Source organism: Acinetobacter sp. AM, from assembly GCF_003105055.1.
GTDB lineage: Bacteria > Pseudomonadota > Gammaproteobacteria > Pseudomonadales > Moraxellaceae > Acinetobacter > Acinetobacter tibetensis.
The window spans coordinates 57,672-115,342 of the sequence record NZ_QETG01000004.1 but is presented as its reverse complement, the minus strand read 5'-3'; the positions used below and the strand labels follow the sequence as shown (position 1 = coordinate 115,342).

At 41.0% G+C, this 57,671-nt stretch carries 57 protein-coding genes (1 of these 57 only partly in view); 15 read left to right on the top strand and 42 right to left on the bottom strand.

Translation table 11 applies throughout. The features are described from left to right. The 20 genes from dusB to DCO44_RS03620 all read right to left on the bottom strand — a co-directional run. Positions 1-679, bottom strand: the 5' portion of a protein-coding gene (gene dusB / locus DCO44_RS03715; RefSeq protein WP_265735812.1) for a tRNA dihydrouridine synthase DusB. 338 nt of this gene lie to the left of the window's left edge; only the first 679 of its 1,017 coding nucleotides appear in the window; it begins with the start codon at positions 677-679; its stop codon lies off the left edge, out of view. Positions 680-1,578: 899 nt separating this feature from the next. Further along, entirely contained in the window at positions 1,579-2,013 is a 435-nt protein-coding gene (locus DCO44_RS03710; RefSeq protein WP_116759261.1) for an excinuclease, read from the bottom strand. Between the two features lie 18 nt (positions 2,014-2,031). Next, the gene (locus tag DCO44_RS03705) at positions 2,032-3,252 is read right to left on the bottom strand and encodes a beta-ketoacyl-ACP synthase (RefSeq protein WP_116759260.1); all 1,221 of its coding nucleotides are present in this window, start codon (positions 3,250-3,252) and stop codon (positions 2,032-2,034) included. Next, on the bottom strand, positions 3,252-3,977 hold the full coding sequence (locus tag DCO44_RS03700; RefSeq protein ID WP_116759259.1) for a 3-ketoacyl-ACP reductase FabG2: 726 nt from the start codon (positions 3,975-3,977) through the stop codon (positions 3,252-3,254). The genes DCO44_RS03705 and DCO44_RS03700 overlap by 1 nt, the downstream gene beginning before the upstream one ends. After that, entirely contained in the window at positions 3,974-4,411 is a 438-nt protein-coding gene (locus DCO44_RS03695; protein ID WP_116759258.1) for a 3-hydroxylacyl-ACP dehydratase, read from the bottom strand. Before DCO44_RS03695 ends, DCO44_RS03700 begins: the two co-directional genes overlap by 4 nt. Next, a complete protein-coding gene (locus tag DCO44_RS03690; protein ID WP_116759257.1) occupies positions 4,408-5,604 on the bottom strand; it encodes a beta-ketoacyl-[acyl-carrier-protein] synthase family protein in 1,197 nt (398 codons plus the stop codon). Before DCO44_RS03690 ends, DCO44_RS03695 begins: the two co-directional genes overlap by 4 nt. Continuing rightward, entirely contained in the window at positions 5,597-6,154 is a 558-nt protein-coding gene (locus DCO44_RS03685; RefSeq protein ID WP_116759256.1) for a DUF3261 domain-containing protein, read from the bottom strand. Before DCO44_RS03685 ends, DCO44_RS03690 begins: the two co-directional genes overlap by 8 nt. Next, on the bottom strand, positions 6,144-7,445 hold the full coding sequence (locus DCO44_RS03680; RefSeq protein WP_116759255.1) for an NAD(P)/FAD-dependent oxidoreductase: 1,302 nt from the start codon (positions 7,443-7,445) through the stop codon (positions 6,144-6,146). Before DCO44_RS03680 ends, DCO44_RS03685 begins: the two co-directional genes overlap by 11 nt. A gap of 18 nt (positions 7,446-7,463) precedes the next feature. After that, positions 7,464-9,788, bottom strand: coding sequence for an MMPL family transporter (locus DCO44_RS03675; protein ID WP_116759254.1), 2,325 nt, complete (start codon positions 9,786-9,788; stop codon positions 7,464-7,466). Beyond that, positions 9,763-10,404 carry a LolA family protein gene (locus DCO44_RS03670; RefSeq protein WP_116759253.1) on the bottom strand — a complete coding sequence of 214 codons (642 nt, stop codon included), beginning with the start codon at positions 10,402-10,404 and terminating at the stop codon, positions 9,763-9,765. The genes DCO44_RS03675 and DCO44_RS03670 overlap by 26 nt, the downstream gene beginning before the upstream one ends. 7 nt (positions 10,405-10,411) lie before the next feature. After that, positions 10,412-10,831 carry an acyl-CoA thioesterase gene (locus DCO44_RS03665; protein WP_116759252.1) on the bottom strand — a complete coding sequence of 140 codons (420 nt, stop codon included), beginning with the start codon at positions 10,829-10,831 and terminating at the stop codon, positions 10,412-10,414. Positions 10,832-10,840: 9 nt separating this feature from the next. Further along, on the bottom strand, positions 10,841-12,373 hold the full coding sequence (locus DCO44_RS03660; RefSeq protein ID WP_116759251.1) for an HAL/PAL/TAL family ammonia-lyase: 1,533 nt from the start codon (positions 12,371-12,373) through the stop codon (positions 10,841-10,843). A 5-nt stretch (positions 12,374-12,378) separates the two neighbouring features. Beyond that, entirely contained in the window at positions 12,379-13,293 is a 915-nt protein-coding gene (locus tag DCO44_RS03655) for an acyltransferase (RefSeq protein WP_116759250.1), read from the bottom strand. A 17-nt stretch (positions 13,294-13,310) separates the two neighbouring features. Then, the gene (locus DCO44_RS03650) at positions 13,311-14,045 is read right to left on the bottom strand and encodes a glycosyltransferase family 2 protein (RefSeq protein WP_116759288.1); all 735 of its coding nucleotides are present in this window, start codon (positions 14,043-14,045) and stop codon (positions 13,311-13,313) included. A 13-nt stretch (positions 14,046-14,058) separates the two neighbouring features. Beyond that, a complete protein-coding gene (locus DCO44_RS03645; protein WP_116759249.1) occupies positions 14,059-15,720 on the bottom strand; it encodes an AMP-binding protein in 1,662 nt (553 codons plus the stop codon). A 78-nt stretch (positions 15,721-15,798) separates the two neighbouring features. Beyond that, on the bottom strand, positions 15,799-16,353 hold the full coding sequence (locus DCO44_RS03640; protein WP_116759248.1) for a septation protein IspZ: 555 nt from the start codon (positions 16,351-16,353) through the stop codon (positions 15,799-15,801). After that, positions 16,350-16,598: an acyl carrier protein gene (locus DCO44_RS03635; RefSeq protein WP_116759247.1), complete on the bottom strand. Its 249-nt coding sequence runs from the start codon at positions 16,596-16,598 to the stop codon at positions 16,350-16,352. Before DCO44_RS03635 ends, DCO44_RS03640 begins: the two co-directional genes overlap by 4 nt. 9 nt (positions 16,599-16,607) lie before the next feature. Beyond that, positions 16,608-16,868 (bottom strand): phosphopantetheine-binding protein, encoded by a 261-nt coding sequence (locus tag DCO44_RS03630; RefSeq protein WP_004684308.1) that lies wholly within the window; start codon positions 16,866-16,868, stop codon positions 16,608-16,610. Next, on the bottom strand, positions 16,852-17,664 hold the full coding sequence (locus DCO44_RS03625; protein ID WP_116759246.1) for a lysophospholipid acyltransferase family protein: 813 nt from the start codon (positions 17,662-17,664) through the stop codon (positions 16,852-16,854). Before DCO44_RS03625 ends, DCO44_RS03630 begins: the two co-directional genes overlap by 17 nt. Then, a complete protein-coding gene (locus DCO44_RS03620) occupies positions 17,658-18,278 on the bottom strand; it encodes a beta-ketoacyl synthase chain length factor (protein ID WP_116759245.1) in 621 nt (206 codons plus the stop codon). Before DCO44_RS03620 ends, DCO44_RS03625 begins: the two co-directional genes overlap by 7 nt. A gap of 767 nt (positions 18,279-19,045) precedes the next feature. Between DCO44_RS03620 and DCO44_RS03615 the strand changes: the two genes are divergently transcribed. Together DCO44_RS03615 and DCO44_RS03610 are read left to right on the top strand one after the other, a co-directional pair. Continuing rightward, on the top strand, positions 19,046-20,260 hold the full coding sequence (locus DCO44_RS03615; RefSeq protein WP_116759244.1) for a DUF1615 family protein: 1,215 nt from the start codon (positions 19,046-19,048) through the stop codon (positions 20,258-20,260). Beyond that, complete coding sequence (locus DCO44_RS03610) at positions 20,227-20,874, top strand: HAD family hydrolase (RefSeq protein WP_116759243.1); 648 nt, start codon at positions 20,227-20,229, stop codon at positions 20,872-20,874. The genes DCO44_RS03615 and DCO44_RS03610 overlap by 34 nt, the downstream gene beginning before the upstream one ends. A gap of 75 nt (positions 20,875-20,949) precedes the next feature. Here the strand turns inward: DCO44_RS03610 and grxD are convergent, their stop codons facing one another. Next, positions 20,950-21,291: a Grx4 family monothiol glutaredoxin gene (gene grxD / locus DCO44_RS03605; RefSeq protein ID WP_016166729.1), complete on the bottom strand. Its 342-nt coding sequence runs from the start codon at positions 21,289-21,291 to the stop codon at positions 20,950-20,952. Positions 21,292-21,529: 238 nt separating this feature from the next. Here grxD and DCO44_RS03600 point away from each other — a divergent pair, with 238 nt between their 5' ends. Further along, a complete protein-coding gene (locus tag DCO44_RS03600) occupies positions 21,530-22,741 on the top strand; it encodes an aspartate aminotransferase family protein (protein ID WP_116759242.1) in 1,212 nt (403 codons plus the stop codon). Between the two features lie 75 nt (positions 22,742-22,816). Here the strand turns inward: DCO44_RS03600 and DCO44_RS03595 are convergent, their stop codons facing one another. From DCO44_RS03595 to surE, 3 genes are all read right to left on the bottom strand, one after another. Next, the gene (locus DCO44_RS03595; protein ID WP_116759241.1) at positions 22,817-23,746 is read right to left on the bottom strand and encodes a LysR family transcriptional regulator; all 930 of its coding nucleotides are present in this window, start codon (positions 23,744-23,746) and stop codon (positions 22,817-22,819) included. Between the two features lie 95 nt (positions 23,747-23,841). Further along, complete coding sequence (locus DCO44_RS03590) at positions 23,842-24,654, bottom strand: peptidoglycan DD-metalloendopeptidase family protein (protein ID WP_116759240.1); 813 nt, start codon at positions 24,652-24,654, stop codon at positions 23,842-23,844. A gap of 124 nt (positions 24,655-24,778) precedes the next feature. Further along, positions 24,779-25,546: a 5'/3'-nucleotidase SurE gene (surE, locus tag DCO44_RS03585; RefSeq protein ID WP_116759239.1), complete on the bottom strand. Its 768-nt coding sequence runs from the start codon at positions 25,544-25,546 to the stop codon at positions 24,779-24,781. 104 nt (positions 25,547-25,650) lie between these two features. Between surE and DCO44_RS03580 the strand changes: the two genes are divergently transcribed. From DCO44_RS03580 to DCO44_RS03565, 4 genes are all read left to right on the top strand, one after another. Continuing rightward, positions 25,651-26,022 (top strand): MCR_0457 family protein, encoded by a 372-nt coding sequence (locus DCO44_RS03580; protein ID WP_116759238.1) that lies wholly within the window; start codon positions 25,651-25,653, stop codon positions 26,020-26,022. A 179-nt stretch (positions 26,023-26,201) separates the two neighbouring features. After that, on the top strand, positions 26,202-26,585 hold the full coding sequence (locus tag DCO44_RS03575; RefSeq protein ID WP_116759237.1) for an MCR_0457 family protein: 384 nt from the start codon (positions 26,202-26,204) through the stop codon (positions 26,583-26,585). A gap of 118 nt (positions 26,586-26,703) precedes the next feature. Beyond that, positions 26,704-27,852 (top strand): D-alanyl-D-alanine carboxypeptidase PBP5/6, encoded by a 1,149-nt coding sequence (gene dacC, locus DCO44_RS03570; RefSeq protein ID WP_116759236.1) that lies wholly within the window; start codon positions 26,704-26,706, stop codon positions 27,850-27,852. Positions 27,853-27,952: 100 nt separating this feature from the next. Beyond that, the gene (locus tag DCO44_RS03565; RefSeq protein WP_116759287.1) at positions 27,953-28,492 is read left to right on the top strand and encodes a gamma carbonic anhydrase family protein; all 540 of its coding nucleotides are present in this window, start codon (positions 27,953-27,955) and stop codon (positions 28,490-28,492) included. A gap of 115 nt (positions 28,493-28,607) precedes the next feature. Here DCO44_RS03565 and DCO44_RS03560 read toward each other — a convergent pair whose 3' ends face one another. Next, positions 28,608-29,144 carry a cysteine hydrolase family protein gene (locus DCO44_RS03560; protein WP_116759235.1) on the bottom strand — a complete coding sequence of 179 codons (537 nt, stop codon included), beginning with the start codon at positions 29,142-29,144 and terminating at the stop codon, positions 28,608-28,610. Between the two features lie 455 nt (positions 29,145-29,599). On the opposite strand from DCO44_RS03560, the gene DCO44_RS03555 reads away from it, so the two are divergent. The 5 genes from DCO44_RS03555 to DCO44_RS03535 all read left to right on the top strand — a co-directional run bounded on the left by DCO44_RS03555 (position 29,600) and on the right by DCO44_RS03535 (position 34,126). Beyond that, positions 29,600-30,085, top strand: coding sequence for an NUDIX hydrolase (locus DCO44_RS03555; protein WP_116759234.1), 486 nt, complete (start codon positions 29,600-29,602; stop codon positions 30,083-30,085). Positions 30,086-30,089: 4 nt separating this feature from the next. Then, a complete protein-coding gene (gene mnmA, locus DCO44_RS03550; protein ID WP_116759286.1) occupies positions 30,090-31,226 on the top strand; it encodes a tRNA 2-thiouridine(34) synthase MnmA in 1,137 nt (378 codons plus the stop codon). 14 nt (positions 31,227-31,240) lie between these two features. Further along, on the top strand, positions 31,241-31,972 hold the full coding sequence (hflD, locus tag DCO44_RS03545; protein ID WP_116759233.1) for a high frequency lysogenization protein HflD: 732 nt from the start codon (positions 31,241-31,243) through the stop codon (positions 31,970-31,972). A 57-nt stretch (positions 31,973-32,029) separates the two neighbouring features. After that, entirely contained in the window at positions 32,030-33,418 is a 1,389-nt protein-coding gene (purB, locus tag DCO44_RS03540) for an adenylosuccinate lyase (protein WP_116759232.1), read from the top strand. A 72-nt stretch (positions 33,419-33,490) separates the two neighbouring features. Then, on the top strand, positions 33,491-34,126 hold the full coding sequence (locus tag DCO44_RS03535) for a DUF2238 domain-containing protein (RefSeq protein ID WP_116759231.1): 636 nt from the start codon (positions 33,491-33,493) through the stop codon (positions 34,124-34,126). A gap of 62 nt (positions 34,127-34,188) precedes the next feature. Here DCO44_RS03535 and DCO44_RS03530 read toward each other — a convergent pair whose 3' ends face one another. The 8 genes from DCO44_RS03530 to DCO44_RS03495 all read right to left on the bottom strand — a co-directional run bounded on the left by DCO44_RS03530 (position 34,189) and on the right by DCO44_RS03495 (position 44,398). Further along, positions 34,189-34,536, bottom strand: a complete 348-nt coding sequence (locus tag DCO44_RS03530) for a hypothetical protein (protein WP_228157499.1) — start codon at positions 34,534-34,536, stop codon at positions 34,189-34,191. Positions 34,537-34,713: 177 nt separating this feature from the next. Continuing rightward, entirely contained in the window at positions 34,714-35,676 is a 963-nt protein-coding gene (gene sohB / locus DCO44_RS03525) for a protease SohB (protein ID WP_116759229.1), read from the bottom strand. A gap of 198 nt (positions 35,677-35,874) precedes the next feature. Next, complete coding sequence (gene pstB, locus DCO44_RS03520; RefSeq protein WP_116759228.1) at positions 35,875-36,786, bottom strand: phosphate ABC transporter ATP-binding protein PstB; 912 nt, start codon at positions 36,784-36,786, stop codon at positions 35,875-35,877. 13 nt (positions 36,787-36,799) lie between these two features. Continuing rightward, complete coding sequence (gene pstA, locus DCO44_RS03515; protein WP_116759227.1) at positions 36,800-38,191, bottom strand: phosphate ABC transporter permease PstA; 1,392 nt, start codon at positions 38,189-38,191, stop codon at positions 36,800-36,802. Continuing rightward, complete coding sequence (gene pstC, locus DCO44_RS03510) at positions 38,188-39,567, bottom strand: phosphate ABC transporter permease subunit PstC (RefSeq protein WP_116759226.1); 1,380 nt, start codon at positions 39,565-39,567, stop codon at positions 38,188-38,190. Before pstC ends, pstA begins: the two co-directional genes overlap by 4 nt. Positions 39,568-39,666: 99 nt before the next feature. Next, a complete protein-coding gene (locus DCO44_RS03505; RefSeq protein WP_116759225.1) occupies positions 39,667-40,692 on the bottom strand; it encodes a substrate-binding domain-containing protein in 1,026 nt (341 codons plus the stop codon). Between the two features lie 465 nt (positions 40,693-41,157). After that, on the bottom strand, positions 41,158-42,540 hold the full coding sequence (locus DCO44_RS03500; protein WP_116759224.1) for an amino acid permease: 1,383 nt from the start codon (positions 42,538-42,540) through the stop codon (positions 41,158-41,160). A gap of 133 nt (positions 42,541-42,673) precedes the next feature. Next, on the bottom strand, positions 42,674-44,398 hold the full coding sequence (locus DCO44_RS03495) for an alpha-keto acid decarboxylase family protein (RefSeq protein ID WP_116759223.1): 1,725 nt from the start codon (positions 44,396-44,398) through the stop codon (positions 42,674-42,676). 134 nt (positions 44,399-44,532) lie between these two features. Here DCO44_RS03495 and DCO44_RS03490 point away from each other — a divergent pair, with 134 nt between their 5' ends. Next, a complete protein-coding gene (locus DCO44_RS03490) occupies positions 44,533-45,024 on the top strand; it encodes an Lrp/AsnC family transcriptional regulator (protein WP_116759222.1) in 492 nt (163 codons plus the stop codon). A 75-nt stretch (positions 45,025-45,099) separates the two neighbouring features. On the opposite strand, the gene DCO44_RS03485 is transcribed toward DCO44_RS03490, so the two are convergent. Further along, positions 45,100-46,632, bottom strand: a complete 1,533-nt coding sequence (locus DCO44_RS03485) for a pyridoxal phosphate-dependent decarboxylase family protein (RefSeq protein WP_116759221.1) — start codon at positions 46,630-46,632, stop codon at positions 45,100-45,102. Then, positions 46,632-48,008, bottom strand: a complete 1,377-nt coding sequence (locus DCO44_RS03480) for a diaminobutyrate--2-oxoglutarate transaminase (RefSeq protein ID WP_104441753.1) — start codon at positions 48,006-48,008, stop codon at positions 46,632-46,634. The genes DCO44_RS03485 and DCO44_RS03480 overlap by 1 nt, the downstream gene beginning before the upstream one ends. Positions 48,009-48,478: 470 nt before the next feature. Here DCO44_RS03480 and DCO44_RS03475 point away from each other — a divergent pair, with 470 nt between their 5' ends. Then, entirely contained in the window at positions 48,479-49,183 is a 705-nt protein-coding gene (locus DCO44_RS03475) for an SIMPL domain-containing protein (RefSeq protein ID WP_116759220.1), read from the top strand. Positions 49,184-49,434: 251 nt separating this feature from the next. Then, entirely contained in the window at positions 49,435-50,031 is a 597-nt protein-coding gene (locus tag DCO44_RS03470; protein WP_116759219.1) for a phosphatase PAP2 family protein, read from the top strand. A gap of 51 nt (positions 50,032-50,082) precedes the next feature. Here DCO44_RS03470 and proB read toward each other — a convergent pair whose 3' ends face one another. From proB to rarD, 7 genes are all read right to left on the bottom strand, one after another. Next, a complete protein-coding gene (gene proB, locus DCO44_RS03465; RefSeq protein WP_044740247.1) occupies positions 50,083-51,216 on the bottom strand; it encodes a glutamate 5-kinase in 1,134 nt (377 codons plus the stop codon). A 24-nt stretch (positions 51,217-51,240) separates the two neighbouring features. Next, on the bottom strand, positions 51,241-52,461 hold the full coding sequence (gene cgtA / locus DCO44_RS03460) for an Obg family GTPase CgtA (RefSeq protein ID WP_116759218.1): 1,221 nt from the start codon (positions 52,459-52,461) through the stop codon (positions 51,241-51,243). A 263-nt stretch (positions 52,462-52,724) separates the two neighbouring features. After that, positions 52,725-53,099: a winged helix-turn-helix transcriptional regulator gene (locus tag DCO44_RS03455; protein WP_116759217.1), complete on the bottom strand. Its 375-nt coding sequence runs from the start codon at positions 53,097-53,099 to the stop codon at positions 52,725-52,727. Positions 53,100-53,266: 167 nt separating this feature from the next. After that, positions 53,267-53,941, bottom strand: coding sequence for a hypothetical protein (locus DCO44_RS03450; RefSeq protein WP_116759216.1), 675 nt, complete (start codon positions 53,939-53,941; stop codon positions 53,267-53,269). Positions 53,942-53,951: 10 nt separating this feature from the next. Continuing rightward, a complete protein-coding gene (locus tag DCO44_RS03445) occupies positions 53,952-54,671 on the bottom strand; it encodes an MFS transporter (RefSeq protein ID WP_116759215.1) in 720 nt (239 codons plus the stop codon). Positions 54,672-54,970: 299 nt separating this feature from the next. Beyond that, positions 54,971-56,428 carry a glyceraldehyde-3-phosphate dehydrogenase gene (locus DCO44_RS03440; RefSeq protein ID WP_116759214.1) on the bottom strand — a complete coding sequence of 486 codons (1,458 nt, stop codon included), beginning with the start codon at positions 56,426-56,428 and terminating at the stop codon, positions 54,971-54,973. Positions 56,429-56,711: 283 nt separating this feature from the next. After that, complete coding sequence (rarD, locus tag DCO44_RS03435) at positions 56,712-57,647, bottom strand: EamA family transporter RarD (RefSeq protein ID WP_116759213.1); 936 nt, start codon at positions 57,645-57,647, stop codon at positions 56,712-56,714. Positions 57,648-57,671 lie beyond the last annotated feature (24 nt).

The window sequence follows — 57,671 nt, the reverse complement described above, 5'->3', positions numbered from 1 at the left end:
CCTGTGCAGCACGCCCAATCATAATCGCGTCTGCCCCAGTATAATCCAATACGTATTTGGCTTTTTCAGGGCTATCAATGTCACCATTGGCAATCACGGGAATACTCAGCAATTGTTTAACTTCTTTAATTAAGTCATAACGTGCCGTATTTAAATACATATCTTCACGAGTACGCCCATGTAATGCCAAAGCAGCAATACCTGCTTGCTCGGCTCTTTGTGCTACACGCAAAATATTTTCATGGCCATTTAAAAAGCCCAAACGTGTTTTGAGCGTGACGGGTACATCTACCGCAGCAACAACTTCATCTAAAATTCGCGCAACCAAATCTTCATCTTGTAATAAAGCTGAACCAGCCAACTTATTACAGACTTTTTTGGCAGGACACCCCATATTAATATCGACGATTTGTGCCCCATTTGCGACTTGGTAACGTGCAGCCTCTGCCAAATCTTTAGGGTCGGAACCTGCAATTTGTGCTGAAATTGGTGCCAATTCCCCATCAAAGTTGGCACGATACAAACTTTTCTTACTCATACGTAAGGTTTTGTCCGCTGTCATCATTTCACTGACCGCATGACCAGCACCAAAGTATTTACAAAGCGTACGAAACGGACGGTCTGTCACACCCGCCATAGGAGCGATCCAAAGTTTCTTATCTATTGATCTATCAAACAATTCTTTAATAGTGTTGTTTTGACTCAATTTCTTAAACCTCGTTTAACTTCGTTTAGTCGCTTCTAGTTGAGTTTTAATGATTTTTTGCTACACCCTATTTACACCTTATAAAAATTATGGTGTAAATTGCATGGGAATAATCACTAAATGCCAACTCGCAAACGTTACAATACACGATAAAGCTCAAGTCTGAGTTCAGTATGAAAACTACCCACCATTGAAGGCTTCAAAGAGTTTCAGTAAGAAATCACGTGCAGATACGTGAATAAAACGAACTGAAACAGAAATTGAATTAAATCCAGCAAGAATACTTCACTCAACGACTGAGCTTAAGCACAAAACATTGACTGGATTTATTGGTCAATACTAAGAAGGGTCACTAGAACAAAAACAGGCGCTTTAAAATTGATGGCTAGTGTAGAGATTTCGGAGAAAAATATCTATTCATTAACATGACAAGATTTTTCAGACTTTACAATTGTGCATGATACAAGTGATCAAATCACTGGTCGTAATGGGATTTCCTAAAAGCTGTACGGGTTCACACTGAATATATTTGACGTACACCCTCTACATGTTATTGCAGCCTTTGAAAAGGTGATGATTGGTTTTAACCAATTACCAGACCTCTATCCATTAAAGATGGATTTCAAATAGGTTTATCTAGATCGTTGATGTTATGTTTTTATTTTCGTGAATAACATCTAAATTTGGATAAAATTAATTCTATTTTGTTTAAAACAATCAGCAATGCCAGACCACAATCGAATAGATTTCACCGCAGAACATTGACTTTAGATGAGCTATACGAAAATCGAATACGATTCATTACTGCTCAAGAAAATTTCTAAATTATTGCTTAAAACAGTGAGGGATTTTCTCCCCCACGTCTCATTGATCTAAAATTTTACCAAATCCCCTTTCAATGCCACGCCTGCTAGTGCCGTACCTTTCGCGCATTGATAGGTGGTGGTGCTACGTGTTTCATTCGACTTATAGAAACTCACCAGATTAGTCACAGCATTTGCACCATTGGCTTTCGCGGTATTTTGGAATTGAATCAATGCTGAACGGAGGACATGATCACATGAAGTTTCCGCAGACTTGGCAAAACCATTGGTCTTTTTATTGGTCACTAAGCCCTTTTCAATCACTTTGCCACCCGACTTGGTTCCTGCCAAATAAAATTTTACCGAGCCATCCAGCACGCCATCTGCAACAGCACGGTTTACAGCTTCTTGAAACTTAAAATCATACATTTTATCGGCAGCCTGAGCTGATGCAATCGCACCTAAAGACAACACAGCGACTGCACAGATTTTTTTGAATAACATTGTTCTACCCTTATCTTATTAGACACGTTTAAAAATCAAGGAGGTATTAATCCCCCCAAAAGCAAAATTGTTGCTCATCATAATTTGCGTTTCTGCTGAACGCATATCTGAAACGATATAATCCAGATCACCACAAGCACTATCAATCTGATCTAAATTCAGTGTAGGCACCAACTGATTGCGTCGCATCATTTCAATACTCAGCCACGCCTCAATTGCGCCACACGCGCCGAGCGTATGCCCAAAATAACTTTTTAATGAGCTGATCGGTTTTTTACCCAAAATACGCGCAGTCGCTTGTGATTCAGCAATATCCCCCTGATCGGTCGAGGTCCCATGCGCATTGACATAATCAATATCCATGGCGGTAAGCTGTGCATCTTTCAGCGCCAACTGCATACAACGGCCCATCATTTCAGAATCAGGTCGAGTCACATGCTGACCATCGGTATTGCTGCCATAACCGACAATCTCGGCATAAATGGTGGCACCGCGCGCTTGGGCATGTTCATATTCTTCTAGAATCAAACAGCCTGCTCCTTCACCGACCACCAAACCATCGCGGTCTGCATCAAACGGACGTGGCGTTTTCTCTGAACGGTCATTTTTCATACTGGTTGCTAACAACACATCAAACACCGCTGAACCTGCGGCACTGAGTTCTTCTGCCCCACCTGCAATCATCACGGTTTGTTTGCCATATTTAATCGCTTCATAAGCTTGACCAATGGCCATAGAACCTGAAGTACAGGCACTTGAGGTCGGCAGCGTTAAACCTTTTAGGCCAAAATACACGGTCATATTGACTGCACTGGTATGCGACATCATACGAATGTAGGTCGTGGCATTCATTTGACTCATATTGTGCTCAATCAACATCGAGCCAAACTCACGTACAGCATCCACACTGCCCGCAGAAGAACCAAAGGCCACGCCTGCATCGCCACTTTTTAAGATATCCGCATGCAGTAATCCTGCATCTTCCAATGCTTTTTCAGCACATACGGCAGACATTAAGGCAACACGTCCCATGCCACGGGTCACTTTACGGTTAAAATGCTTGGGTACGGTAAAAGACTCAACGGGGCCGGCCAATTTACTGCGTAAATCGGAATAAATTTCCCAGTCAGGCATATAGCGAATGCCACTTTTGCCTAGTGCAAATTGCTCAAAAATTTGTTCTGCGGTTTCGCCTAAAGATGTAATTCCAGACATGCCTGTCACGACAACACGTTTCATTAGATTAGGCCTCCATTGACTGAAATCACTTGGCGAGTGATATAACTGGCATCATCACTACATAAAAACTTCACCGCTTTTGCGACTTCTTCTACCTGCCCCATGCGTTGCAGTGGAATCATTTTCAAGGCATGTTCTTTAACTTCTTCGCTCACCATTTCGGTTTCAATCAAACCCGGAGCCACACAGTTCACCGTGATTTTACGTTTTGCCAACTCTAGTGCCAATGCTTTGGTCGCACCAATCAAACCCGCTTTGGCAGCACTATAGTTCACCTGTCCACGGTTCCCCATGATTCCTGACACTGAAGACATGGTCACAATACGTCCGCCTTTTTTCAAGCGGATCATTGGCATCATTACTGGTTTTAGCACGTTATAAAAACCATTTAATGAAGTTGAAACCACATCATCCCAATCATCATCGGTCAATGCAGGAAAAGCGCCGTCTCGGGTCAGTCCTGCATTCAGCACAACCCCATAAAAAGCACCATGCTGTGCAATATCTTGCTCTAAAATCGTTGCAATTTTTTCACGGTCATTCACATCAAACATCAACACATGGCTGTCTTGACCTAAGGCTTGAATCTCCTGTGCCACTGCTTCTGCTTCTGATTGTCTTGAACGTGCATGTACCGTGACATCAAAGCCTGCCTTTGCTAACTCTAAAGCGATCGCTTTACCTATTCCACGACTCGAACCCGTAACTAAAATTCTTCTGTTCACACTAATTTTCCAATGATTTCATTCATATTTTCAGGCTCAAATACGCTCAACATGGCACTGAATTTGTGTTCTTGATATTCAATTTCACAATGAAACTGCCCTAAACCTTCATGCAGATAACTTTGTTCTACCCGAATCCGCACAGTTGTGCCCAAACTAAAATAGGCACAAGGCAACTGCATTTTACGCGTTCCCAATAAAAAACCAATTTTCGGTGGCAAACCCTGAGTTTGTCCTTTATAGCCTGCATAGACACTGATGGTCTGTGCCATCAGCTCAATACTGCTCCATGTCGGCAAACCTTCTGACTCACAAAACATCAAATCCGGCGTGATGTGAAGTTCTGCAATAGCAAATTCATCATTGGCTTCAATCAGATGACTGACAAAAACCATCGGTTTTTCATGCGGAATAAACTGTACTGCATCCATCATGGCAAAGCCGTCCCAAAAATTAAACTGATATTGCTGCCACCAAAAGCAAAAGAATTACTCATCGCATAGCGAATGGGTATAGTCAAATGCGGAGTAAGCACATAATTTTGTCCAGTCAAAGCATCATCCAATTCACCTGCATGATGCAGCGGCAACCAAGATTGATCCAATAAAACCTGCTGGCAAATAAAGGCTTCGATTGCACCTGCCGCCCCTAAACAATGTCCTGTTTTATGTTTAGTGCTGCTCAATGCCACAGTCTCATCTGAAAAAATGGTCTGTACCGCCTTAATCTCCATCGCATCATTTTGCGGTGTAGAAGTACCATGCAAGTTTAAATAACCAATATCACCTGCTTCAAGCTGTGCAACAGCTAATGCTTTTTGCATCGCCTCCGCAGCCCCTCGCCCTTCTGGATGTGGCGCTGAAATATGCCATGCATCCATTGACTCACCACTCGACAACAGCATCACAGGTGCAGGCGCTTTGGACAGTAAAAATAGTCCTGCGGCTTCACCAATATTGATGCCATCACGATTAGCACCACAAGGCTGACAAATACTGCTCGATAAACTTTCCAAACTGTCAAAACCATTTAAGGTCAGCTTGCATAGAGTGTCGACTCCACCCACTAAGACAGCATCAGCCAAATCGGCATTCAGCAAACGTTGTCCCGCTGCCATGGTTTTGGCCGCTGAGGAACAGGCGGTAGAAATGGTATAGGCAGGTCCTTCCCAGCCCAAATACTGTTGTAAGGCTTTTGCTAAACTGCCCATTTCTTGTTTTTGATGCTGTACAGACTGTGGCACTGGCTGTTGAAACTGGACTTTCAATACAGGCTCATTATCTGCGATGCCTGAGGTTGAAGTGCCGATAATCACCGCAAGACGTTGTTTTGGAAACTGTGCGGTATAAGTACGAATTTCGGTTTCAATTTGTGCCAAAGCCGTCAAGGCAAAGCGTAAATTCCGTGAGTCCGCACCACTCAAGTTTTCAAGGACTGCTTGAATCAAGGCTTGATCAGATGCACCTACCCATACCGTACGCCCCGCAATCAGATCCTCTCGTTGCGACAAGGTATTTTCTGTGCTTGTTAAGGCACGTTGAAGCTCAGCGGCATTTTGTCCCAAAGCCGATAGCGCCGCACTGAACTGAATACCGACGGCTGAAACATGTTGTAGATTTTTAGTCATGATGGTCGCCTTGATCATCTTCTAAAGTATTACTCACTGCGCTAATCACCATCTGATAAGGCACTTGCAGATTATCTAGCTCAATTGCCCCCTCAGTTTGCTGAATTTTCAACACAGGCTGCTGCTGAATATAAATGGTATCGTCTTTTTGTATGACCGTATTTTGAGCAGCGTGTAATGCAGCAAACTTTGGATAAGTTGCATATAGAATATCGCGCACCACATAATCAAATGGTAACAACTTCATCGGCTCAATCCGCTGTTCGACTTTAACCTTTTGACCATCAAAACTGAGCTTAAACAACTGCTGCCCTGTAAGGCTGAGTGCCAGCATGTCAAGCGACTGTCCCTGTTGCTGCTGATAGAGTAAAAAACTGAAACTCTGCGTTTTCCACTGCACTTCAATTTGGTCTTGGCGCTGGTAATTTTGTGCTACCCACTGCGGAGTCGCCAATCCTTGTGCTTTAGGGATCCAACTTTGACAGGCGCTACAGAGCAAAGAACTGGCTAAAACCCAACTGATGGTTTTCAAACACAGCTTAAGTTTCATCAGTCAGCAACTCTTTCTGTTGTTGTGCTTCTCGGCAATATTCTGCCAAGGTGCTCAAACGTTGCTTGGCATTACGATGAATCGGGTTAGTCGTATCCCATGCATAACCTGCCAGTAAAGATGCAATCATACGGCGGATTTTTTCATCCTGCTGAGTCGAAAACACGACATCCTGAAACTCACCTGAATACCATGACTCGACATAGGCACGGAACACTTGAATGCCTTTACGCAGTGGCTTTTCGTATTGCTCCATCCAATCTACCGCCTGACCTTGCAGTACTTGCTCGACCAAAGGCACCGCTAAGCTGGAAGATTTCAATGCAATCGTTACACCCGAGGAAAAGACAGGATCTAGGAACTCACCTGCATTGCCGAGTAGTGCATAGTTTTCAGATGCCAAGTGTTTTACATCAGCAGAGTAGCCTACTAAAGTCCGCACAGGAGTATCATGTTTGGCGTGACGCAGCACATGTGACAAACTGACATCATCCGCTAAAATACGTTTCTGCAAGGCTTCTAAGTCATAGTCCGCACTGCCGTCATAACCATATTTTTCAAAAAAATCTTGCTCCGCCACAATACCAAATGAAGAACGTCCATCGGCAAAGGGAATCAACCAATACCATGCACGATGATCTTTTTCATGCACAGTAATTAAAATTTTCTCACGGTCAAACTCAGGATCATCCAACAAACCATCTTCAATATGGGTAAAGACCGCACGGCGCACTGGAAAGTCCGATGGACTTTCTAAATCGAGAAACTTTGGCAAAATGCGACCAAAACCACTGGCATCTAAGAGGAATTTACCCTGAATTTGATAGTTGTTGCCTTGCTCATCTTTGACCGTCAAAATCGGCTGTGTAGATGCCACATCGACTGCCAAAACTTCATGACCAAAACGGATATCTGCGCCCATTTTTTCGGCTTGCTGCGCCAAAAGCTGGTCAAAATTGGCACGTCTTACCTGCCATGTGGTGCCTGGGCCTTCACTAAATTTTTGGGTAAAGTCATAAAAACTGCGCTGCGTGCCTCTTAAAAAGGCTGCACCATTTTTATACTGAAAGGCATATTCGTCGGCATGTGCACGAACCGTATCCAATAAACCCGCTTCTTCTAAAAACACCATACACTGCGGTAATAAAGACTCACCAATGGAGAAGCGTGGAAAATATTGCTTTTCGATAACTGTGACTTGATGGCCTTTTTGGCGTAGCAAAGCTGCTGCCGAACTGCCTGATGGTCCCGCCCCAATAATTAAAACATCTGTCTGTTGCATGGTGCTCATTGCACTGTACCCTTTAACTCAGCTCTTTGGCTGATATTGTTGAACCACAACATGTTTTGCATCGGAAGATGTAAAAAGTGTGGCATAAAGAAATGAGAAAATAACGCCCAATAAAACTGTTAAGCCAAAACTGTGAATGGCATAAGTATGGCTGAAAGACAACAAACCAAAACTAAAGAAAGTCGACATCATACATAGGAATAAAGCCATGCCCACCACCTGCGGGTGATCATGTCCGTGGCGGTAGAAAATCGCATAATCAACCCCAATTCCAATGATCAAAAAAGTGCCCATAATACTGAATAAATTAATCTCGACACCCAGCCATGCTTGAATCGCAAAAGTGGTCATTAGAGCCATACTGACGGGCAGCACCAAAGGCAGAATGGATTTTTTGCCATACAGTGCCCCTAAGCCAATGGCTAAAATCACCAAAGCACTAAGCAATAGCCACTGCGCCTGTTCACGATGTTGTTTGAATAACTCAGACAGTTGATGAACAGGACGTAACAGTTGCACATCAGCATTTTCAAGCTGCTGCACAGCGTGTACATCATGCACATTTTGTAGCATCACTAAACGTTGCGTCTGGCTCATGTGCAGAAAATGCAATGGATGATCTTTAAAGACTGCTTCGGTCAATAACGGTTGGTCTTTTAAACGGGCTTGCCAGTTTAAAACATCGGCAGTATTGAGCTGCAACGCTTGCGCATATTCCACCAAAGCGGGCTGAGGAATCGCCTGTAACATTGCGATATTGTGTTTTTGCTGCTCAAGCGATGGAATCCACTGCCCTAAAGCTTGCACAGCATCCAATTTGCCAGCCTGCTGTAAGGGAGCAAGTTTTGCCAGCAATTGCTGTTCATGTTGCTCTAATTCTGCGGGTGTTCTGCCCTGTACCACAAAATATTCGCTGCTTTGCTGTTGCATAAAACGCGAACGGATGTATTGATCTTCCTGCTTTAAAGTGGCATCCATACTTTGTAAATTACGGATGTCATCATTACTTTTCAGAAAGGCGAGGCTGCTGCCTGTTACCAGTACAATCAGTGAAATCATGCCGTAGCGCAGCGTGTTGTGGCTTTGCACATAATTACGTGCTTGACCAATAAAACTTAGTATACGTATCGCAGGTTCCGCATTCAGCGCAGGCAGACGCGGCAGCAGTAAAATACTGGTCACCCATGCGGCACTCAATCCAACCATGGAAAAGACTGCAATTTGTTTAAAACCTGGAAATGGGGTAAAACTCAGCACCACATAGGCCAATAGCGTGGTCATCAGCCCCACAAATAGACTCGGCAGCAACGGTTTTAAAACAGTAAATCCATCGATCTGTCGGTGCTGAGACTGCATGGCCATGAAGTAAAATGAAAAATCGACACAGACCCCAATCAAACTGGCACCAAAGACCAGTGTCATCAGGTGAATTTCGCCAAAAATCCAATATGTTACCGCAAAGGCCACCAGACTGCCTGTGCCCACCGCAACCATTTCCGTCAGCATGGGTCGTATCGAACGGAAGCCAAACCAGACCAGCAGTAAAATCCCGATGGTTGAACCCATGCCAATGGTCGAGATTTCCTCTTTGGCAGAATTGGTACCAAACTGTGCAAACAATAACGTACCTGTCCAGTGCGGTTTAACCTGCAACTGATTGAGCTGCTGATTGATATCTTGAATAAAAGCAGCGGTCTGCTCTTGGTAGGCAATGTTATAGGGACTGTTATTGAGCTGAAGCACCATCAGGCGCGAGATGCCCTGCTCATCACGAATCGTGGCAAAGCCCTGTTCTAAATTGATATCGGCATTATTTTGTAAAGTACTTAAACCCACTGCATAGCGCGGAAATAGTAGCAAGGGATCTTGCTTGAGCATTTCAGCCGTAATCGGCATGCCCGGACTCATCAGTTGCAATAAGCCTTGCTCTATCAGTGCGGCATCATCCTGCTCCTGCACCATCTGCTGATCGGTCTTGGATAATAGCCCTGCTTTGTGTTGATACAGCGCTTGGGCAAATTGATCAGGATCAAGCTGTGGACGAACAGGTAAAAACAGTTGACTTTGGTCGGCTTGGGTTTTGAGTGCTTGCGTTGCCTGTTCGAGTTGCTGATCCGTTTTGGCATCTAATACCACAAAAACTTTGTCATTTAACTGCTGACTGACATATTGCTGTGCTTGTTCCAGATGAGCATCTTGATGAGCCTCTGGCAGCAAAGCAAAAATATTGGTCTCAATCTTAATGCCTTTATTCAGCCACGCCGCGCCCAGTGCCAAAGCAATGACACACAAAATCAGTAGCCAAAGGGCGCTAAACTTATTTTGCCAATTGGAAAAGCGCATTTTCCGCAGCCGTTAAAGTTTGAGGTTGAGCCGTTTGCTGGCTAAAACGAATAATAGTGCGGTTATTGGCTTGTTCCAAAATCGTGATACGGTCCACATAACGCTGACCTTGCGCATCGACTTGGACAAAAAGCTTTTTAAATAGACTGCTTTTCGGTGTCAAACTGACATTCCACTGCGTCGGACTGTAATTGGCAGACACCACATTAAAGTTTTTAGCGAGTGCCGCTTCATTGCCCGACATCAACTGTAAAAACATCGTTGCTACAGAGCCATAGGGAGTCTTATCGACTTCAATTTGACTGCTAGTACGCTGTGTCTTTTGTACCAACTTGCGCGGTGTCACCACCAAATCGGCTTTGACTGGACTTTGAATCTGCCACAACACGCCTTGGTTTTTGCTGAACAGCACCGTGCCTTTGGACACATAGGTTTTATTTAAAGAGGCCAATTTTTTCTGCTGCTCAAATTGGGCACGCACCACAGGCGTTGCACCAAGCTGAGTAAACACCTGCTTCAATTCAGTACTTTGTGCATTCACTGCGGGAGCAAGCACAGTCATCATACTGGCTGTACACGCAACCAAAATCGGCTTAAAAAATTTGTATCGAATCATGCTTGCATTACTCCGCTTTGAACTCAAGCCATGCATTTAAACAGTCCAACAATACCTGTGGCGATTGGAAGCACATTTCACGTTTTTCAATGTGTACCGCCACTTGAGAAGTAAAGCCCTTGGTCAGCTTTCTGCCCGAAACCGCATCAAAAATCAGATATTCAATTTTCAGGCGGTTTTCCCATTCTTTCAAAATGGCACGCACGCGAATTTTCTGTTCGAACTCAATGCCTTGTACATAACGGACATAGCTTTCAATCACAGGCCATGCATAGCCTGAGTCACGCATTTGATTATAGTTATAGTGAAATTGATCCAACAGTTTGCAACGTGCAATTTCAAAATATTTTAAATAATGACCGTGCCATACCACATGCATGGTATCGACATCATGAAAGGGCACTTCAATAATTACATCAGCATACATGCTCATTTCCTATGAATATTGAACAGCAATGCTGTCTAACAGTTCTAAATCTTCAAAGCGATTGACCAATGCCTGAAGTTCATGTTGCAAAGGACGATCTTCCTCTACATAGGTGAAGCTCTGAAGCACCCAGTGTTGAAATGCTGTTAAAACAGGGCTGAGTTCTGTATCTACACCTTTGAGTTTGACCGCCTGAACCGCTGCACAACTGAGTGCTGCAATCACTTGTTCGGTTAGAGTAATGACACGACTGGCATCACGCGCAGCAATGGTGCCCATGCTAACTTTGTCTTGATTATGACATTCGGTTGAGCGTGAGAAAATTGACGCAGCGAGCGTCTGTTTCAAGGCTTCTGCCGTCCATGCCGAAACCCCAATTTGCACCGCTTTAAAGCCATGATTCAGCGGCAAACGCTCAGCACTTGAGCCAGTTAAATTACGCGGCAAACCATTGTTCATTTTATAGTCCACCAACTGTGCCAATTGACGATCCATCAAGTCGGCAATATTGGCGATCATGATTTTTAGACTATCCATGGCTTGGGCAATATGTCCGCCATAGAAATGTCCACCATGCAATACACGCAGGTTGACTGGATCAATCAATGGGTTGTCATTGCTTGAATTCAGCTCATTTTCAATAAACTGACGCAGCCACAGTTTAGAGTCTTCAAATACACCGATCACATGCGGTGCACAGCGCAGTGAATAACGGTCTTGCAGGCGTGAACTTTGGTGCTCGGTCTGCACCTCACTGTTTAACCAGTCACGTAACTGAGCTGCAACATGTTGCTGTCCTGGATGAGGTTTTTGGGCAAACAACACTTCATCAAAATGGCTTGGATTACCCTCTAAAGCCAAAACATTCAGTGCAGTAATCAAAGTACTGGCAAAAGAAATCTGTTCTGCTTTTTTATAGTTCAGGCAGGCGATGGCGGTCATGACCGCTGTACCATTCATTAGAGCTAAGCCTTCTTTAGGACGCATCACCAAAGGTTGCAAACCTTTTTCGGCATACACTTGTGCAATCGGTACGATCTGACCTTGATAATACACATCGCGCTCACCGACCAATGCCCCAGCGATATAAGACAAAGGCGTCAAATCCCCACTGGCACCCACCGAACCTTCCGAGGGAATCACAGGGATCACATCTTCATTCAACATCCAGACCAAACGCTGCAACAAGGCATGTGAAACACCCGAATAGCCACGCGCCAAAGAACATAAACGTACCACCACCACAGCTCGTGCCGTAATTAAGTCTAAGTTTTGTCCCATGCCACAACCATGAAAACGCGACAAATGTAGCGGTAGCTCATGCACTTGGTGGGCTGGAATTTCGACTAAGCATGAGTCACCATAACCCGTGGTCACACCATATATGACGCCTTCGTCTTGCAACAACTGATCAAGGAAATCTGCGCCACGTTGAATCAATGCTGTCCATTCAGCAGAGGTAGGCAATGCCACCTGTTTTTCTTTACGTGCTACAGCCACAACATCTTCAATACTGAGCGGAGTTTCCCCAACAATTAACACAAGACTTATCCTTTATTCCAAAAATTATAAAAATTAAACCATTGATAAGGCGCACGTATGCAATGCTGCTCCAACAATTCCACATACTGTCGTGTGGTCTGTTGCATGGCCTGTAAACGCTCTTTACGTGGCCAATTTAACTGCTCCGCAACTTGATGAATATGCACTTCAAAATGTGTATCAACTCGATAGCAAAACACTGCCAATACAGGAGCTTTCAATAAACTGGCCAAGATCCAAGCGCCCTGCGGCCACAGCGCCTGCTCACCTAAAAAAGCAACCGATTGTACCCGATCCGACTGCACGGGTACGCGGTCTGCTGCCACAATCACCCATTCACCTTGATCGAGTTTATCCTGCAAAATCAATGCAGTTTCGATTCCCAACTCATCCACCGAAACCAAATTGACATCGGCATGTTCATTTAGTTTTTTTAAAAATTCATTGAACTTGGTGGCATGTTTTTGATACACCAATACATTAATTTTCTGCGAATGCTCTGCTTTGATTGCGCGCAGTAATTCAATATTGCCAAAGTGTGACACCACAATGACCGCACCTTTTTGATAGTGCGAACGAAAGTGTGCATGACCATGCAGCTTTAAATTCTGCTCAGGGATATGCCCAAGCCAGCCTTCAATTTTATCTAAAATACATTCGCCAAATTGCATCAAATGCGTATAACTGTGCCAAAGCTGCGGCTCAGCCTGAAACGGGGACTGTACACCTGCAAAATGATGCAGTTTTTTTAAGTACAACAGGGAAGCCTGACGCGCGGTATTGGAAAAGAGCCAGTACCATAAAATCACAAAGTACAAGATGACTCGGCACAACCAGCGCCCACCCAAACGGTAGAAACCCAACATCAGCATCAGCGGTAACATCCCGCCGCGCTCTTTTACGGCGCTCCATTTCTGCATATGCTTCTCTGACCGCCTTAGCTTTTGACTTTCTGATAAATCAGCTTGGGGAAACGCAGCAGCATGCCACCCAATAAGCGGCTATGCGCACGCGCCATGCCCAAATTGTCCCGCCAAACATCGAAATGTGAAATACCGCCTTCAGGGTAAATCACATGCGTGGGCAGATTGATAAACGGCACATTGTCCCATTTCAACCGCACCAAAATTTCCGAGTCAAAGCCCATCCGCGGTTGAAACTTGGCTGTATTTAAAATGTTTACCGTCTGCGCTAAAGGATAAACACGAAAGCCACACATGCTGTCTTTAATGTCAAAAGACAGGCTGTTAATCCACACCCAAATGTGCGTTGCATAACGGCCATAGAGACGTTTTTTCGGAACAGTCGCATCAAAAATCGGCTGACCAATCACCATGGCTTCGGGATGCTGGATAGATGTGTCTAAAAAGCGTTGCACATCCTGCCAGTCATGTTGTCCATCAGCATCCAATTGCAAGGCATGACTATAGCCACATTGAAAGGCATGCTTGAGACCCGTGATCACCGCCTGCCCCTTACCCTGATTGTGGGTATGTTCAACCAAATCGACCATTGGGTAGTCATGCGCGAGCTGATGTAACACCGCCGTACAAGCAGCATCACTACCATCATTCACCATAATGATAGGTAACTCAAAAGAGCTTAAATGTGACAGTAACGCGGCCAAATAATGCGGATGGTTATACACAGGAATCACAAAGCAGTGTTTCATTTTGTCTCTCGGCTTAAACATCTGAAGGGACAGCAAATAGCAAACGTCCTGATGCCAATATTTTGTCCTGATTTTTCAGCTCAAAACTGACCTTGTGTGCTTTACGGCTGAGGACCAGTTCCACCGTTTGATAGGGTTGGATCAGCCCTTGAAATTTTAACTGCTCAAAACCATTACACCACAGTAAATCTGCCCAGTTTTGTTTAGCAAAATGCTGAATAAAACCAATTTGTCCTACGCCCGGATAAATGGGGAAGTTCGGAAAATGGCCTTTAAAGCACTCTAACTCTGGCATGAATTCTAAAGCATAACTGATCTGCGTATCCTGAGATTGCTGCGTCAGCACCACAGGCAAGCTCATCGGCTGAAAGAGCGATTTTAAATACTGTTTATTCAGCTTCGATTGTGCATTTTGTGGCATTTGCGTTAAGAACCGCCACTGCCGCGGAATCGCGATACTTTCCAATTTCAGTTGTAGTTGTTTTTTCAATTGTGCGGTAAAGGAAGCTTTGCCCTTTTCTGTGAGCAGTACACGAGCTTCCTCGGTCAACACAACCACCACCGCCAAAATCTGACGTTGTTCTTTTTCATGAATTAAAACATGGCATTGTTGTATTTCGGCCAGTTCAGCGAGTTTCGCTTCTATTGCATCGAGACTTAAACGCTTTTCTTCAAGTTTGACAATGCGGTCCAAACGCCCCAATAACTGAAACGAACTTTTAGGATTCTTTGCATCCACGAACTGTACTTTATCACCCGTAAAAATCCAATCCGCGCTAAAAGCATGGTTGGTTTTAACGGCTAACTCTTGCTGCTCGGCGCAGTTAATTTCGACATTGGCAAAGGGGGTCCATAGTGCATCATCTACCTGACGGTGAGCGATACCGCCTGTTTCAGAACTACCAAACACTTCAGTAATCGGACGGTTCAGCAAAGGGCGCACACCAGCATCCAACTTTCCACCAGAGGAATAGACCATATGACAGTCTTGCAATACCACATCTGTGGTCCAGCGCTTCAACAATGCAGGACTAGAAATCACATAATTGGGCAGTTGCACATGGGCAATTTTCTTTTGAATATCAACCACATCTTCAGGGAAAGCCAGTTGTTTTTGGTAAAAACTGCGTCCACTGGCTAAGGGCCACAACAACTTAAACAACAACCCATAAATATGTTGATGGCTCACCGTGGCAATCGCAACCGCTTGCTCAGGCAAATCAAAACTGGCCTCTAAACCACAGACTTCATTGAACAGTTGTTGCAAAGTGCGCGGAATCTTTTTCGGCTGCCCAGTTGAGCCCGAAGTATAAAAACACAACTGGGCTTGATTGAAAAAGGCAGCATCAAATTGAAGCTCGAATGTCGACGGCGCTGTCGGCGATAAACGTTTTAAAAAATAAATCTGCTGCTCAGCCAGTTCTTTTTCTAAGTCGCTGACCCGATGCGGCGGCAATAGCACTTGCTTGCCTGCTTGCAAGGCTGCAAACAACAATACTAAAAACTCATAACTGTCTTCTTGCCAAAGCGCCCATACAGGCTGTTCCAACGGCTGAATTTGCGCAGCTTGCTCAGCCACATCTAACCAAAAATTTTGAAATGAAATGAGATCTGAGTCCGCCTGAATACACAAGGGACGCGATGAATGGAGATGATGCTGAAAATGACAAGACATAAAATTTGTTTTTAAAAACCGTATTTCTAATCGCTATAGTTCGAGGCCACCGTTTAAGTTGCCCTAACGGAAATGCTGTTATTTCTGTGCCTGATGCAGTCGCTGTTGACGCTTACGCAAGATAAACTCACCCAGTAACAGTCCACCCATCAAGACATAAGAGATCAAGCTGTTATACAGCACCCAAATCTTCATTGGTGCGAAAAAAACGGTGATCAAGGCAATGACCACATTGATGCAGAAAAATCCACACCAAACTTTGGTCACTTGACGGGTCCATTCTACCCCTTCTTCGGGCAAATTAGGCTCTGCCAAACGTGCAAAACGTTCAATCATCGAAGGTGGTCGAATCAAGGTACTGGCAAAAATAAACAGCGCTCCGAGACTCATAAAGACAGGGTAGAGTTTAAGCCACGCATGATCTTTTAAAATCAAACTCAGCCCACCACATAAAATAGCAAAACCCGTCAATGGCCACAGCAAGGCATTACCCTTACTCAATAAGCGCAGGACGCCTAGTGCAATCAATACCGCACTGACCCAGACATACTGTCCATGCGCTAAAGCATAAGCCACAAAAAAAGGATAGAGAATCAATCCGACCCCTGCTATCCCTTTTAAAATATTGTTCATGCAGCAGACATATTCTGAATCACGACCACCACATCTTGCACGGTACGCACATTTTTAAAGTCTTCAGGATTGACTTGTTTACCTGTCAGTTCTTTAATTTTCACAACTAAATCAATGGCATCAATACTGTCAACATCAAGATCTGAAGCCAAGTTTGATTCTAACTGCACCTCTTCAGGCGCAATTTCAAACAAATCTTCCATCCATTCACGTAATTTTTCTAACACGGTTTCTTGAGCAAGCATAGCAACCTCTTATGCTGTTTTCTGTGCTTCAACCAAAGCCACTAAACTTTGAATTGATTTAAAATGTTCTTTGGTATCTGCTGACTCTGCATTCAGATGAATGCCATAACGCTTTTTCAATGCCAAACCCAGTTCTAAAGCATCAATCGAATCCAAACCCAGACCATCACCAAACAAAGGCGCATCTGTATCAATGTCTTCAATACGGATGTCTTCAAGGGCGAGGACATCAATAATCATTTGCTTTAATTCGTCAGCAAGATTGCTCATTTACGGATAACTCTTGGTTAAAAAACCACTGTAATTGTTGATTTAATTGACGCACATTTTTGGGATTGACCGTTACATCATCCAATACGTCTTCCACTCGGATCGCATCCAGCACTTTCACATGGATATGAAAAGGCTGTTCTGGAATGTGATACCATTTTTCATTTTTGGTCAGGGTCGATGGCGTGCAGGTAATCAGCACAGGGCGAATCGGCACACCTGCACGCAGAGCAATATTGGCCGCACCACGCTGAAAGTCATTTAGCTGCTCACCTTTTGCCGTCCGCGTCCCTTCAGGGAAGATCAACAAGGACGCCGCATGATCCTGCTGTAATTTGTGTACACAGTCCTGAATAAATTGTTCAGAACCTGCATTTAAAATATAGCCTGCGCTTTGTACAGGGCCTTTGGTAAATGGATTTGACCACAGCGCCTGCTTGACCACGCAGTTTGCTTGTTCCATTAAACCAATTAAAACCACCACGTCAATCAGTGTCGGATGATTAGCAATGACCAACTCCTGCTGGCTGTGTTGTAGTTTATCTAAGCCTTCAACCGTATAGGTCATAATGCCCAGTTTCACCATCATTTCGGTGAAACCTTTAAAACTGTGCTTAATCACTTTTTGAGTGCGCTGCTTTCGAAGCTCAAGGTCTGCTGAACTCAGCTTGACCAGGGGTGCAATCAAACCACCAATCGCCACGCCACCTAAGCCAAAGCTGGCAAAACTAAACCCTGTCGCTCCAACGCGCCAGACATAGTTGGCTTTTTGCTTGATTCGATTTAATTTCAGCATTTTGTCCACGCTTCAGATTCAGTTTGCTCAGGATTAGCCCAAAACGCATTAAATGCTAAAGCCTGCTGATACGCTGGCGTTGAATCCGTATGCTTTGGCGTCAACATCAAATTGGCAGGCGCTAATGAAATCATCGCTGCCATCGCAAAAGCAGCAAATGGCTGATGCTCGATATACATTTCTGGCAAGGCTTCATCATAATACACCAGTAAAACTTGACGGGCTTCGGGCATTGTTTTTAACCACGCATAGGCTTCAATCAGCCCATCATTCCACGAACCCGCCAAACTGGTCGCAGGTGTCGTATCCTGACATAAAATAGAATAGAGGCCTGAAATTGCATTATGTACCGACGTTGAAAATTGAGTCGGTGAAGGGGTTTGCTCGCTTAACACATCTTCTAAAATATTTAGTGTTTTTGCTTCATCGCCATATTGCGACACCCAAACAATATAATCGACATTGCAGGTGTCTAAAGTCTGCATTGCACTGTTCAACGCCAGTTTTGCGAGATGTGATAAGCGTCGACGTTGCATCGCAGGAATTTTTTCTATAGCTGGTAATTCTTGATCAACCGAACTCATATTCAAGCGGGATATGTGGAGTTGCATCATAATTAGCAGTATTAAGAAAGAAATATTATCAATGCCAAATTATAGCATTTACAAAAAAATAACACAAAACAACAACTTTAAGCGTTAACTTAAATAATTCACGCAAGTTAAAGCAACAGAATTTTAAAATAAATCGACTAACAAAAACCAGCCGGCATTATTCTATCAAATAGTCTTTTCAAATTGAATAGTTTTCCATAGCTGCGTATTAGTTAAATTTTATTTATACCTACTAAATCCATATAATCCAAACACTTATTATAAATATAAATGATATCAATCGCAGTAGGTCGCAAGTCTTTTAAATTTCAGTGAAAACATCAAAAGAATACAAAATCAGTTCATGACAAAATGCTGTTTAAAATTTGATAGCGCGTATTTTATGTTAATCAAACTCCAGTCATCTTGACTATCTAGCATCATTAATTCTGAACATTAACGTCTTCACACACCATATAATAAATTTTGACCAAGCCTATTCATTCACTGTTTTATTTATATAGCCCAAACAACCCATATCATCAAAGTAATGCGATTAAGTCCTCTTTAGAGAAAACCAATCTCCGTATCCTTCAGCACCTCAACTATAAAAATTTTTAATATATCAACTCTTAAACCGACTTACTCCCCCCACTGTCGCAGGAGCAACAATTAAATTATTTGACAGTTGATAGAGACCAATATACATATATTCATAACTTTTAATCAGCAACATAGTATACTGCACCTGCTCTATTTGCTCACCCCTTACCTATTGCCCAGAGACTATGAGAAAAACTGCTTTTTCTGTATCCCTAATTCAATCACTAAAGCCATTAAGTGTATTAGCACTCTCATTTAGTCTTATTGCCTGTGGTGATCACTCATGGTGGAAAGATGACGAGCCTACTTTAAACAGTGATCAAATTAAGCGTCTTATTCCATCACGTACGAATGACCGTAGTTCTTGGGCTAAAGATATTTTCGACATTACCGAACAATTGGGTATTCCACAAACCAAAGAAAATATTTGCAGTATTGTGGCCGTAGTCGATCAAGAGTCTAACTTTGTTGCCGATCCTAAAGTGCCAGGTTTGGGTGAAAAAGCAGTTAAAGAAGTGCAAGACCGCCTCACTGAAAAATTTACCGATAAATTGGGTGAAAAAATTGGTGGTACCGTTGCTGGTTATTTTGAAGAAGTCTTAAAAACGCAACCAAGCCCTGAAGATAACTATTTAAGTCAAATGCGCCGCGTACAAACCGAGCGCCAATTAGACGAACTTTACCGTGAAATTTTCGACTATATGTCGCAGCATTATCATGTTAGTGCACTTACTGGCGCTGCCAAACTGGTTGGGCAAGATGTCGGTGAAAAAATGAATCCAATTACAACATTGGGTTCTATGCAAGTCCATATTGGATATGCCAAGGCGCATAAGCGTCAAGGTGGTAATATTGCTGAGTTACGTACCGATTTATACAGCCAATACGGCGGATTATATTACGGCATTCACCGTTTAATGATGTATCCAACGGATTATGACAAGGCGATTTACCGTTTCGCTGATTACAACTCAGGGATGTATTCGAGTCGCAATGCCGCTTTCCAAAGCATGTTAAATGACTTGACTGAAGCCGAACTCAGCCTTGACGGTGACCTATTACTCTATGATAAAGATGGTTCTGTACGTTCAGCAAAAAGCGAGTCAGAACGTGAGTTAATCAATGTATTTGCTCAAAATAACGTTTTAGTTACACCACGGCAAATTCGTAGTGATTTGAAAAAAGAAAAAGAGAAAGATTTTGAAGAAACTGCGACCTATCGCGCAGTGACTAAATTATATGAAGAAAAAACAGGTAAAAAGGCATTCTATGCCATGATGCCTCAAGTGGTCATTTCTGGACCCAAATTAAGTCGTGATTATAATACCAACTGGTTTGCCAGCCGTGTGAATGGACGTTATGAAACATGTATGCAACGGGCGAAACGCATAAAAATCTAGCATTATTCGATTTTGATGGCACTTTGTGCAAAAAAGACAGCTTTACTGGCTTTATTTTTTTTGCACTCTCCAAACGACATATTGTTAAACAAGGCTTGAAACTCTTGCCATGGATTCAAGCCTACTATTTAAATGTCTACCCTGCCCACGCCATGCGACCAAAACTGTTCTATGGCATGTTTAAAGACACAGATTATGCTGAAATTCAGCAAATTGCTGAAGAATATGCACATCAACTGATGCACGAATTAGAGCCTAAATTTATTGAGCAATTGCGACAACATCAAGCCCTTGAACATGATGTGGTTTTGGTTTCAGCATCGGTCGATTTATATTTAAAACCATTATGCCAATTATTGTCGATTGATCTCATTTGTACTGAAACTGAAATTCGAGATGGTCGACTTACAGGATATTATCAATCTGCCGACTGTAGTCGAATTGAAAAGAAGAACCGTGTTTCTCAGCAATATCCTGTGGCTGAATATGCAAGCATTTACGCTTATGGTAATAGTGAAGAAGATTTGGAAATGTTCAGCCTAGCGCAATACACCTATATGGTGGGACACGACCAAGACCTCCCCGCATTACGACCACATTTAAAAATGGCGTAACAGCCCTCAACTTCTATATTCCTACGCATAAAAAAAGCCAACTAACTGTTGGCTTTTTACTACATCAGCAATTGCTTATGCTTCTGGTGCAGGGCTGTATTGTTCAACTAAAGGCTTCAATTCACCTTTTTGGAACATATCGAGCATGATATCGCTACCACCGATTAACTCACCGTTAATCCACAATTGTGGGAATGTTGGCCAGTTCGCAATACGCGGTAATGTTGCACGAATATCTGGATTTTCTAGAATATTAACGTAAGCAAACGGACGACCAATTTGACTGAGAGCTTCTACCGCACGTGCAGAAAAACCACACTGTGGAAATTGCGGAGTGCCTTTCATGTAAAGAAGAACTGCGTGTTTAGCAATCTGGTCACGAATTAACGCTTCTGTATCGCGTGTTTGTTCAGTCATTGATGAATCCTCAACTAATCTGCCTTGCATTATACCCAAAACACAACAAAACAGTATGCTTAAAGCAATATTTCCAGTTTTATTTGCATTCAGACTTTAATTCTAGATGAGATTTTGCTTATATAGGCATTGTTTTCCAATTCTCATCGAATTGGAAAATCAATCCACTATCATTTTCATACTTTCCATATGCCGATGCTAGTGAAGCTTTTAATTTCTTATCAAATACGAGTTAGTTATGAATACCTTTACTCAAGCCCCTATACAAACTGATCAACCATCTCATTTGATGCCAGTGTTTGGCCGTCAACCGATCAGCTTTGTCCGAGGTCGAGGAACGTATTTATACACCGCAGATGGAACTGAGTATTTAGATGCCTTAACAGGTATTGCAGTTTGTGGTTTAGGACACTCGCATCCTGAAGTGACCCAAGCTATTGCAGAACAAGCGGCTACGCTTATTCATACCAGCAATTTATTTGAAGTCCCTTGGCAAACTGCTGCTGCACAAAAACTTGCACAAGTTGCAGGCATGGAAGAAGTTTTTTTCTCGAATAGCGGTGCAGAATCGAATGAAGGTGCAATCAAAATTGCACGTAAATTCGGACACTTACAAGGTATTGCAACACCTAAAATTATTGTCGCAGATCATTCATTTCATGGGCGTACCTTAGCGACTTTATCTGCTACAGGAAATAAGAAAGTCCAAGAGGGCTTTGGACCTTTGGTTGAAGGTTTTATTCGCGTACCTTTTGGTGACGTAGAAGCCATTGAAGAAGCTGCAATTCAACATCCAGATATCGTGGCTATTCTGGTTGAACCTATTCAAGGTGAAGGCGGTGTAAATACAGCACCGCAAGGCTTTAGTTATTTAGAAGATATTCGTCGCATCTGTAATCAACACAATTGGTTAATGATGCTCGATGAAGTTCAAACAGGTAATGGTCGTACAGGTAAATATTTTGCTTATCAACACACCAATATTGTGCCAGACGTACTTACTACAGCTAAAGGTTTGGGTAATGGCTTCCCGATTGGTGCTGTGATGACCCAAGGTCGTGGTGTAGGTGTGCTCACTGCTGGAAACCACGGTTCAACGTATAGTGGTACGGCTCTAGGTTCACGTGTGGTTTACACTGTTATCGATGTGATCGAGAAAGAAAACTTAATTGAAAATGCAGCAAATATGGGACGCTATATTGTTCAGCAGTTGGCACAACAGCTTTCTGATCAAAAAGTAGCAGTGCGTGGTTTTGGATTGATGATTGGTATCGAATTACCTAAACCATGTGCAGAATTGGTTCATATTGCGCGTGATCAACATCAACTGATTATTAATGTAACTGCGGGTTCAGTGGTACGTTTATTGCCACCATTAAATATCACGCAAGAGCAAGCCGATCAATTGATTCAACGTCTAGTCACTATGATTCAAACTTACCTTGTTTAAGCACAAAGCGATGTAATATGTATTACATCGCTTAACAAAAAAAGCCGCGTTTAGCGGCTTTTTTATTTCAGCTTTTTATGAAGCTTCTTGATAAATTCTGCCACCGGGTAATTGGCTAAAATATTGTTTCAATGCATCTAAACAACGGTGAATTTTCATAGGCTGTTGTTCACGTTTAGATGTAATCGCATATAAGTAAAAATTAGGTAATTTCCACTCTGGTAATACCTCTACCAATGTACCATTGACTAAATCTTTCTGAACATCAAGATATAAAATTCGAGAAATTCCATGTCCTTGCAAACATAAAGACTTGGCAACCAACACATTATTGGTGGTTAAACGCGACTTCATTTCAATACTCGCAGTTTCACCAGAAATACCATGTTGGAATGCAAAACTTTCATAGTTTTTCATTAAGTTAACAGGAATCAAATCATGATTCTTTAAATCTTCTGGCCGCGAAATTGGTGCCGTCTGATTTAAATAACTTGGTGAAGCAACTAACACTTGTTCAACGCGGGCCAGTGGAACCGCATGTAAACTTTGATCTTCAATTTTCGGACTCATGCGTAACGCAATATCAATTCGACCTTCTATCAAATCAATATAATGATTGTCCGCTTCCAAATGAACAGCTAAACCTCGATGGGCCGACATCCAATGTGATAATGCAGGAATAACGTGATTTGCACCTAACTCTGGAGTTGTCGAAATACGCAACTCCCCAACTAGGTCATCGCGTAATTCGTTAATACGAATCTTCCCACGCTCTGCAGCAGCTAGCATCTCTTGGCAGCTATGAAAAAAAGCTTGTCCAGCTTCAGTCAAACTCAATTTCCGTGTCGAACGATGTAGAAGGATCACTTCCATCTCGTGTTCTAAAGAACGAATCTGTTGGCTTACAGCACTTGTAGTAATTCCTAACTCTCGTGCGGCTCCGCTAAACGAACATTTTTCCACAACACAAGCAAACACTCCCATTGCTCGAAGTTGATCTAACATAAATTTCCCTCTAAACTTATGAGATGCTCCTACCTTTCGATAAAAGCAACTCATTGGATTATACGGTGAAATTTAAAAGTTGTAATGATCTTAATTTAATTTATTGGTAAAACATTAGTCGGATTGATTGGTTTACCATTTAAGCGTACTTGAAACTCAAGCATGGTACGGCTTGCACCAGATGAACCCATCTCCGCAATTTTTTGACCAGCCGTTACATTTTCTCCGCTTTTCACAATCATCTTGCTGTTATGTGCATAAGCCGTAATATAACCATCAATATGCTTAACTAAGATTAAGTTACCATATTCTTTCAGCCCATCAGCAGCATAAACCACTTGACCATTTGCAGCGGCGTACACTGGATCACCTACATTTCCACTATAACGAATACCTTTCACATTATTGGCTAAATTGAAGTTTTCAATTACAGCGCCATTCGATGGTTTAACCCAACGCAAAGAAGTTACTTGTGCTGGAGTAGCAGGTACAGAGCTGGTGGTCGAAGGTGTTGTCGTGGCTGGCGGAGTGGTTGGTAACGTGATTGCCTGACGTTGAATCGGAGCCGTTTGAGTGACTGCTTGAGTCGTGGTGGTACGACGATTATTGCCCGAGCCTTTCAACTTAAGTGACTGGCCTACATATATGCGATACGGCGGTGCAATATCATTCATATCGGCAATGCTGACATAACTTAGTCCATAACGTGCCGCAATTCCACTCAAGGTATCGCCAGAGCGCACAGTATAATAGTCTGGAGCCGTTGCGTAACGGGTCGGATTATTAATTTGAGGTTTAGATGCACATCCACTTAAAATAGCAGTGGTCACAATAGCAGTTGAGATTACTAGGGTTTTCAACAATGCTGTTGGCGTAGCAAAGATCCGATTTTGCGACATCGCAGGCATTTATCTTCCTCTCTATATGTCTTTATTGGTTTTCATGCGCGTAAGAGTAGCAAAAATATTTTGAAAAAATCCGCATTCACGGACTTTTTCACAAAGTTACAACATTTACAAGACTTTTGATGTTTTAGCGATACTGTTCATGCAAGTTCTGTAAAATTTCATAATTGGTCGCATCCATTTGAATGGGGGTAATACTGACAAAACCATTAGCAACAGCAAAAAAATCAGACTCAATACCTGCAATCCCCTTTTTTGGCTCAGCCACTGCCTCACCAGACAAGCCAATCCAGTACACTTGACGACCACGTGGATCGACATGACTGGTAATCGGTTTAGATTGATAGCGACGACCTTGATAGGTGATTTTCTGACCTTGCAACTCGACGACATCAGGAATATTAATGTTCAAAATATGACGCGGTGGTAATTCTGGTAAACCTGCCTGAATAAAGTCATGCACCCATTGTGCTGCAACCGCGTAATCTTCTGGATGCTCATAACTACGTACATTGCTTCCTGCTAAAGAAACTGCTATTGCAGGCTGTTTCATTAAACGCCCTTCAAATGCCGCACCGACTGTACCTGAATACAGTACATCATCACCAAGATTGGCACCGCTATTAATGCCACTGACCACCAAATCAAACTCAAAATCGAATAATCCGTTCATTGAAAGATACACGCAATCCGCTGGTGTTCCATTCACCGCCCAAACATCTGGTGCAATAGAGATTGGTCGCAGCGGTCGATCTAAAGTTAAAGCACTGGAAAAACCACTTCGTTCACTTTCAGGTGCTACAATCACCACACGACCTAATGGTTTTAACGCACGTGCTAAAGCTTGTATCCCTGGCGCAAAAACACCATCATCATTGGCTATTAGAATATTCACAAAAAACTCGCCTTAAAAAGTGACTGACTAGAACATTTCATTGAATTATATGTGAAATTATATATATTAGCGCTCAATATCTATCACTAAATGAGTGCCTTACAATGATTAAAACTTTATCATTTCGTAGTGTTTTGGGGTTTGGTCTTGCAGTTTTATTTACTCAAACAGTCAACGCAAATGATGGTTTAAGCCAAGAAGAAGCCAATAGCATTCTAAAAGAAGATATCGCTTCTACTCAAATTATGGCTGAAGTCTGCCCTGCGGTTATTGGGAAGAATGCAAAATTAGATGCGAATGTAAAATTACTCACCCAAATGTATTTAAAAGACTACTCTGGTTCAATAACTATAGATCAACTCCAGTCTGACCCAGAATATAAATCTATTTTGCAAGAAACACGTAAAGCTGCTCAAGAAACCAGTCAAGAAGAACAACAAGCTGTATGTATGGATGTTGTTGAATATCAAGCGTAATTGCTGAAATTACTTACGAATGACTTCAAGTCAAGTTGTTCGTAAGCTTTAATTGTATTTTACCAAGTCCACAACTTCTTCACTATGTTCAACCATTTATATACACTTTCCCTCTTCCATTTCTACATAATCTGTTTAACCTTAGCTCACATAGATTGATCTTTTTGAGTTTATTGTTTATGAAATTCACTGCTTTAAAAACAACATCTTTAGCTTTACTCACCGCGTTTACTTTTTCTTTCACTCATGCAGAAGAAAGCAAAGACGAAAATATTGAAGTCACACCAAACCAAACAGTTACTCAACAAGAACTTGCTGCAATTTATGTACTTTCAGAAATTTGCCCTAGCCTAGTTGACAATAAAAATGGCTTTGAACAAGGCTATGCCAAACTTGCACATGAACATCTTCCTGAAGAAAAAGATGCTGTTTCTGCATTGGCTGAATTAAGTAAAAACAAAAAATTTAAGCCAATTTTAGCTGAGGCAAAATCTGATGCTAAAACTGCGGGCGATGATAAAAATAAAGAAATCTGTCAAGAATTGACCACCTATAGTAATTGAAACAAATTGGTTACAATACTTTTGAAATAAGCCGATTTCACAGGTAGAAGTCGGCTATGCTTTGTCCTAGAATGCTAAGTTCTTTGTGCTTACATCAAGATATTGGAACCCGCTAGAAATGATCCGTAAAAGCGCCCTTGCTGCAACATTACTATTACCAAGTTTCTCTTTCGCAGCAACTGTCTTATCTACGCCGCCAGAACTCAATAATAAATCTTATGTTTTGATGGACTATGAGACGGGGCAAATCCTCGCAGCGAAAAATGAAAATGAAAAGTTAGCACCTGCTTCAATGACAAAAATGATGACCAGTTACATCATTGAACAAAAACTGTTGAAGGGTGAGCTGACTGAAGATGAAAAAGTTCGTATGAACGAATCTGCATGGTGTCGTGGTAGTAGCACAGAATCATGTATGTATGTACCACTTAATGGTACGGCAACAGCTTTAGAAATGTTGCGTGGTATCATTATCCAATCGGGTAATGACGCGTCTAAAGCAATGGCTGAGCATATTGCTGGAAATGAAGGTACTTTTGCTTACATGATGAATGAAGAAGCAAAACGTATGGGCATGACCAATACCCACTTCATCAACTCGACTGGTATGCCTGCGGATGGTCACTATTCAACTGCAAAAGATATGGCAATGCTCGCACAACATATCATTCATGACAGTTCAAAATACTACCCAATCTATTCTGAAAAAGAATTTGCATTTAATGGCATTAAACAAGGCAACCGTAATGCCCTGCTTTATACTGACCCAAGTGTAGATGGTTTAAAAACAGGTCATACGGAAGAAGCAGGTTATTGCATCACCACTTCATCAAAACGTGGTCCAATGCGTTTGATCTCTGTTGTATTTGGTACTCCAACGGTACAAGAGCGTGCGACACAAACACGTAGCTTATTAGCTTGGGGCTTTGCAAACTTTGAAACTGTTAAAGTTCAACCTGCAAACCAAGTTTTGGCGAAAGCAAAAGTTTACTTTGGTAAAGAAAATGAAGTTCAAATTGGCTTAGCCGAAAACTTCAATGTGACTATGCCTAAAGGCAAAGCAGATGCGATTAAAACGCAACTTGTGGTTCAGCCTAAACTCACTGCTCCTTTACAAAAAGGTCAAGTGGTTGGTAAGTACGTTGCAAGCTTAGATGGCAAAGTGATTTCAGAGAAACCTTTGATTGCATTACAAGCGGTTGAAGAAGCTGGATTCTTTGCACGTTTAATCGACCATATTAAACAATTCTTTGCAAACTTATTTTAAGATTTAACGACTTAAACTAAAGTTAAAGCATTCGTATGTAAATACGAGTGCTTTTTTCTTTTATACTCTGCTCTAAATTGCTGAATGATGCTGTATGAACATGAAAAAAAATATCCGTCCTTATCTAGATAGCAAACCAAAGATTGATGCAAGCTGCTATGTTGATGATGCCTCTATTGTGATTGGAGATGTCGTACTGGCAGATCATGTTTCCGTATGGCCTTTCGCAGTGATTCGCGGCGATGTAAATAGTATTCGCATTGGCAAATACAGTAATGTGCAAGATCACTGCATGCTGCATGTTAGCCATAAAAATGATGCTAAACCGAACGGTTCTCCTCTTATTATTGGTGAAGATGTCACGATTGGACATCATGTCACTTTACATGGCTGTACCATTGGCAATCGTGTATTGGTCGGAATCAACAGTATTGTTTTAGATGATGTGATTATCGAAGATGATGTAATGATTGGCGCAGGTAGTTTAGTTCCACCTCGTAAACGTTTGGAAAGTGGATATCTCTATGTCGGTAGCCCAGTGCAAAAATCGCGTCCTTTAACCGATAAAGAAAAAGAGTTTTTAACTTACTCTGCACGACATTATGTAAAAGTGGCAAACAATTATCGAGAACAAGATTAATATTCAGCGTAAAGTTTATTTTAAATAGCCCCTTAGTCTGGGGCTATTTTTTAATATCTCATGTATCAATCGTAATTTTACGTGATCATATGCAGTATAGAATCGCTTCGTCAGCTTAGAAATTAAACTCAGCGCTTGTAGTAAGTTTAGCAAAAGCTCCATTTAACGTTGAATTATGGTGCATTATAATTTGCTGAGCCGAGAGTTGCTCAGAATCAAAAGTTGTATGTGCATCCGAAATAAGGCTTACACTAAAACCTAAATCAGCCGCAGCTCGTACAGTTGTATCAATACAATACTCTGTTTTCATTCCAACAATTACCAACTCTTTAATTTTAAGCTCAGTCAAAATTTTATGTAAATTTGTCTCTCTAAAACAATTCGGGTGCTGCTTTTCTAAAATATTGTGATGATTACCCATTTTCAGCTCACTAATGAGCTGAGTCATTGAGCTTTCTGGACTTAAAGGCGTTTGAGCTAAGCCAACATGACGCATATAGATCACAGGTACCTGAGATAAGTCAGCTTTTTCTATCAGAAGATTAATATTATTCAATACGTGATTATTATTGAATGGTGCAACAGTTTGTTTGAATAAACCGTTTTGCATATCAACTATAATTAGTGCTTTACGTGTAATTAAATTAGACATTTAGAGCTCCGTTCTTACCAATAATGAACAGAGCATTACCCTAACCATTATTGGCTGAGGGTTGGATTATAGAATTATAAGATAAGTTCTAAAATTTACACACAGCCTCTCAAGAAGGTTATGGTCATCGTTGATGAGATATTGTGAAGAACTTTATTCATTTTTGATGTGATTAAAATTAGAACTAAACCAACATATCACAGATTTATTTCTAGAACAGTGCAACTAAATGAAAAACATTAATTCAAAGCGTAATTAGGCTTGATATATCGTTAGATCTTTTGAAAATAACGCAATACCCTAATACCATTTCACGAGTTAGTGGGAACTTAAGAAATAAAACAGCATGATTAAACCAACAGAAAATTGATTCCCCCCGAAGAAAACTGCCTGTCAACATAGCCACCGCCTTCTAAATTTTGTAGAATACTCCTTTTATTCCATGGTACTTTTTTATGACCGCTTGGGCAGCTCATGTCACTGTAGCTACTGTCGTTGAAAAAGACGGAAAGTTTCTGTTTGTCGAAGAATATAGCGAAGGCATTACACATACGGTGTTTAACCAACCTGCTGGGCAGGTTGAGTGTGGTGAAAGCATTATTCAAGCGGCTGTTCGTGAAACCATGGAAGAAACAGGTCATGCGGTTGAAGTAGATGCTCTATTAGGCATTTATACTTACACTCCGCCTATGTTCCCTGACCGTACTTATTTTAGATTTTGTTTTTTAGCACATGTTTTAGAGTATTTTCCTGAAGCTGAACTCGATCAAGGGATTATCGGTCCAAAATGGATGACCTTGGATGAACTTCAAGAAACTGCTCGTGCACGTAGCCCGTTAGTGATTAAAGCAGTGAAAGATGCGCTCGCTGGGCAAAAATACCCTTTATCGCTCATTTATGAGCACCAAAACTCTCCTCTTATCTCAAATCTGGATGCTTAATCCTATGCAACAACGTGTCATCGTCGGTATGTCTGGTGGTGTAGATTCTTCTGTATCTGCAGCACTTCTTCTTCAACAAGGATATCAAGTTGAAGGACTTTTCATGAAGAACTGGGAAGAAGATGACGGCACGGAATATTGTACCGCAATGGATGACCTTGCCGATGCGCAAGCCGTTTGCGATAAAATTGGGATTAAATTACATACTGCAAATTTTGCGATGGAATATTGGGATCGTGTATTTGAACACTTCCTTGCTGAATATGCCGCAGGTCGTACCCCAAATCCAGATATCTTGTGTAATAAAGAAATTAAATTCCGTGCCTTCCTCGACCATGCCGTGAATTTAGGTGCGGATTTTATTGCCACAGGTCATTATTGCCGTCGCGGTGAAACCATGACCAACTCTCGTGGTGAAGAATACGCTCCTTTATTGCGTGGTTTAGATCAAAATAAAGACCAAACTTATTTCTTACATGCCGTACATGGCCGTGAAATTAATAAAACCTTGTTCCCTGTGGGTGAAATTGAAAAACCAGAAGTTCGTCGCATTGCCGAAGAACTTGGCTTAGCTACTGCAAAGAAAAAAGATTCAACAGGTATTTGTTTTATTGGAGAACGCCGATTTAATGACTTCTTGAAACAATACTTACCCGCTCAACCCGGAAAAATTGTATTGGATAACGGGAAAGAGGTTGGTGATCATCACGGCTTAATGTACTATACGCTCGGTCAGCGTGGCGGCATTGGCATTGGTGGTATGAAAGGTGCTGACGAAGGTGCTTGGTTCGTCTTACATAAAGATATTGAACATAACCGCCTTGTGGTCGGTCAAGGTCATGATCACCCCTTAATGCAAAGTACAATGCTTTGGAGTGAAGCGATTGACTGGGTTGCAGGTGAACAAGACATCCCTGTTACAGGTTTCCGCTGTACGGCAAAAACCCGTTATCGCCAGCCCGACCAAGCTTGCGTATTATATAAAGATGACACAATGCCAAATGGTGTTCGCGTTGAATTTGATGAATCACAACGTGCTGTTACTCCAGGTCAGAGTGTAGTGTTTTATTTAGATGATATTTGTTTAGGTGGTGGTGTCATTCATCATACCAATGCCCCTAAGCCAGATTTTATTGCATAAAAGGATTGTTCGGTATGGTTGAGTTACCGTTTCAACAGCCTCAAACTTTAAGTCAACGCCAAAATCGTGCATTGGCGCTTGCGGCTGTGTTTCAGGCAACACAACTCACCCATATGACCGCTATTTCTGGGCGACAGAGCATCGGAGATAGCGGGAATTTCTATTTAGAACAGCTCATTAAAGCCAGCCTAAATATCCGTCCAACGTCCAATCAATCCTGTCAAACCTTAGATTTTTTCAATCAACTTGCTGATATCTCTCTGGGATTAAAAACCCTAGAAAGCAGTATTACCCAACCGTTTAATCCTGCACCGAAATCCCGCTTACCCAAACTCTCGAATGCCAAGCTTCCCATGTCCTATGCTATGGCATTATTACAATTAGAAAAAAAGGTCTACAGTAATCCAAAGTTTGTAGAAATTATTGAAAAATCACAGCAAAAAATTCTAAAACAACTCTCTTTTTTCGACAATAACTATACGCATCCGAGCATTCTTGCCAACTTAGCCCAAACCTATGTCGATACCGCAGGACAAATTAATCCTCGTATTATGGTGCGTGGCAATGCAGAAGCATTTAAGGATACAGCGCATACCAACCGAATTCGTGCTGCCCTCTTTACTGGTCTACAAATGGCACATTTGTGGCGTCAGCTTGGAGGAAGCTCTTGGGGCATGATTTTTAGCAAACGTAAACTGCTTCAAGATATTCAAGATCTCGCTCGTTTACAGTATCAGGTGATCTAACCTCATGCTGTACGAAATTTTCGTTTTACGTTTTATTCCAAAGTTTAAGGAATCACCATGAACGCTTTAACTGCACTTTCTCCATTAGATGGACGTTACGCTAGCAAATGTGATGCTTTGCGTCCTTTCCTCTCTGAGTTTGGTTTAATCCATGCTCGTGTGACTGTTGAAGTGCGCTGGTTGCAAGCGCTTGCGAACCACCCTGAAATTGTTGAAGTTCCAGCGTTTAGTGCTGAAACAAATGCAGCTTTAGATGCCATCGTTACTCAATTTTCTGAAGACGATGCCAACCGTATTAAAGACATTGAACGCACAACCAACCATGATGTAAAAGCGGTTGAATATTTCTTAAAAGAGAAAATTGCCAATATTGATGAACTTAAAAATGCGGGTGAATTTATTCACTTTGCATGTACCTCTGAAGACATCAATAACTTGTCTCATGCATTAATGCTCAAAAGTGGTCGTGATGTATTGGTTGCATCTATGCAGCAAATTATTGATGCAATTGCAGCATTGGCTGAAAAACATGCTGAACAGCCTATGCTTTCTCGTACGCACGGTCAAACTGCCAGCCCAACAACTTTGGGTAAAGAAATGGCGAATGTTGCATACCGTTTAGCACGCCAAATTAAACAATTCCAAAATGTTGAATTACTAGGCAAAATTAACGGTGCTGTAGGTAACTACAATGCGCATTTATCTGCCTACCCAGACATCAACTGGCCTGCACACTCACAAGCTTTTGTTGAATCTTTAGGTTTAGACTTCAACCCGTACACGACACAAATTGAGCCACATGACTACATGGCGGAACTTTTTGATGCATTACGTCGTTTCAACACCATTTTGGTCGATTTTAACCGTGATGTATGGGGCTATATCTCTTTAGGTTTCTTCAAACAAAAACTTAAAGATGGTGAAGTCGGTTCTTCAACCATGCCACACAAAGTAAATCCAATTGACTTCGAAAACTCTGAAGGTAACTTGGGTCTTGCCAATGCTGTATTGGCACATTTGGGCGAAAAATTACCAATCTCTCGCTGGCAGCGTGACTTAACTGACTCAACTGTTCTTCGTAACATGGGTGTTGGTTTTGCTCAAAGCTTAATTGCATTTGAAGCTTGCTTAAAAGGTATTGGTAAACTTGAGTTGAATGCAGCTCGTATTCTTGAAGATTTAGACAATGCTCAAGAAGTACTTGCAGAACCTATTCAAACAGTAATGCGTCGTTATAACGTCGAAAAGCCATACGAAAAATTAAAAGCGCTTACTCGTGGTCAAGCCATGACGCGTGAGATGATGCTAGACTTCGTAAATGGCACTGAACTTGAAGCTGTGCCTGCTGCGGATCGCGCACGTTTAGCGGAAATGACGCCTGCAAGCTACACAGGTAATGCTGCTGAACAAGCAAAACAAATTAAAGATTTAATTGCTAAAATCTAATTTGCTGTTAATTTAAAAAGCGAAGCTTAGGCTTCGCTTTTTTATGCTTAACTATTTATATGAATAAATTTAATGATCGAATACCAACTTACTTTTAAACACTGGATTTGTTTAGCGATTGTTGCTGCTACAATTTCAATTGCCAGTATTCATCCATTAGAATTTGAATCGTATTTACTTCATCAAGCAGGAACCATTTTTATGCTGCTTGTGTTGTACATTACTTTGAAAAAAATAGGCTTAAGCTTTATCAATTTTGCTCTTTATTTAGCTTTTCTTTTGATCCATATTTTAGCAGCTCATTATTTATATTCCTATGTGCCTTATAACGAATGGATCCTGCAAGTTTTTCATTTTGATTTAAATCAAACTATGGGTTGGACTCGCAACATGTATGATCGTTGGGTGCATTTGGCTTATGGTCTTCTGCTTTACCCTTTTTTCTATCGTGTATTTCAAGTTTGGTTACCTAACCTTAAACCTTATGTGCTTTTTCTATTGGTGATTCAATTTGTAATGGCAACCAGCCTGATTTATGAATGGATTGAATGGTTGATTGCTATTCAACTTTCTCCCGAAGATGCAGAAAATTACAATGGGCAGCAAGGAGATATCTGGGATGCCCATGTGGACATGCTGCTTGCAACTTTAGGTGCCATGATCACAGGCGGTATTTATTTGCTGCAACAAGCTAAAGCTAAGAACTAATTTATCTGACTAATGAAAATCAATGCGTATGAAACTTAAATAAATCATTTAAATGCTATTCACTACTCATCAATCCATCTTAGAATTTTGGACTCAGCCAAACCCGTATTTTTAAACTTATCCAGATATTCAAAACAAACGTATTCTCCTTTTGATTTTCTTAGCAGTTTTTCATCAAATAACAGATGCCTATTGTATTCAGAATGCTCAAATTGAATGGCTATTCGTTCAAAATGATCATGTTTAATTGCATATTTTTTATAGAACTTGACCACTCCACAGGCTTGTGATGTTTCGATCGGTTGATCAGTTTTCAAATACACAGCCAAAATCAAAACAAGGATGCCCGGAATAAACGCAAGAAAAAATGTCATCTTTTTCTGGTCCTCATTTTTCTCAGTTGCTTCCATATACATCGCACAATATATCGGACAAATAATCAAAATTAGAAAACCAATAAATCCTAAAAATGTACCCATAACGGTTTAAATTGTGATGTATTTTTATTAATTCAAAGCACTATAGCATTTCTCAGCCATAAAAAAGCCCACCGAAGTGAGCTTATAAATCATAATCTTAATAAAATCTTATAATTTAGGATCACGCATTTGCACCAAATTCGCATTTGCATTGCTTAAACTTTCCATCACTTTATGCATCACACTTGGAACCAATTGGTCTGCAATTTGTGCTGCCTGCAAACCAATTTTTTCACCCAATGTTGGTTTACGACGCGTTTGAATCACATACACATCATGGTGTGGCAATAAATTAAGCAAGTATTCATCTGAAGTCTGTAGTTTATCCACCAAATTCAAATCTAGCGCATCACGACCATACCAATGTTCACCTGTTGCAACTTTTTCAACATTCAATTGTGGACGATATTTCTCTACAAAGTGCTTAAATAACTCATGGGTTTGTTGTAATTCTTCTTCAAATTTTGCTTTACCTTCAGGTGTATTTTCACCAAACATGGTCACTGTACGTTTAAATTGACCTGCTGTGTATAATTCAAAATCAACATGATGCTCTTTCAGTAAACGGTTAAAGTTTGGTACTTGTGCCACAACACCAATAGAACCAACCACTGCAAAAGGCGCAGCAATAATTTCACTGGCAATACATGCCATCATATAACCACCGCTTGCAGCAACCTTATCCACACAGATGGTTAAATGAAAGCCTGCATCACGTAGACGCACCAACTGTGCAGCAGCTAAACCATAGCCATGCACCATACCACCTGGGCTTTCAAGTCTTACAACAACACGGTCACGCCCTGCTTTTGCAGTTGCCAAAATCAGGGTAATTTCTTCACGAATATTATCTACAGCAGATGCTGCTGTATCACCTTTAAAGTCTAATACATAGACTTTTTGATTATTCTTTTTACGTGCACGTGCTTCTTTCGCCAATTGTTGTGTCAGTTGTAAAAGCTCTAATTTTGAAGCAGTTGTTTGCGCAATTTTTTTTCTTTGTTCATTTACGCGCGCGTTTAAGTGACTAACTCGTATTTCCGCAGGCAACTTCGGCAATTGAAATAACATATGTAAGTAATTCTCAATTTTGTTTGGGTTGAGTATAAGATGGGGCTTTTATGGCAAAAATTCAATATCGTTTTTGCAAGAATCTCAACATAAAAAATTGACTTGAAATCATTCACTTTCTTAATTTAAAGCAAGAAAAAGTTTAAAGGCAAAAAAAACCGCAAATTAAAATTTGCGGTTAGATTTCAGAACGTTTGATTAACCAAAACGACCTGTAATATAGGCTTCAGTTAATTGATGATCAGGTTGCGTGAAGACTTTTTCAGTCGAGTTCACTTCAATTAAATCACCTAAATGGAAGTATGCGGTGCGGTCTGATACACGTGCTGCTTGCTGCATAGAGTGAGTCACAATGGCAATGGTGTACTGCGTTGAAAGTTCAGAAATCAATTCTTCTACTTTTGCAGTCGCAATTGGGTCAAGTGCAGAACATGGTTCATCCATCAAAATCACTTCTGGGCTCACCGCAATGGTACGTGCAATACATAAACGTTGTTGCTGACCACCCGATAAACCTGTCCCAGGTTGATTCAAACGATCTTTAACTTCATCCCAAAGACCTGCTTTACGCAAGCTATTTTCAACGATTTCTTCTAGGTCATATTTATCACGTGCTAGCCCATGCAGTTTTGGCCCGTAAGCAACGTTCTCAAAAATAGACTTCGGGAATGGGTTTGGCTTTTGGAACACCATCCCTACTTGTGCACGAAGTAAAACGACATCTAGATTTGGATCATAGATATCCTGATTATCAAGCAATACTTTACCTGTCACGCGACATGAATCAATGGTGTCGTTCATACGGTTTAAAGTACGCAAAAAGGTCGATTTACCGCAACCCGAAGGACCAATAAAAGCGATGACTTCATTCTGATAAATCTGCAAATCAATGCCTTTAATGGCTTCAGCATCACCATAATAAACATGCACATCAGATGTACTGAGCTTTACTTTGGCAGTTTCATTTTCTTTTTTTGCAGATGCTTGCGTATCAAACTGTGAAATAAACGACGTTTGACGCTTTGAATCAGTTTCAGGAGATGTAAATTGAGTCTGTTGTGGATTCACTGACTTGTCCTGCTCTAAAGAGTTATTTACAACGGTATTCATATATTGCCCTCAATTACCAGCGGACTTCAAATTTCTTACGTAACCAAATTGCAAGACTGTTTAATCCAATCATTAATGCAAGGAGTACGATAATGGCTGCCGCAGTACGTCCTTCAAAGAAGTTACGTAGCTCATTACCCTGCCATAAATAGACTTGTACAGGTAATGCTGTGGCTTGATCTAATGGTGTACTTGGGATACTGGCAACAAAAGCACTCATCCCAATTAATAATAATGGTGCAGTTTCACCCAATGCATGTGCAACACCGATGATTGAACCTGTCATGATCCCTGGGAGTGCTAAAGGAAGAACATGATGGAATACGGTTTGAATACGCGATGCACCCAAACCTAATGCGGCTTGGCGAATGGATGGTGGAACTGCTTTTAAAGATGCACGTGTGGTAATAATTACCGTTGGTAAAGTCATTAAACTTAACACCAAACCACCCACCAGCGGTGCAGACAGCGGTAACTGCATCCAACCAATAAAAATTGCTGCACCCAACAAACCAAATACAATCGAAGGAACGGCTGCAAGGTTATTAATATTCACTTCAATAATATCGGTAATGATATTTTTTGGCGCAAATTCTTCAAGATAGATTGCTGATGCCACCCCAATTGGAATTGAGATAAAAATCACGATCAACATCATGAATAGCGATCCCATAAATGCACCCGCTAAACCTGAAGTTGCTGGCGCACTACGTGAATCTGGATTAGTGAAAATATTGGTGTTAAAGGTATTTTCAATAATTCCTTTGGCTTCCATAGAATCAGCCAACTGACGTACTTCTGGACTCAATTGTTGCTGGTCATCCGAAAGACTACGGTCAATATTGCCCGCCAACCACACATCAACATTGGCGTCGGTTAACAGCTTAATATCTTCGGTTTTACCAATCAAAGATGGATTGGCCAAGACCATATCACGCAAACGATACGATTCTGAATCGGTATAAATACTCGGCAGCTCATCACGCTGTGCTGCAAGTGTCGGATCCTTTTTAATCAGACCATTCACCAGTAAAGCATCCCAATCGACCATACCCATTTCGGTTTGCCAAGCGACATAACGCTCTTGGAACTGAGCCGGAGACTCACCTGCACGTTGTACTGGTTTAGCACCTACGTTCACGATCGTTGGGTCAAAATAGACGGGTACTGAAATACTTGTTTGCCAGAAAGCCGGTAAGCCTTTAGCTAAAATACTACCAAACAGTAAAACCACGAAAAATAAGCCAGAGATTACTGCTGCCAAGCCAAATCTACGGAAGAGTTTTTCCTTGCGGTGACGTTTAGACAAAGAACTTTCAATCATTCTTTTACGTTTTTCGCGCAATTCAGCAGCCGATTGTGAATCAAATGATTGATCCAGAGGAGAAGAATTCGATGTGCTCATTCGTATTGCTCGCGATATTTACGCACGATGTAGAGTGCAATAATGTTCAGACCCAAAGTAATGACAAATAAAGTCAGACCCAATGCAAAGGCAACCAATGCTTGAGGACTCGCAAAATCTGTATCCCCTGTCAATTGCTTTACAATCGTCACTGTCACCGTAGAAACCGCTTCGAGTGGATTTGCATGAAGTAATGGACTATTTCCTGCTGCCAGAACAACAATCATGGTTTCCCCTACCGCACGCGAAACAGCCAGTAAGAAAGCCCCTGTAATGCCAGGTAAAGCTGCTGGCAAAACCACTTTTCGGATCGTTTCAGACTTGGTTGCACCTAAACCTAAAGAACCATCACGTAATGCACGAGGCACCTGAGTGATAATGTCATCTGAAAGTGAAGATACGAATGGAATAATCATGATGCCCATCACGAAACCCGCAGTCAGTGCACTGGTCGCATTGATGTTGATACCGACTTGCTCACCGAGCATTCTAAAAAATGGACCAATGACCATCATCGCAAATACACCATAAACAATGGTTGGAATACCTGCGAGGACTTCAATGGCTGGTTTTGCCCAAGAACGAAAACCTGAAGAAGCATATTCTGCCAAGTAAATCGCAATCATGAGACCTAAAGGCACAGCAACCAGTAGTGCAATACCACTGACCATGAGTGTGCCCCAAATCAATGGAAGCAAACCATAACTGCCTTCTGCATTACCAGAAGTACTAAAACCCGGGTTCCATTCAGTGCCAAAGAAGAAGTCCATTGGACTGACAAAACGGAAAAAATGCATCGCTTCCGTAAACATGGACATGACAATACCAACCGTGGTCAGAATCGCTACACCGGAACACAAAGCCAAACCAATATTGATGATTTTTTCAACTTGGTTACGTGCGCGGTACTGCCCTTGTACATGTTTTTTCGCCCAAACTAAACCCACTAAAGCCGTACAAATCACCACAGCCAATTTCGCAAAAGAGCCAATGCTTTCTACTTTTGCCAATTGCTGTGCTGCTGCGATTTCGTAAGGCGCTGCTTGGTCACTCACCCCAAAGCCTGATGCTATTGCTTGTACACGATCTAGCAATACTTCAACACCCGCAGCATCTAAACCACTTAACACATTTGCAGGCACATTGTTCATAACAATGTGACGCAAAATATTTGGCTCAACGATATTCCAAACAATCAAAATTAAAAAAGCAGGGATACCACACCACAACGCAACCAAGGCCCCATAATATCCTGGGCGTGAATGCAACATTGCTGAGTTATTTCCCTTACCTGCTAAGTTACGACTTTTTGCGAGACCAATTTGGTAAGCGATCGCAATCAATGCCAGTAACACGCCTATAAGTAGCAGATTCATGTATTCTCCACCGTTTTTTCAATTTTCATTCTTTGAAAAAACTCACTAAGTACAAAAAGCCAATGGTGGGAGATCCCACCATTTGCCTATTTCACCGAATTACTTAACCGCTTTGCCTGCTTTAAAATCAGCAAGGATTTTTGCACGCTCTTTGTCTGACATAGAGATCAAGCCTGCTTTTTCTAACTTAGAACCTTTACCCGATACTTTCTTGCTTAAGAAGTATTCTGTGTATTGTTGCAAGCCTTTGATTGATTGAAGATGTTCACCTTTCACGTAGAAGAATAATGGACGTGAAACAGGGTAAGAACCATTCAAAATTGTCTTCTCAGATGGCGCAACATTATTCACTGTCGCTACGCGTAACTTGTCACGGTTTTGATCATAGAAACCTAAACCAAACACACCCACTGCACTTGGAGAAGTTTTCAAGCGAGCCAAAGTTTCAGTGTAATCACCCGCAATTTCAATGACTTTGCCGTCTTTACGGAAAGATGAACATGCTTTTTTCTGAGCATCTTTGTCTAACTTTTTGAAGTAATCGTAAGATTCACAACCTGCTTCAACCATTTTCTCTTGGAACACTTCACGCGTACCGTGGTTAGAAGCTGGAATCACTAGCGTGATTGGTTCATTTGGAAGTGTTTTGTCAATTTGGTTCCAGCGTGTATATGGGTTTGGAACTAACTTGCCATTTGATGGTAATTTTTCAGCTAAAGCAGCAAATACATGGTAAGGCTTTAACTTGAACGCTGCTTTGTTTGAGTTTGACGCAAAAACAATACCGTCATAACCAATTTTAATTTCTTGAATTTTATTTACGCCTGCTTTTTTACAAGCAGCTAATTCTGTATCTTTAATTTTACGTGATGCATTTGCTACATCAATCGTATTGTCACCTACACCTGCACAGAACTGTTTTAAACCGCCTGAAGTACCACCAGAACCCACAACTGGAGTTTTGAATTGTGGGAAAGTATTACCAAACTCTTCAGCCACAATACTTGCATAAGGCAATACTGTTGAAGAACCAGCGATTTGAATTGTGTCACGTGCTGCATTTGCAGTTGTTGCTACAACTGAGCCTGTTACTGCCAATGCAAGTGCGATGTGGTTTAAGCGCATGCTCATCTCTCTTAATTTATATACAATTTGGAGTACGCCACTTTTTTATTCAGTTTTGTACTTTTTCGATATGTGCATTTTGATTTTAAAATATGACAAATAAGTTACAGCAATATGACGCTTTTATGATAATTACAGCTTGATGAATGATTTATTTAAAATTCTTTGATATTCAATATGTAACACAAGTTATATTCTTATTTTTATGATTTTATTTTGATCAATAAAATGTAACAATTCATCTTAATGTCATTTAAGCATGCTGCTGCATGCACAATACAACCTCAATGCACGAGCTCAAAATTTGAAAAAATGCATTTTGATGTGCCTGAACTGCTCAAAATTTCTAACGGTATACAATACAAGCCCGACTTGAAGCATGAAATTCAATAATTAAAAATCATGATAAAAATAATGGGCTAGCTCATTTTCATTAACTAACCCACACAATTTTTAAAATTTGAGTTATGGACTTGATTGCACTTCAGGCAATACTGCCACTTTGCTTCTATATTTAACGACGTACAGAATTGCCAAAGCAACCATCCAAATTGGGCCTAAAATAACAGCCAACCTCATGTCAGGTGTAAATGCCATAATCAATAAAATGAAACAAACAAAACCAATGGTTAAATAATTACTCCATGGGCTAAGAATGCTTTGGAACTTGGTTTGACGCCCCTGCAACTTCATGACTTTACTGAATTTTAAATGCGTAACAGAAATCATGAGCCAGTTAATTACCAACGCAGCCACCACCAACATCATAAAGAACTGAAAAGCTTGACCTGGAATTAAATAATTCACCAAGACACAGAGTGCCGTGATTGATGCCGATACAATTGTAGCAGGGACAGGAATACCGCGGCTGTTAATTTTTTTCAACAATGCAGGTGCATTACCCTGCTCCGCCAAACCATGCAACATGCGAGTATTGCAGTAAATACAACTGTTATAGACAGAAATTGCAGCGATTAACACCACAAAGTTCAAAACGTTCGCAACACCATTACTGTTCAGCGACTGGAAAATTAATACAAATGGGCTACCGCCTTCTGCCACCATATTCCATGGATAAAGACACAATAAAATACCAATTGCACCAATATAGAAAATCAAAATACGATAGACAATTTGATTGACTGCTTTAGGAATAGTGGTTTCTGGCTGTTTGGTTTCTGCTGCTGCAATTCCAATCAATTCCAAACCACCAAAGGCGAACATAATGACCGCCAATGCCATAACAAAACCATGTATACCATGTGGGAAAAATCCACCATGCTGCCATAAATTGGCAATACCAGCCTGTGGCCCTGCTGAACCCGAGAACAGTAAATAAGCCCCAAAGCCAATCATGCTCAAAATCGCAACAATCTTAATAAAAGAAAATATAAATTCTGATTCGCCAAAGAAGCGAACATTCACCAAGTTAATGCCATTCATTAAAATGAAGAAAAACAAAGCGGTAAGCCACGTTGGAATTTCAGGCCACCAGAACTGAATAAACGTTCCTATTGCACTTAATTCTGCCATGCTGACCAGCACATACAGGACCCAATAATTCCATCCTGACATAAAGCCTGCCATCTTACCCCAATATTTATTGGCAAAATGACTAAATGAACCACTGACGGGCTCTTCAACCACCATTTCCCCTAGCTGACGCATAATTAAAAAGGCAATGATTCCTGCAATTGCATAGCCGAGTAAAATAGAAGGTCCTGCCAACTTAATGGTTTGTGAAAGTCCTAAAAATAACCCTGTACCAATTGCGCCACCTAAGGCAATCAATTGAATATGTCGATTCGACAAGCCTTGTTTCAAAGCATGCTGATTGTGTTCATCCATACATTTTCTCCATTATAAGTGTCACATCCTGTACACCATTATTCAGCACTAGACCGAAGACCTATAATTGACCTTCGGACTGAATATGCTTTAATTTAATTCCATTTTTTAAAAAGACGCTCCGGTCTTTAGCTTAAAACGAGCTTGCTTTCTTACATTCCACTGCATTGGAACGCTGGGTTAAAATTTCATAACCACGATCACCATAATCAAATCGTGCAATTACATTGGCGAATTTTTTCAGACTCAAGGGTGCATCCATAGCAGGTAACTTTAATTCCACAAAAGTCAGGCTATCTTGAAGATGGATATTGTCTAAGACTGACTGCAATTGCCCCACTGTTTCTACCACACAAGCTTGATAAGCTTGTGTTCCATTGAACACTGCTGGAATTTCTGCATAGTTCCAGTTTTGAATATCGTTATATGCAGCATTTTCCCCCATGATTAAGCGCTCGATGGTATAACCGCCATTATTGAGTAAGAAAATAATAGGTTTTAAACCATGACGAATAATCGTGGAAAGTTCCTGTACAGTTAATTGGAATGAACCATCACCAATAAACAAAATTTGTCGGCGTTCTGGGGCAGCCAACAGACTCCCCAGTAAAGCAGGCAAAGTATAACCAATAGAACCCCAAAGTGGCTGAGAAATATATTTTGCTGTGGCAGGTAGCTTTAAACTCGATAGTGCAGAGTTTGAAGTTCCAACTTCTCCGATAATCACATCATCATCCTTAAAGAAACCTGAGATGGCGTTCCAAAGTAGTTCTTGACTCAGTTTTTGCTGTTCAGCAACTTCATGTTTTCTCTGTGCAGGCTGCTGAGTCACAACAGGTTGCGGTGCTTTACGTGGTGCTACTTTCTTATTTAATTCAACCAACAGTTGACCTATTTCTATCCCAGGCACATCCTGTCCAAAAATATTCAAACCATAAGGTTTAATTTCAATGTAATTTTGAGTGGCTATTTGATGCGTAAACACTGCTGAGCCTACATCAGTAAAGCGAACCCCAATACCAATTAAACAGTCCGACTGTTCAATCACATTTTTTACATGTGGCTGACTCGCCCCGCCCACATAAGTTCCGATATAACGCGGGGAGCCTTCATCCATAATGTTTTTTGCTGTATTCATACCAGCAAATGGAATCGAGCACTTGTTAGATAAATCATGTAATAGAGAGGTCACCCCAAAAACAGCAGCCTCATTGTCAATCAACAATGCTGGGCTTTTTGCTTTTGCCAAAATGCCACACAACTGATCAACGACACTACTCAGTAAATCTGGTTCAACCGATGGATAACTTAAATTGAGTGGACGCTCATCTACTTCGATTTTTACATGGGTAATATCCGACGCAAGCTGAATATGTACTGGACGACGCTCCAGAAAACACTGACGCAATACACGATCAATTTCAAAAGCTGCATTGGCTGGTGTTAAACGTGTTTGCGCCACAGTAAATTCTTTCATGCAATTCATAATATTGTCATAGTTACCATCGACCAACGTATGGTGAACCAGAATTCCTTTTTGGACTACATGTAAGGGGGGAATACCCGAAATATGCACCATCGGAACATTTTCCGCATATGCCCCAGCAATGCCATTAATTGCGCTTAAATCACCTACACCATACGTGGTTGCCAATGCTGCAAAACCGTTAATCCGAGCATAACCATCTGCTGCATAAGCCGCATTTAACTCATTACAATTGCCAATAAATTCTAGCTGAGCATCTGCTTCAACTTGTTCCAGATAGGAAAGATTGAAATCACCTGGTACACCAAAAAGATGCTGTATACCCATTTGTTTTAAACGAAGATTTAAAAATTCACCAATTTCTATGAACATTGCTCGATATCCTTTGAGACCAATTTTTTATTCCATAGAAAAATAATATTTCATCTAGCCCGTAAATTTCGTGCATAATGAAACCGAATTTTAATAAAAATACAAGATTTGTGTATCACAAAGGGATTTTATGCATGGATAAGTTCGACTGGCAAATCATTCAAGCACTACAAAAAAATGGACGGCTCACCAATCAAGAAATTGGCGATTTAATTGGTTTATCTGCATCACAATGTTCAAGAAGACGACAGCTACTGGAGCAAAAAGGCATTATTTTAGGCTATACCGCTCGCATACAGCAGCAAGCTTTAGGCATGGAGGTGACCGCCATGATTCATATTAACTTAAGAACACATGAAGCATCTTCCCAACAGGCCTTTCAAGAGCTCATCGAAGCGGAAGACAATATTCAGGATGCCTTTTCGATCAGTGGCGATGCAGATTTTATTCTGAAAGTAGTTGCTGAAAACTTAGAGCAACTTTCCCATTTTGTAACAGAACGCTTATTAACCTATTCTTTTATTGGGCACATTAAATCTTACATTGTTTTGAAAAAAATCAAGGAACAGAATCACTTTTTGCTGAAATCGAAAAGTTATAACCACCATCATGTACATTCAGCTTAACTATTTTTCTCTCTATCACATATAAAAAATAAAAAAGCCTGGAAAATTCCAGGCTTTCTTTGAACAACATGACAATTAGTCAATCGCTGGCGTATAAGTACCTGCTTGAATAGGATCTTTAATACGATCCGCTTCTGCAAGAACAAGAGACAGCAAGTTCTGTACGTTTTCTAGTGTAGCAACAGGGCTCAGCGTCGTCATTTTCAATGATTGCACCTGACCCACTTTAGTTACACCAATATTCGCTTCACCACGTGCAAACAGTTCGTCAGCAACGTTTTGGTTCAATGTATCCAACAACTCTACAGGATAGTTTGCTGGTACTACACGGAACAATACAGAAGCAAATTGTGGTTCAACTAAAAGCTCAAGACCTTCTGTTGCTTTAATATAATCTGCAACATCACGAGTCAATTTAACACCGTGATCGATCATTGAACCATAAAGCTCTTCACCTAAAGCTTCTACTGTCATCCACAATTTCAACGCATCAAAACGACGAGTTGTTTGTAAAGATTTCGATACTAGGTTTGGAACACCATGCTCTTCATCATAGGCTGAGTTTAAGTATTCAGCTTCATAATGCATGAAACGATAGTTCGCTTCATCTTTAAGCAAGAATGCACCACAAGAAATAGTTTGGAAATAGTGCTTATGGAAATCAAGCGTAATCGAGTCAGACAACTCAATCCCATCTAACATCGAACGGTAATCGTTCGATAAAATCAGTGCACCACCCCATGCCGCATCGATATGCATCCACGCGCCAAATTTGTTGGTGATTTCACGAATTTTCTTCAATGGATCAATTGCACCTGCATCGGTTGTGCCCGCAGTTGCAACCACACACGCCACGATTTTGCCTTCTGACTGTAAATGCGCCATCGTTTTTTCTAGGGCATCAACATCCATTTGAGCACTTTCGTTTACAGGAACCGTCACAACAGACTGGAAGCCCATACCCATCATTGCCATGTTCTTTTGCACAGAGAAATGTGCATTTTCAGAACAAATGACTTTAACGTTTTTCATGGCTTCTGCTGGAATACCATCGCGCTGTACAGACCAAGGATTACCGTTTTCGTCTTTCCAGTTTTTCGAGATGCAAGCATCACGCGCAAGTAGTACACCCATCAAGTTAGACTGTGTACCACCAGAAGTGAACACACCTGCTTGACCTGCACCATAACCGACTTTTTGACGAAGCCAATCAATTAATTGAACTTCCATCAAAGAACCCGCTGGGCTTTGATCCCATGAGTCCATAGATTGGTTGGTTGCATTAATCAAAACTTCTGCAATTTGGCTTGCAACCATGGTTGGGCAATGCAAATGTGCGAGAGAATGAGGGTGATGTACTTTTAAGCTTTTATTTAAGAAAAGCTCAACCATACGATCTAATGACTTTTGTACACCCAAACCTTCTGGGGTTGGATTAAAAGCAATTGCATTACGTAATTCCTTAATGCTACCGCCTGTGTACATTTTGTCATTTTGCAACCATGCCGCTACCGCTTTGGTAGCTTGCTCCATTGCTGACTCATAGTCAGCAATGGATTGGGCATCATTGCAGAGTAACGCTTTACGGTGTTCTGCAAAATCAACCATTATTGAGCGCCTCGCACAGCAACAAGCGCTTCAGCAATTGCTTTCTTAAAGCGAGCAATCACTTCTACACATTCTTCTTGCGTAATGATTAATGGGCAAAGTAAACGAATCACTGTACCGTTACGACCACCTTTTTCTAACAAAAGTTTGTTATCAAAGCATGCCGCTTGAATTGCTGCTGCCAATTGACCGTCTGCTGGTAAAGAACCCATATGGTCAGCTGGTTTACGCTCATCAACGATTTCAACACCGATCATTAAACCACGGCCACGAACGTTACCAATACATGGGAATTCTTGTGCTAATTTTTTCAATTCAGCTTGTAAGAAATCACCACGCTCTTGTGCATTTTGCGCTAAGTTCTGCTCAGTAATCGTTTTTAATACGACTAAGCCAGTACCCATTGCCAACTGGTTACCACGGAAAGTACCCGTGTGACCCGCTGGTTGCCATGCATCAAACTTGCGTTTAATACCTAGCACTGCAAGTGGTAAGCCACCACCAACAGCTTTTGACATTACAACTACATCTGGTTCAATACCTGCATGTTCATAGGCAAACATTTTACCTGAACGAGCAAAGCCTGCTTGAACTTCGTCAAGAATTAATACGATATTGTGCTTTTCAGTCACTTCACGGATTTTTTTCAACCATTTGGTTGGCGCTGTCACAACACCGCCTTCACCTTGAATCGCTTCAAGAATAACTGCTGCTGGCTTAGTGACACCGCTTTCAACATCTTCAATGAAGTTTTCGAAGAAATACGTTAACGCATCAACACCCGCTTCACCACCTAAACCCAGTGGGCAACGGTATTCATGCGGATATGGCATAAACTGTACGCCTGGCATTAAACCATTCACAGCATTTTTAGCAGACAAGTTACCTGTCATTGCCAAAGAACCATGTGTCATACCATGATAACCGCCAGAGAAGCTGATTACTGAGCTACGACCTGTATAAGTCTTCGCTAGTTTAATTGCTGCTTCCGTCGCATCTGCACCAGATGGACCACAGAACTGTAAACAGTACTCTTCTTTACCGCCTGGAAGATACGAAAGCAGGGCTTCCGTGAAAGCATCTTTCAACGGTGTAGTTAAATCTAAAGTATGTAATGGAATGCCGCTTGTCAGTGTATCTTGAATACTTTGAACGACCGCAGGATGATTATGGCCTAATGCCAATGTTCCTGCCCCAGCTAAACAATCAAGGTACTCTGTACCTTCAACATCGGTAACCCAGCAACCTAATGCTTTTGCTATCGCTAACGGTAATTTACGTGGATAGCTACGAACATTGGATTCCATCTGACTTTGGCGAGTCAAATAGTATTCGTTAGTAGAATTAGTGGCAGGGTTTACAGAAGAAACGCTCATATCGAATTACCATCTCTGATATGGGTTGAAAGAAATAAGTCTGGTGACTTGCGGTCCTTTGACTCGGTGCTTTATAGAATCTAGTTAGACAATATTTAAATAAATAACTAGGAGCGGCATGATACCGAATTTTTCAAGAAAATAAACAACTTTTAGCAAATATCCGCCCTAATTTTTTCAAATAAACTGTAGACCTAACCAGTCCTTTCATTATCATCTTACATTGTGACAAGTGAAAGAAAATATGAGTTTTTTTACTTTTTATAAATTTCATTATTATATCATTTTATTTATTGCTCTTTAGAAAATTAAGCCATTGATTTAAGAATATTTAATTTAAGTATTTCTAGCTTGATTTTAATGCAAAAATTTACAAACTCACCACAATTCCTGCAAAAGTTCCCCATGAACTGCCCTTACCATTGATCTAATCAAATAAGTTTGAAAAATTCAAATAAAGGTTACTTCTTATGCGCCATTTTGTACTTTCTTCCCTCCTCTTAGGCGGCTTATTCAGCAGCACTGCTTTTGCACAGCAAACAGAAGCTTTGAATTACAATTTAGTGAACGTACAAGCCGAAGCATCACGTCAAGTTTCTAATGATGAAATGCATGCTGTACTTTATATTGAAAAGAGCAATAAACAACCTGCTGAACTGGCAACTCAAATCACTCAACTCATGAATCAGGCGATTGCGACTTCGCGTAAGTACCCAAATGTAAAAGTTGAAACTGGGTCTCAAACCACCTATCCAATTTATGACAATGATAGTCGCAAATTAAAAGAATGGCGTGGCCGTGCTGAAATTCAAATTGAAAGTACTGACTTTAAAGCTGCGAGTCAGTTAGTGAATGAATTACAGCAAAACTTTCAAACGCAATCGATCAACTTTACCGTTTCAGATGCTCAGCGTAAAAAAGTTGAAAATGAACTCATGATTGAAGCTTCTAAAAACTTCCAACAACGCGCACAGTTATTGAGTCAGTCATGGAATAAATCAGGCTACAATTTAGTCAATTTAAACTTAAACACCAGTAACAACTACCCTCAACCGATCATGATGCGTAGCAGTATGGCAAAATTTGCCGATGCAGAAGCAGCACCAATGCCTGAAGTTGCAGCAGGTGAATCTAAAATTACTGTGAATGCGAACGGTACAGTTCAGTTTAAATAATTTTAGATTTAACTTTAAAATGTGTTTGATCAACAATATTTCACACGTTCTACTGATTCGACTAGCAGTAAATATGTAGGGCAATCACGTACTTTCTACCTACACACGTCATTTGATTTCTAAAGTTAATCACGCCTGACTCAAGTATCCTGCAACATTTAAAAAAGACTACAATTCTGTGGTCTTTTTTATTTTAACAATATGACAAAATTATGACCCTCTTTTGTACTTTATAAACACCATCCACTTTCATGACTCTTTCCGAACTTAATTTATCTCTTTTTTCATGGATTAATGTATCTCCTGAAGCCAGTAATGCCAGCATTAATTTTGCCATTTTCATTGCCAATGACTTGCTCTATTGCATGGTTGCGCTTTTTGCTTGGTTTTGGTTACGCGGTGACTACCAAATAAAAAAACAAATTCTTAAAGCTTTTATTTTTACCAGTATTGTCATTTTCATCAGTCAGTGTATTTCACACATCTACTATCATCCACGCCCTTTTGTGATGGATGTCGGACGAACTTTGATTTATCACTCACCCAATGGCTCTTTTCCTAGCGATCATATGCTCATTTTTAGCAGTATTGCTTTTTCTTATTTCTTTTCAACTTACCGTAAACTTGGCATTTTCTTAATTATGCTGGCTTGGTTGGTCGCATGGTCACGCATTTATGTAGGTGTTCATTTTCCTTTAGATATGCTCGGTGCCTTTGTTCTGGCTTTTGCGCTGAATTTGTTTGGTTTAACGCTCTGGAATCGCTATAAAGAAAAACTGATGGAATGGGTACTGACGCTTCATTTCTACTTGTTTAAGCCCCTCATTCAAAAAGGCTATATTAAATAATTTGGTCTTAAAATAAAAAATCCCGCTCGAAAGCGGGATTTTTAAAATCATTTAGTAAATCGCCATATGATCGCGATGAATCATCTCAAGCGAACGTGCTTCGCCCAAAACTTGATAAACCTTATCCGAAGACAAACCTTTGACCAACTCAGCCGAACGCGAACTAAAATTAACACGCCCAACTGCGACACGATAACCAGAAGGATCAACACACTCCACAACATCGCCACGGTCAAAATGCCCTTCAACCGCTTTCACACCCACAGGTAGCAAACTACGATGATTGTCTTTAATGGCCTTAACTGCACCATCATCTAAAATCAAACGTCCTGCCGTTTGCAAATGTGCAGCCAACCATTGCTGATGCGCTGTAATACGATCATTATCGGTAATAAACAAAGTACCCAACATCTCACCTGCCATTAAACGGGCAAGTACTTGATCACTTTCACCACTCGCAATCAGGGTCGGACAACCTGACTTGGCCGCCAGTCGTGCTGCACGAACTTTGGTGAGCATACCGCCACGACCAAATTTGCCTCCACCACCAGCCATATCGAATAGACTTTCATCTAAAGCCCGCACGGTATGGAATAGTTTTGCATTTGGGTTTGAGCGTGGATCGGAATCAAACATACCTTGCTGATCCGTTAAGATAATCAACAAATCAGCATGGACTTGGCCTGCAACCATCGCCGCAAGCGTATCATTATCACCAAAACGAATTTCGTCAGTTGAAACTGTGTCATTCTCATTAATGACTGGAATCACGCGCCAATCAATTAAATTCTGCAAAGCATCACAAGAGTTTAAATAACGACGACGATCCGCAAGATCATCATGGGTTAAAAGTACTTGTGCTGTTTGAATACTGTGCTGTTCGAGTACACTTGACCACGTATGGATTAAGCCCATTTGACCAATGGCAGCACATGCCTGAAGACTGGGTAGATCGGTGGGTCGATTCTCTAGCTTCATTCGAACCATACCTTCAGCCACAGCACCAGAGGAGACAAGAATAATTTCATGTCCAGCTTGATGTAGATCTGCAATTTGTTTCGCCCAATGCGAAATTGCATCTAAATCTAAGCCTTGCCCATTTGCTGTGAGTAAAGATGATCCGATTTTAACAACGATACGCTTTAAAGCCTTGAGCTGACGTTGCCCATCTACCACTTCTATCATCTTGTCCTCAGTTACATGTTGTTCTTAACGAACGTAAAACACTTCCATATCGCTGTCGTCGCCATCTTCATCATTATCGTCTTCATCATCATCCAATAGACCAGCAAGACGCTGTTGACGACGCATTTCACGATAAGCTTCTTTAGCGGCAATGGTTTGTTCACGTGTTTCAGCTTCTAGCTGATCACGGAATGCTTTCACTTCTGCTGCGTATTCAGGATCTTCAAGTTCGCGTTCGCGTTGTTGCTCAATTTGATCCATTAGATAGTACACAACTGGTTTTGTCCCTTCAGACATCAAACCTGAAGTTTTAAATACAGGGCCATCCCACTGCATTTCATCTAGGATATGCTGACACCATTCATCACGCGTATCGTCTGCGAGCTGATCGACTTTGTTTAAAACCAGCACAATTGGTAGCTTTGAAAGTGTCGGAGAGAATTTTTTCAACTCAGCCAAAATCGCTTTAGCATTATATGCAGGATCTGAACCATCGATAGGTTGTACATCTACAATGTGCAATAAGATACGCGTACGTGCCAAATGCTTAAGGAAACGAATACCAAGACCCGCACCTTCTGAAGCACCTTCAATTAGCCCTGGAATATCCGCCATGACAAATGAACGATGGCTGTCCGCATCGACTACACCTAGGTTTGGCACCATCGTAGTAAATGGATAATCTGCAACTTTAGGTTTTGCTGCTGATACTGCACGAATAAAAGTTGATTTACCCGCATTTGGCATACCCAATAGACCAACGTCTGCCAATACTTTAAGTTCTAGGCGAATTTCACGGAATTCACCTTTAAAACCATGGGTACATTTACGCGGTGTACGGTTGGTTGATGATTTAAAGTGAGTATTACCTAAACCACCATCACCGCCAGCGGCAACAAGCACACGCTGACCATTTTCAACCAAGTCACCAATAATGTCGCCAGAATCTGTATCAACAATGGTTGTACCCACAGGAACCATTAATACAGTGTCTTCACCACCACGGCCTGCACAGTTTGCACCACGGCCATTTTTAGCACGTTCCGCACGGAAGCGGCGGGTATAACGGAAGTCTACAAGGGTACTGGTATTATCATCAGCTTGAATATAAACGCTGCCACCACGACCACCATCACCACCGTCTGGACCACCAAAAGGTACGAATTTTTCACGGCGAAAACTGGCTACGCCATTGCCACCGTCGCCAGCCTCTACGGTAATGACTGCTTCATCAACAAAGCGCATACTGCCAATCCTCTAAAATCTTTAAAACCGCTTATTGTGCCACATTTTAAAGCATTTCTCGAATAGTATTATTCAACTAAATATGAATTTCCCTCATTATTTTTATAGTCCTGCTTATTTTTATGTTTGTTTTACATTGATTTATTGAAAATAATCTTTAAATAGCTGAACCATTAAATTTTAATTTAATAGTTCACTCAAAGCCGAACTCATTTAGCGGCATACATGACACTCAAGCATAAACTACTGAATGAGCCATGAATTTAGATATTTATTTTAGGTTTCTGTTCTAAAATTTCAGATAAATTTCGCTCTATCCAATGAATTAATTCGTTGACCTTTGCCGCAACCTGCGAACCTATAATCGTCAATTGATACTCCACTTTCGGTGGTACAATCGGATATACGGTACGTAAAATAAAACCATCTTGTTCTAATATTTTAAGGGTTTGCGACAACATTTTTTCACTAATCCCCTCAATTTTTACTTTTAATTCACTGAAGCGATGCACACCTTCACTTAAACAATGCAGCACCAACAGCGACCATTTACTGGAAAGATGCTCAAGTATTTCGCGGGAAGGACAAGCTGTCGACAAAACCTGACCCAATAACTTACTGGTTACATACGTACTCATAAACTCCCCTCAGTGCAGTAGCTGCTTACTTTTCTTATCTGTACTTTCATTCGGTAAGCTATCAGATTAATCTTTAACCATCAAGGAAGTGATTCATTCTTTTCCAAGCCAAGAGTAGATAAACCATATCCAAAATGTCTATTGAAGTTATGGATATTGAGCTTTATTCAAGGATGAATATGATGTACAGGCAAATGCATATTCAGCTCTAAATTGACTAAAGTTTTTCGTACGGCGTTGTACATAGTGGCATCAAAACTGGCAATACGATCCATTTTCATTGGGTCATTCAAGTTCAGTTGCGGTGAAAAACGGTGGACTACGTGTAAACCAACACGCTCATCAAACTCGAAGTAAACAGGTCCATCAAATTGAATCTTCACAGGAATGGTGTACGCACGTTTAAGTTCAAATGGCACATCCAACTGAACAGGAATATCGAGTTTCAAAGGGAACTTGGGCAACAATTGATTTTGATAAATTAAATCGGTCGTAGTTTCTACAGGCATTAACTGATCAATACGGATCATGGTTTGATAGTCAATATTCACGGTAATCGGTGTTTCTATTTCGAATTTTAAATCTGCAAGATATTTCCCTTTCAAAGGTAGATTCAGTTGACGATCAATATCTATTTGCGTATTCAACTTGCCTTGAGAGTGAATATCTAAATAGTTACCTACATGAATTTTGGTTGCTAAAGCATCTGGCAACATAATTTCCGAACGATGTGTCGAAATTTGCATAGAGGCAATCACGTTCAAATACAACCAGAACAAAATCGCTATCGTGACGACTAGCCCAATAAAACTGAAACACCAAAAAAGATAGGAAGAAAACACGACTTACCCCCTATTCAGTTCGAACCAACTGCGGTTGTTCAAACTGTGCTGATGAGAGCTTTAAAGTATTCAAAGGAACTTTTAATTCCCCCTTCTGAATTTTCACAGGCAAGGTATTTTGTACATCCACTGTGGCATTTAAAGCAGTCTTGATTGGGACATTTAATTGTCCTTGTACAGGAATCTCTGTCTTTAATGTGGCATTTAACGGAATATGCAAATTCTCTTTCAGTACCGTTCGTACGGGTGCATCAAACTTTAAGTGCACATTTTGTTCTAATGGCACATTAATATGAATCGGCACATCTAGATTGATTGGAATTGAGCCTTTTAACGGTAAGCTGATGTTTTGCCCCATAATCACCACATTTACACGCGTATCAATGGGTAAATTTTGCTGTACCTTTAAAGTTTCCTGCACAGGAATCATGGTTTTAATGGGGACTTGGCTGTCAAAATAAACTCGTGGAGTCAACGTCTGTGCTAAAGGAATGTCTAACTGTTCTTTAATTGGAATTTCAGCACGAATTTTCCCTGAAACATTCACATCCAAAGCATCATGAATTTTAACTTTCGCTTGTAGTGGTTCTTGCAGGTCAATATTCACATCTTGATTGTTCAGCGGAATATAAATATTGAAATGTTGAAACACCCAAATTGCGAGTAAGACACCGCTGAGGGTTGCTAACCCCAAAAATGCCAAACCAGCAAGCACTCTTTTTATTTGCAATGACTTAATCCTTTAAGTTCGTTTTTTTAATTGACTCAATTCATTTAAGCCATTCTAGGGACAACCACTTTACTCAGCTCAGATCAAGCAATCATCACATCTATTTTGATATGCCAGATCAGCACCAGCATAACGTATTAAATTTAATACTACTAATTTTGTCGGAATTATTGCATTGACCTGATTTGCATGTACCTTGTTATTTAAGTCAACTAAAAAACTCTTTTTGGGCACTTAAGAACTGTAGAGACAAAAAAAAGAGCTTCATTACTGAAGCTCTTTTTTCTTAACCGAACAAATTATGCATTTGTTTCAGCAGGAACTTTTGGATAGCTTACGCCGCCCATTTGTTCAGCAATACGTAATACTTGGCAGCTATAACCTACTTCGTTGTCATACCATACGTATGCAGTTAAGCGGTTGCCTGAAGTGATTGTCGCTTGAGCGTCAAATACACCCGCAGTACGCGAACCAATGAAGTCAGAAGATACAACTTCCGTCGAGTTGGTATAACCGATCTGACCTTGAAGACTAGAGCTGATTGAGATTTTACGAATGTATTCATTCACTTCATCACGATCAACTTCTTTATCTAAAGTTAAGTTTAAAATCGCAAGTGAAACGTTTGGTGTTGGAACACGTACAGAGTTACCTGTTAATTTACCTTGAAGTGCTGGAAGTGCTTTCGCAACTGCTTTAGCCGCACCAGTTTCAGTAATTACCATGTTCAAAGTCGCAGCACGACCACGACGATCCGCTTTGTGGTAGTTGTCGATTAAGTTCTGGTCGTTTGTGAACGAGTGAACTGTTTCAACATGACCATTTAACACTGTGTATTTGTCATGTAATACTTTCAATGTTGGCGTGATTGCGTTGGTTGTACAGCTTGCAGCTGAGATGATTTGATCTTCATCCAGAATGTCTGCTTGGTTAACACCGAACACTACATTTTTCATGTCACCTTTACCAGGTGCAGTTAAAATTACGCGTGCAGCGCCTGGGCAGTTAAGGTGTTGTGCAAGACCTTCTGCATCACGCCATTTACCCGTGTTGTCAATCACCAACGCATTGGTAATACCATAATCGGTATAATCAACTTCAGTTGGATTTGACGCATAAATAACTTTGATGAATTGACCGTTTGCAATGATTGCTTCGTTTTCTTCATCTACAGAAATCGTACCAGAAAATGGACCATGAATTGAGTCACGGCGTAATAAAGACGCACGTTTTTCTAAATCACCATCAGATGACTTACGAACCACAATCGCTTTTAGGTTCAAACCACGGCCAAGGCCAGACTGACCAATCATTAAACGTGCAAGAATACGACCGATACGACCAAAACCGTAAAGGACAACGTCACGACCTTCTACTGAAGTCGCACGACCTTCTACAGATTTAACAGCCGCTGCAACAAATGCATCAACATCGCCACCTTGCTCTTTAAATGCAACGGCTAATTTACCTAAATCAATTTCAGCAGTACCGATATTTTCAATTTTCGCCAATGCTTGAAGAATTGGGAACGTGTGTACAACTGAAAGCTCAACGTCCATCATACGAGTGAAACGGTGCGCTTTTAAAATTTGCATAACTGAACGGTTAACTAAAGAACGTCCAAACACTGAAACCACAATATTTTTTTCACGGTAAAGCTTACCGATTAAAGCAATCATTTGTTCCGCGATTTCTTCACGGTTTTTCCAGCGACCTTGGTGCTCTGCATGTAGGGCGGTAATAGTCTCTTTGCTCACAGATACGTCCTCTAATTAAATTGTATATCTAGGCATAATTTTCAAAACGCGACAATTGTAAAGGAATTGTCAGCAAGATTGAATCAAAAGCTGGTGCAGCCGCTGCTATTTTCCTACATATTCATTATAAATTTACAAAATAGTTGTAATTTTCGATGTGATTTTACTTTTCGAGCCAAATTTAAGAAAAATCGGTTCAAATAAAAAAGAGCGGAAACAGAAAAAATGGATATCTTCCCTGTAAAAACACATCAACTTAAATCAGGCTTTACACCGACTTCTCTTATAATTGATCATTTATGCGTGCATCCGTTTTTGTAATATTACGTCCAAGATTGCGCTTTTGACGCTGCTGCTTGTACAAATGCAAACATCCTTCAATCACCAAGACCAACACCGCACACCAAATTGGAATATAAGTCAGCCATTCTTCTGGAGCAACTTGCTCACCCAAAGCAATGGATGCGGCAGCCAACAATACGGGTTCTAAGTAACTGAGCAGACCAAATAAAACAAAAGGTAAAAAACGGCTCGCCAGAATATAACTTCCCAAGCCAAGCGCACTTAAAAAACCCAAACCAATAATCGCCCAGATTAAATGTGGGTAGTGTTCAATGATGCTTAAAGCTTCTGCATCGGACAACAGATAAAAAGCAATGGGTAAAACTAAAAATAAATCCCACCAAAAACCACCTAAGTGATCTGATTTGAATAGTCGGCGTAAATAAAAATATAAAGGGTATGCCAAAGCAACATACAGTGTTTCCCACGCAACACTACCGATGCGCCAAATCTCATGTATGACACCTAATGCCGCCAAAATGACAGCAAGTAATTGCCAACGAGAAAGCTTTTCTTTATGTAATACACATCCGATCAACACCATAACCAAAGGCAATAAAAAATATCCTAAAGATACTTCTAAACCACGCCCATTGATTGGCCCCCAGAGGAATAGCCACAACTGCGATGTACACAATAAAGAACTAATGAATAGCCAAAGCAGATAAATTGGATTTTGAAAAACTTTTTTGAATAATTCAGCAATAAGCTTGAGTTCGCCTGACCACCACATAAACAGGGTTAAAAAAGGTAACGTCGACAACATACGCCAAGCGAAAGTATGTTCACTATCTAAGGGTTTTAAAAATTCAGTATAACCGTAAAGCACGCCAAAAGTGACGGATGCCAATACCGACAGTGCTACGCCCTTATACATCTTTTCACCCAAACGATTTGCTGG

What these genes read in the sequence shown, in the direction of transcription:
- DCO44_RS03555 (WP_116759234.1), top strand. Translation starts at nt 29,600, where the DNA reads ATGACCGCTTGGGCAGCTCATGTCACTGTAGCTACTGTCGTTGAAAAA.
- pstC (WP_116759226.1), bottom strand. Translation starts at nt 39,567, where the DNA reads ATGAATCTGCTACTTATAGGCGTGTTACTGGCATTGATTGCGATCGCT.
- rarD (WP_116759213.1), bottom strand. Translation starts at nt 57,647, where the DNA reads ATGTATAAGGGCGTAGCACTGTCGGTATTGGCATCCGTCACTTTTGGC.
- DCO44_RS03535 (WP_116759231.1), top strand. Translation starts at nt 33,491, where the DNA reads ATGATCGAATACCAACTTACTTTTAAACACTGGATTTGTTTAGCGATT.
- DCO44_RS03490 (WP_116759222.1), top strand. Translation starts at nt 44,533, where the DNA reads ATGGATAAGTTCGACTGGCAAATCATTCAAGCACTACAAAAAAATGGA.
- DCO44_RS03475 (WP_116759220.1), top strand. Translation starts at nt 48,479, where the DNA reads ATGCGCCATTTTGTACTTTCTTCCCTCCTCTTAGGCGGCTTATTCAGC.
- mnmA (WP_116759286.1), top strand. Translation starts at nt 30,090, where the DNA reads ATGCAACAACGTGTCATCGTCGGTATGTCTGGTGGTGTAGATTCTTCT.
- DCO44_RS03635 (WP_116759247.1), bottom strand. Translation starts at nt 16,598, where the DNA reads ATGCTTGCTCAAGAAACCGTGTTAGAAAAATTACGTGAATGGATGGAA.
- grxD (WP_016166729.1), bottom strand. Translation starts at nt 21,291, where the DNA reads ATGACTGAACAAACACGCGATACAGAAGCGTTAATTCGTGACCAGATT.
- DCO44_RS03495 (WP_116759223.1), bottom strand. Translation starts at nt 44,398, where the DNA reads ATGTTCATAGAAATTGGTGAATTTTTAAATCTTCGTTTAAAACAAATG.
- DCO44_RS03580 (WP_116759238.1), top strand. Translation starts at nt 25,651, where the DNA reads ATGATTAAAACTTTATCATTTCGTAGTGTTTTGGGGTTTGGTCTTGCA.
- cgtA (WP_116759218.1), bottom strand. Translation starts at nt 52,461, where the DNA reads ATGCGCTTTGTTGATGAAGCAGTCATTACCGTAGAGGCTGGCGACGGT.
- DCO44_RS03630 (WP_004684308.1), bottom strand. Translation starts at nt 16,868, where the DNA reads ATGAGCAATCTTGCTGACGAATTAAAGCAAATGATTATTGATGTCCTC.
- DCO44_RS03565 (WP_116759287.1), top strand. Translation starts at nt 27,953, where the DNA reads ATGAAAAAAAATATCCGTCCTTATCTAGATAGCAAACCAAAGATTGAT.
- DCO44_RS03615 (WP_116759244.1), top strand. Translation starts at nt 19,046, where the DNA reads ATGAGAAAAACTGCTTTTTCTGTATCCCTAATTCAATCACTAAAGCCA.
- DCO44_RS03590 (WP_116759240.1), bottom strand. Translation starts at nt 24,654, where the DNA reads ATGCCTGCGATGTCGCAAAATCGGATCTTTGCTACGCCAACAGCATTG.
- DCO44_RS03500 (WP_116759224.1), bottom strand. Translation starts at nt 42,540, where the DNA reads ATGGATGAACACAATCAGCATGCTTTGAAACAAGGCTTGTCGAATCGA.
- DCO44_RS03470 (WP_116759219.1), top strand. Translation starts at nt 49,435, where the DNA reads ATGACTCTTTCCGAACTTAATTTATCTCTTTTTTCATGGATTAATGTA.
- DCO44_RS03595 (WP_116759241.1), bottom strand. Translation starts at nt 23,746, where the DNA reads ATGTTAGATCAACTTCGAGCAATGGGAGTGTTTGCTTGTGTTGTGGAA.
- DCO44_RS03650 (WP_116759288.1), bottom strand. Translation starts at nt 14,045, where the DNA reads ATGAAACACTGCTTTGTGATTCCTGTGTATAACCATCCGCATTATTTG.
- DCO44_RS03665 (WP_116759252.1), bottom strand. Translation starts at nt 10,831, where the DNA reads ATGTATGCTGATGTAATTATTGAAGTGCCCTTTCATGATGTCGATACC.
- DCO44_RS03705 (WP_116759260.1), bottom strand. Translation starts at nt 3,252, where the DNA reads ATGAAACGTGTTGTCGTGACAGGCATGTCTGGAATTACATCTTTAGGC.
- DCO44_RS03645 (WP_116759249.1), bottom strand. Translation starts at nt 15,720, where the DNA reads ATGTCTTGTCATTTTCAGCATCATCTCCATTCATCGCGTCCCTTGTGT.
- proB (WP_044740247.1), bottom strand. Translation starts at nt 51,216, where the DNA reads ATGATAGAAGTGGTAGATGGGCAACGTCAGCTCAAGGCTTTAAAGCGT.
- pstB (WP_116759228.1), bottom strand. Translation starts at nt 36,786, where the DNA reads ATGAATACCGTTGTAAATAACTCTTTAGAGCAGGACAAGTCAGTGAAT.
- purB (WP_116759232.1), top strand. Translation starts at nt 32,030, where the DNA reads ATGAACGCTTTAACTGCACTTTCTCCATTAGATGGACGTTACGCTAGC.
- pstA (WP_116759227.1), bottom strand. Translation starts at nt 38,191, where the DNA reads ATGAGCACATCGAATTCTTCTCCTCTGGATCAATCATTTGATTCACAA.
- DCO44_RS03600 (WP_116759242.1), top strand. Translation starts at nt 21,530, where the DNA reads ATGAATACCTTTACTCAAGCCCCTATACAAACTGATCAACCATCTCAT.
- DCO44_RS03620 (WP_116759245.1), bottom strand. Translation starts at nt 18,278, where the DNA reads ATGATGCAACTCCACATATCCCGCTTGAATATGAGTTCGGTTGATCAA.
- DCO44_RS03505 (WP_116759225.1), bottom strand. Translation starts at nt 40,692, where the DNA reads ATGCGCTTAAACCACATCGCACTTGCATTGGCAGTAACAGGCTCAGTT.
- DCO44_RS03680 (WP_116759255.1), bottom strand. Translation starts at nt 7,445, where the DNA reads ATGAGCACCATGCAACAGACAGATGTTTTAATTATTGGGGCGGGACCA.
- DCO44_RS03575 (WP_116759237.1), top strand. Translation starts at nt 26,202, where the DNA reads ATGAAATTCACTGCTTTAAAAACAACATCTTTAGCTTTACTCACCGCG.
- DCO44_RS03655 (WP_116759250.1), bottom strand. Translation starts at nt 13,293, where the DNA reads ATGCAGAAATGGAGCGCCGTAAAAGAGCGCGGCGGGATGTTACCGCTG.
- DCO44_RS03530 (WP_228157499.1), bottom strand. Translation starts at nt 34,536, where the DNA reads ATGGAAGCAACTGAGAAAAATGAGGACCAGAAAAAGATGACATTTTTT.
- DCO44_RS03695 (WP_116759258.1), bottom strand. Translation starts at nt 4,411, where the DNA reads ATGATGGATGCAGTACAGTTTATTCCGCATGAAAAACCGATGGTTTTT.
- DCO44_RS03675 (WP_116759254.1), bottom strand. Translation starts at nt 9,788, where the DNA reads ATGCGCTTTTCCAATTGGCAAAATAAGTTTAGCGCCCTTTGGCTACTG.
- DCO44_RS03690 (WP_116759257.1), bottom strand. Translation starts at nt 5,604, where the DNA reads ATGACTAAAAATCTACAACATGTTTCAGCCGTCGGTATTCAGTTCAGT.
- DCO44_RS03480 (WP_104441753.1), bottom strand. Translation starts at nt 48,008, where the DNA reads ATGAGCGTTTCTTCTGTAAACCCTGCCACTAATTCTACTAACGAATAC.
- DCO44_RS03625 (WP_116759246.1), bottom strand. Translation starts at nt 17,664, where the DNA reads ATGCTGAAATTAAATCGAATCAAGCAAAAAGCCAACTATGTCTGGCGC.
- DCO44_RS03485 (WP_116759221.1), bottom strand. Translation starts at nt 46,632, where the DNA reads ATGGTTGATTTTGCAGAACACCGTAAAGCGTTACTCTGCAATGATGCC.
- DCO44_RS03610 (WP_116759243.1), top strand. Translation starts at nt 20,227, where the DNA reads ATGTATGCAACGGGCGAAACGCATAAAAATCTAGCATTATTCGATTTT.
- DCO44_RS03455 (WP_116759217.1), bottom strand. Translation starts at nt 53,099, where the DNA reads ATGAGTACGTATGTAACCAGTAAGTTATTGGGTCAGGTTTTGTCGACA.
- DCO44_RS03670 (WP_116759253.1), bottom strand. Translation starts at nt 10,404, where the DNA reads ATGATTCGATACAAATTTTTTAAGCCGATTTTGGTTGCGTGTACAGCC.
- DCO44_RS03685 (WP_116759256.1), bottom strand. Translation starts at nt 6,154, where the DNA reads ATGAAACTTAAGCTGTGTTTGAAAACCATCAGTTGGGTTTTAGCCAGT.
- dacC (WP_116759236.1), top strand. Translation starts at nt 26,704, where the DNA reads ATGATCCGTAAAAGCGCCCTTGCTGCAACATTACTATTACCAAGTTTC.
- DCO44_RS03710 (WP_116759261.1), bottom strand. Translation starts at nt 2,013, where the DNA reads ATGTTATTCAAAAAAATCTGTGCAGTCGCTGTGTTGTCTTTAGGTGCG.
- hflD (WP_116759233.1), top strand. Translation starts at nt 31,241, where the DNA reads ATGGTTGAGTTACCGTTTCAACAGCCTCAAACTTTAAGTCAACGCCAA.
- sohB (WP_116759229.1), bottom strand. Translation starts at nt 35,676, where the DNA reads ATGTTATTTCAATTGCCGAAGTTGCCTGCGGAAATACGAGTTAGTCAC.
- DCO44_RS03640 (WP_116759248.1), bottom strand. Translation starts at nt 16,353, where the DNA reads ATGAACAATATTTTAAAAGGGATAGCAGGGGTCGGATTGATTCTCTAT.
- DCO44_RS03560 (WP_116759235.1), bottom strand. Translation starts at nt 29,144, where the DNA reads ATGTCTAATTTAATTACACGTAAAGCACTAATTATAGTTGATATGCAA.